At 41.4% G+C, this 57,408-nt stretch carries 60 protein-coding genes and 1 pseudogene (2 of these 61 running past the window's edge); 15 read left to right on the top strand and 46 right to left on the bottom strand.

Annotated elements, in window-relative coordinates; genetic code table 11:
• The 10 genes from NSQ36_RS06215 to proG form a co-directional block, all read right to left on the bottom strand.
• Positions 1–172, bottom strand: partial view of an oligopeptide/dipeptide ABC transporter ATP-binding protein gene (locus NSQ36_RS06215; protein ID WP_003211497.1) — the beginning only. 797 nt of this gene lie to the left of the window's left edge; only the first 172 of its 969 coding nucleotides appear in the window; the start codon lies at positions 170–172; its stop codon lies beyond the left edge, outside the window.
• The gene (locus NSQ36_RS06210) at positions 162–1,079 is read right to left on the bottom strand and encodes an NlpC/P60 family protein (RefSeq protein ID WP_339207038.1); all 918 of its coding nucleotides are present in this window, start codon (positions 1,077–1,079) and stop codon (positions 162–164) included. The genes NSQ36_RS06215 and NSQ36_RS06210 overlap by 11 nt, the downstream gene beginning before the upstream one ends.
• Positions 1,079–2,158 (bottom strand): dipeptide epimerase, encoded by a 1,080-nt coding sequence (locus NSQ36_RS06205; protein WP_050945200.1) that lies wholly within the window; start codon positions 2,156–2,158, stop codon positions 1,079–1,081. Before NSQ36_RS06205 ends, NSQ36_RS06210 begins: the two co-directional genes overlap by 1 nt.
• Positions 2,155–3,096 (bottom strand): LD-carboxypeptidase, encoded by a 942-nt coding sequence (locus NSQ36_RS06200; RefSeq protein ID WP_339207035.1) that lies wholly within the window; start codon positions 3,094–3,096, stop codon positions 2,155–2,157. The genes NSQ36_RS06205 and NSQ36_RS06200 overlap by 4 nt, the downstream gene beginning before the upstream one ends.
• A 310-nt stretch (positions 3,097–3,406) precedes the next feature.
• The gene (locus tag NSQ36_RS06195; RefSeq protein WP_137054735.1) at positions 3,407–5,029 is read right to left on the bottom strand and encodes a peptide ABC transporter substrate-binding protein; all 1,623 of its coding nucleotides are present in this window, start codon (positions 5,027–5,029) and stop codon (positions 3,407–3,409) included.
• On the bottom strand, positions 5,029–6,039 hold the full coding sequence (locus tag NSQ36_RS06190; protein ID WP_284906267.1) for an ABC transporter ATP-binding protein: 1,011 nt from the start codon (positions 6,037–6,039) through the stop codon (positions 5,029–5,031). The genes NSQ36_RS06195 and NSQ36_RS06190 overlap by 1 nt, the downstream gene beginning before the upstream one ends.
• A 7-nt stretch (positions 6,040–6,046) precedes the next feature.
• Positions 6,047–7,009: an ABC transporter permease gene (locus NSQ36_RS06185; RefSeq protein ID WP_309216540.1), complete on the bottom strand. Its 963-nt coding sequence runs from the start codon at positions 7,007–7,009 to the stop codon at positions 6,047–6,049.
• On the bottom strand, positions 7,006–7,941 hold the full coding sequence (locus tag NSQ36_RS06180; protein WP_003211100.1) for an ABC transporter permease: 936 nt from the start codon (positions 7,939–7,941) through the stop codon (positions 7,006–7,008). Before NSQ36_RS06180 ends, NSQ36_RS06185 begins: the two co-directional genes overlap by 4 nt.
• Before the next feature lie 18 nt (positions 7,942–7,959).
• Positions 7,960–8,784, bottom strand: coding sequence for a M55 family metallopeptidase (locus tag NSQ36_RS06175; RefSeq protein WP_003211925.1), 825 nt, complete (start codon positions 8,782–8,784; stop codon positions 7,960–7,962).
• A 189-nt stretch (positions 8,785–8,973) separates the two neighbouring features.
• Positions 8,974–9,798, bottom strand: coding sequence for a pyrroline-5-carboxylate reductase ProG (gene proG, locus NSQ36_RS06170; RefSeq protein ID WP_106032382.1), 825 nt, complete (start codon positions 9,796–9,798; stop codon positions 8,974–8,976).
• A gap of 169 nt (positions 9,799–9,967) precedes the next feature.
• On the opposite strand from proG, the gene NSQ36_RS06165 reads away from it, so the two are divergent.
• Positions 9,968–11,272: a trypsin-like peptidase domain-containing protein gene (locus NSQ36_RS06165; RefSeq protein ID WP_339207032.1), complete on the top strand. Its 1,305-nt coding sequence runs from the start codon at positions 9,968–9,970 to the stop codon at positions 11,270–11,272.
• A 135-nt stretch (positions 11,273–11,407) separates the two neighbouring features.
• On the opposite strand, the gene NSQ36_RS06160 is transcribed toward NSQ36_RS06165, so the two are convergent.
• Positions 11,408–12,364 (bottom strand): ring-cleaving dioxygenase, encoded by a 957-nt coding sequence (locus NSQ36_RS06160; RefSeq protein ID WP_226805076.1) that lies wholly within the window; start codon positions 12,362–12,364, stop codon positions 11,408–11,410.
• Positions 12,365–12,682: 318 nt separating this feature from the next.
• Here NSQ36_RS06160 and NSQ36_RS06155 point away from each other — a divergent pair, with 318 nt between their 5' ends.
• Positions 12,683–14,008, top strand: coding sequence for an amino acid permease (locus NSQ36_RS06155; protein WP_226805075.1), 1,326 nt, complete (start codon positions 12,683–12,685; stop codon positions 14,006–14,008).
• On the opposite strand, the gene NSQ36_RS06150 is transcribed toward NSQ36_RS06155, so the two are convergent.
• From NSQ36_RS06150 to ggt, 14 genes are all read right to left on the bottom strand, one after another.
• A complete protein-coding gene (locus NSQ36_RS06150) occupies positions 14,009–14,347 on the bottom strand; it encodes a bh protein (RefSeq protein WP_034619978.1) in 339 nt (112 codons plus the stop codon). It lies immediately after the preceding gene.
• Between the two features lie 63 nt (positions 14,348–14,410).
• Positions 14,411–15,367: a sugar-binding transcriptional regulator gene (locus NSQ36_RS06145; protein ID WP_050945210.1), complete on the bottom strand. Its 957-nt coding sequence runs from the start codon at positions 15,365–15,367 to the stop codon at positions 14,411–14,413.
• Positions 15,368–15,460: 93 nt separating this feature from the next.
• On the bottom strand, positions 15,461–16,246 hold the full coding sequence (locus NSQ36_RS06140; RefSeq protein ID WP_339207324.1) for an SDR family oxidoreductase: 786 nt from the start codon (positions 16,244–16,246) through the stop codon (positions 15,461–15,463).
• Positions 16,224–16,925, bottom strand: coding sequence for an SDR family NAD(P)-dependent oxidoreductase (locus NSQ36_RS06135; protein ID WP_233421732.1), 702 nt, complete (start codon positions 16,923–16,925; stop codon positions 16,224–16,226). Before NSQ36_RS06135 ends, NSQ36_RS06140 begins: the two co-directional genes overlap by 23 nt.
• Before the next feature lie 25 nt (positions 16,926–16,950).
• The gene (lpdA, locus tag NSQ36_RS06130; RefSeq protein WP_284906264.1) at positions 16,951–18,333 is read right to left on the bottom strand and encodes a dihydrolipoyl dehydrogenase; all 1,383 of its coding nucleotides are present in this window, start codon (positions 18,331–18,333) and stop codon (positions 16,951–16,953) included.
• Between the two features lie 12 nt (positions 18,334–18,345).
• Positions 18,346–19,668, bottom strand: a complete 1,323-nt coding sequence (locus NSQ36_RS06125) for a dihydrolipoamide acetyltransferase family protein (protein WP_106032377.1) — start codon at positions 19,666–19,668, stop codon at positions 18,346–18,348.
• Positions 19,669–19,685: 17 nt separating this feature from the next.
• Complete coding sequence (locus NSQ36_RS06120) at positions 19,686–20,666, bottom strand: alpha-ketoacid dehydrogenase subunit beta (protein ID WP_034620051.1); 981 nt, start codon at positions 20,664–20,666, stop codon at positions 19,686–19,688.
• Between the two features lie 31 nt (positions 20,667–20,697).
• Positions 20,698–21,681: a pyruvate dehydrogenase (acetyl-transferring) E1 component subunit alpha gene (gene pdhA, locus NSQ36_RS06115; protein WP_003211858.1), complete on the bottom strand. Its 984-nt coding sequence runs from the start codon at positions 21,679–21,681 to the stop codon at positions 20,698–20,700.
• A gap of 182 nt (positions 21,682–21,863) precedes the next feature.
• Positions 21,864–22,895 carry an alcohol dehydrogenase catalytic domain-containing protein gene (locus NSQ36_RS06110; protein ID WP_339207029.1) on the bottom strand — a complete coding sequence of 344 codons (1,032 nt, stop codon included), beginning with the start codon at positions 22,893–22,895 and terminating at the stop codon, positions 21,864–21,866.
• The gene (locus NSQ36_RS06105) at positions 22,892–23,338 is read right to left on the bottom strand and encodes a hypothetical protein (RefSeq protein ID WP_268458812.1); all 447 of its coding nucleotides are present in this window, start codon (positions 23,336–23,338) and stop codon (positions 22,892–22,894) included. Before NSQ36_RS06105 ends, NSQ36_RS06110 begins: the two co-directional genes overlap by 4 nt.
• Before the next feature lie 66 nt (positions 23,339–23,404).
• A complete protein-coding gene (locus NSQ36_RS06100; RefSeq protein WP_003212259.1) occupies positions 23,405–23,683 on the bottom strand; it encodes a PTS sugar transporter subunit IIB in 279 nt (92 codons plus the stop codon).
• Between the two features lie 19 nt (positions 23,684–23,702).
• Entirely contained in the window at positions 23,703–25,076 is a 1,374-nt protein-coding gene (locus NSQ36_RS06095; protein WP_003210771.1) for a PTS transporter subunit IIC, read from the bottom strand.
• Positions 25,077–25,129: 53 nt separating this feature from the next.
• The gene (locus tag NSQ36_RS06090; RefSeq protein ID WP_106029849.1) at positions 25,130–25,597 is read right to left on the bottom strand and encodes a PTS sugar transporter subunit IIA; all 468 of its coding nucleotides are present in this window, start codon (positions 25,595–25,597) and stop codon (positions 25,130–25,132) included.
• Positions 25,598–26,056: 459 nt separating this feature from the next.
• A complete protein-coding gene (ggt, locus tag NSQ36_RS06085; protein ID WP_339207026.1) occupies positions 26,057–27,808 on the bottom strand; it encodes a gamma-glutamyltransferase in 1,752 nt (583 codons plus the stop codon).
• Between the two features lie 227 nt (positions 27,809–28,035).
• On the opposite strand from ggt, the gene NSQ36_RS06080 reads away from it, so the two are divergent.
• The 5 genes from NSQ36_RS06080 to NSQ36_RS06060 all read left to right on the top strand — a co-directional run bounded on the left by NSQ36_RS06080 (position 28,036) and on the right by NSQ36_RS06060 (position 31,384).
• The gene (locus NSQ36_RS06080; RefSeq protein WP_050945220.1) at positions 28,036–28,494 is read left to right on the top strand and encodes an ASCH domain-containing protein; all 459 of its coding nucleotides are present in this window, start codon (positions 28,036–28,038) and stop codon (positions 28,492–28,494) included.
• Between the two features lie 206 nt (positions 28,495–28,700).
• The gene (locus tag NSQ36_RS06075; RefSeq protein WP_003212390.1) at positions 28,701–29,318 is read left to right on the top strand and encodes a DUF47 domain-containing protein; all 618 of its coding nucleotides are present in this window, start codon (positions 28,701–28,703) and stop codon (positions 29,316–29,318) included.
• 15 nt (positions 29,319–29,333) lie between these two features.
• Positions 29,334–30,332: an inorganic phosphate transporter gene (locus NSQ36_RS06070; RefSeq protein ID WP_003210927.1), complete on the top strand. Its 999-nt coding sequence runs from the start codon at positions 29,334–29,336 to the stop codon at positions 30,330–30,332.
• A gap of 136 nt (positions 30,333–30,468) precedes the next feature.
• The gene (locus tag NSQ36_RS06065; RefSeq protein WP_003211137.1) at positions 30,469–31,239 is read left to right on the top strand and encodes a type II toxin-antitoxin system SpoIISA family toxin; all 771 of its coding nucleotides are present in this window, start codon (positions 30,469–30,471) and stop codon (positions 31,237–31,239) included.
• Positions 31,208–31,384 carry a type II toxin-antitoxin system SpoIISB family antitoxin gene (locus NSQ36_RS06060; protein ID WP_080984789.1) on the top strand — a complete coding sequence of 59 codons (177 nt, stop codon included), beginning with the start codon at positions 31,208–31,210 and terminating at the stop codon, positions 31,382–31,384. Before NSQ36_RS06065 ends, NSQ36_RS06060 begins: the two co-directional genes overlap by 32 nt.
• Before the next feature lie 220 nt (positions 31,385–31,604).
• On the opposite strand, the gene NSQ36_RS06055 is transcribed toward NSQ36_RS06060, so the two are convergent.
• Complete coding sequence (locus NSQ36_RS06055; protein ID WP_268458818.1) at positions 31,605–32,504, bottom strand: N-acetylmuramoyl-L-alanine amidase; 900 nt, start codon at positions 32,502–32,504, stop codon at positions 31,605–31,607.
• 310 nt (positions 32,505–32,814) lie between these two features.
• Between NSQ36_RS06055 and NSQ36_RS06050 the strand changes: the two genes are divergently transcribed.
• Positions 32,815–33,363, top strand: a complete 549-nt coding sequence (locus NSQ36_RS06050; protein WP_050945223.1) for an ImmA/IrrE family metallo-endopeptidase — start codon at positions 32,815–32,817, stop codon at positions 33,361–33,363.
• A gap of 16 nt (positions 33,364–33,379) precedes the next feature.
• On the opposite strand, the gene NSQ36_RS06045 is transcribed toward NSQ36_RS06050, so the two are convergent.
• The gene (locus tag NSQ36_RS06045) at positions 33,380–34,003 is read right to left on the bottom strand and encodes a poly-gamma-glutamate hydrolase family protein (RefSeq protein WP_106029854.1); all 624 of its coding nucleotides are present in this window, start codon (positions 34,001–34,003) and stop codon (positions 33,380–33,382) included.
• Between the two features lie 244 nt (positions 34,004–34,247).
• On the opposite strand from NSQ36_RS06045, the gene NSQ36_RS06040 reads away from it, so the two are divergent.
• The gene (locus NSQ36_RS06040; protein WP_044138938.1) at positions 34,248–34,619 is read left to right on the top strand and encodes a DUF5412 domain-containing protein; all 372 of its coding nucleotides are present in this window, start codon (positions 34,248–34,250) and stop codon (positions 34,617–34,619) included.
• Between the two features lie 36 nt (positions 34,620–34,655).
• Here NSQ36_RS06040 and NSQ36_RS06035 read toward each other — a convergent pair whose 3' ends face one another.
• Entirely contained in the window at positions 34,656–35,480 is an 825-nt protein-coding gene (locus NSQ36_RS06035) for a methyl-accepting chemotaxis protein (RefSeq protein WP_253622706.1), read from the bottom strand.
• A 198-nt stretch (positions 35,481–35,678) separates the two neighbouring features.
• Between NSQ36_RS06035 and NSQ36_RS06030 the strand changes: the two genes are divergently transcribed.
• A complete protein-coding gene (locus NSQ36_RS06030) occupies positions 35,679–37,151 on the top strand; it encodes an FAD-dependent monooxygenase (RefSeq protein WP_339207022.1) in 1,473 nt (490 codons plus the stop codon).
• A 32-nt stretch (positions 37,152–37,183) separates the two neighbouring features.
• Here the strand turns inward: NSQ36_RS06030 and hag (NSQ36_RS06025) are convergent, their stop codons facing one another.
• The 13 genes from hag (NSQ36_RS06025) to NSQ36_RS05965 form a co-directional block, all read right to left on the bottom strand.
• Positions 37,184–38,134, bottom strand: a complete 951-nt coding sequence (gene hag / locus NSQ36_RS06025) for a flagellin Hag (RefSeq protein WP_251190958.1) — start codon at positions 38,132–38,134, stop codon at positions 37,184–37,186.
• Between the two features lie 285 nt (positions 38,135–38,419).
• The gene (gene hag, locus NSQ36_RS06020; RefSeq protein WP_251190959.1) at positions 38,420–39,331 is read right to left on the bottom strand and encodes a flagellin Hag; all 912 of its coding nucleotides are present in this window, start codon (positions 39,329–39,331) and stop codon (positions 38,420–38,422) included.
• A gap of 265 nt (positions 39,332–39,596) precedes the next feature.
• Positions 39,597–40,532, bottom strand: coding sequence for a flagellin Hag (gene hag, locus NSQ36_RS06015; RefSeq protein WP_339207019.1), 936 nt, complete (start codon positions 40,530–40,532; stop codon positions 39,597–39,599).
• 235 nt (positions 40,533–40,767) lie between these two features.
• On the bottom strand, positions 40,768–42,291 hold the full coding sequence (locus NSQ36_RS06010; RefSeq protein ID WP_251190960.1) for a kelch repeat-containing protein: 1,524 nt from the start codon (positions 42,289–42,291) through the stop codon (positions 40,768–40,770).
• Positions 42,292–42,393: 102 nt separating this feature from the next.
• Positions 42,394–43,578, bottom strand: a complete 1,185-nt coding sequence (gene alr / locus NSQ36_RS06005) for an alanine racemase (RefSeq protein WP_137054752.1) — start codon at positions 43,576–43,578, stop codon at positions 42,394–42,396.
• 291 nt (positions 43,579–43,869) lie between these two features.
• Complete coding sequence (locus tag NSQ36_RS06000; RefSeq protein ID WP_339207015.1) at positions 43,870–44,373, bottom strand: hypothetical protein; 504 nt, start codon at positions 44,371–44,373, stop codon at positions 43,870–43,872.
• 137 nt (positions 44,374–44,510) lie between these two features.
• A complete protein-coding gene (locus NSQ36_RS05995) occupies positions 44,511–44,960 on the bottom strand; it encodes a GyrI-like domain-containing protein (RefSeq protein WP_137054754.1) in 450 nt (149 codons plus the stop codon).
• A 227-nt stretch (positions 44,961–45,187) separates the two neighbouring features.
• The gene (locus NSQ36_RS05990) at positions 45,188–45,421 is read right to left on the bottom strand and encodes a hypothetical protein (RefSeq protein ID WP_106032369.1); all 234 of its coding nucleotides are present in this window, start codon (positions 45,419–45,421) and stop codon (positions 45,188–45,190) included.
• A gap of 97 nt (positions 45,422–45,518) precedes the next feature.
• Complete coding sequence (locus NSQ36_RS05985) at positions 45,519–45,656, bottom strand: hypothetical protein (RefSeq protein ID WP_012009633.1); 138 nt, start codon at positions 45,654–45,656, stop codon at positions 45,519–45,521.
• Positions 45,646–46,779: a Rap family tetratricopeptide repeat protein gene (locus NSQ36_RS05980; RefSeq protein ID WP_050945233.1), complete on the bottom strand. Its 1,134-nt coding sequence runs from the start codon at positions 46,777–46,779 to the stop codon at positions 45,646–45,648. Before NSQ36_RS05980 ends, NSQ36_RS05985 begins: the two co-directional genes overlap by 11 nt.
• 232 nt (positions 46,780–47,011) lie before the next feature.
• Positions 47,012–47,533: a ClbS/DfsB family four-helix bundle protein gene (locus NSQ36_RS05975; RefSeq protein ID WP_106029862.1), complete on the bottom strand. Its 522-nt coding sequence runs from the start codon at positions 47,531–47,533 to the stop codon at positions 47,012–47,014.
• A 239-nt stretch (positions 47,534–47,772) separates the two neighbouring features.
• On the bottom strand, positions 47,773–48,198 hold the full coding sequence (locus NSQ36_RS05970) for a GNAT family N-acetyltransferase (protein ID WP_212046032.1): 426 nt from the start codon (positions 48,196–48,198) through the stop codon (positions 47,773–47,775).
• Between the two features lie 30 nt (positions 48,199–48,228).
• The gene (locus tag NSQ36_RS05965) at positions 48,229–48,798 is read right to left on the bottom strand and encodes a TetR/AcrR family transcriptional regulator (protein WP_251190962.1); all 570 of its coding nucleotides are present in this window, start codon (positions 48,796–48,798) and stop codon (positions 48,229–48,231) included.
• A 184-nt stretch (positions 48,799–48,982) separates the two neighbouring features.
• Between NSQ36_RS05965 and lpdA (NSQ36_RS05960) the strand changes: the two genes are divergently transcribed.
• Positions 48,983–50,377 (top strand): dihydrolipoyl dehydrogenase, encoded by a 1,395-nt coding sequence (gene lpdA, locus NSQ36_RS05960; protein WP_339207012.1) that lies wholly within the window; start codon positions 48,983–48,985, stop codon positions 50,375–50,377.
• Positions 50,378–50,498: 121 nt separating this feature from the next.
• Here the strand turns inward: lpdA (NSQ36_RS05960) and NSQ36_RS05955 are convergent, their stop codons facing one another.
• On the bottom strand, positions 50,499–51,653 hold the full coding sequence (locus NSQ36_RS05955) for an MFS transporter (RefSeq protein ID WP_050945238.1): 1,155 nt from the start codon (positions 51,651–51,653) through the stop codon (positions 50,499–50,501).
• 127 nt (positions 51,654–51,780) lie between these two features.
• On the opposite strand from NSQ36_RS05955, the gene NSQ36_RS05950 reads away from it, so the two are divergent.
• The 4 genes and pseudogenes from NSQ36_RS05950 (at position 51,781) to NSQ36_RS05935 (ending at position 54,749) form a co-directional block, all read left to right on the top strand.
• Positions 51,781–52,671, top strand: a complete 891-nt coding sequence (locus NSQ36_RS05950; RefSeq protein WP_251190964.1) for a LysR family transcriptional regulator — start codon at positions 51,781–51,783, stop codon at positions 52,669–52,671.
• A gap of 15 nt (positions 52,672–52,686) precedes the next feature.
• Positions 52,687–53,048: pseudogene (locus tag NSQ36_RS05945) on the top strand (GNAT family protein).
• 103 nt (positions 53,049–53,151) lie between these two features.
• Entirely contained in the window at positions 53,152–53,850 is a 699-nt protein-coding gene (locus NSQ36_RS05940; protein ID WP_251190965.1) for an amino acid racemase, read from the top strand.
• Positions 53,851–53,873: 23 nt separating this feature from the next.
• A complete protein-coding gene (locus tag NSQ36_RS05935) occupies positions 53,874–54,749 on the top strand; it encodes a LysR family transcriptional regulator (RefSeq protein WP_003211978.1) in 876 nt (291 codons plus the stop codon).
• Between the two features lie 32 nt (positions 54,750–54,781).
• Here NSQ36_RS05935 and NSQ36_RS05930 read toward each other — a convergent pair whose 3' ends face one another.
• The 4 genes from NSQ36_RS05930 to NSQ36_RS05915 all read right to left on the bottom strand — a co-directional run.
• On the bottom strand, positions 54,782–55,612 hold the full coding sequence (locus tag NSQ36_RS05930; RefSeq protein ID WP_251190966.1) for an SMI1/KNR4 family protein: 831 nt from the start codon (positions 55,610–55,612) through the stop codon (positions 54,782–54,784).
• 183 nt (positions 55,613–55,795) lie between these two features.
• Positions 55,796–55,921 carry a hypothetical protein gene (locus NSQ36_RS05925; protein WP_262982764.1) on the bottom strand — a complete coding sequence of 42 codons (126 nt, stop codon included), beginning with the start codon at positions 55,919–55,921 and terminating at the stop codon, positions 55,796–55,798.
• Entirely contained in the window at positions 55,911–57,038 is a 1,128-nt protein-coding gene (locus NSQ36_RS05920; protein WP_050945243.1) for a tetratricopeptide repeat protein, read from the bottom strand. The genes NSQ36_RS05925 and NSQ36_RS05920 overlap by 11 nt, the downstream gene beginning before the upstream one ends.
• Before the next feature lie 200 nt (positions 57,039–57,238).
• Positions 57,239–57,408 carry the 3' portion of a type A-6 chloramphenicol O-acetyltransferase Cat86 gene (locus NSQ36_RS05915; RefSeq protein WP_050945244.1) on the bottom strand. Its footprint extends 493 nt past the window's final position, so 170 of the gene's 663 nt are visible here — the last part of the coding sequence; the start codon falls outside the window, past its right edge — the gene reads right to left on this strand; its stop codon occupies positions 57,239–57,241.

Raw genomic sequence — 57,408 nt, 5'->3', positions numbered from 1 at the left:
TAAGCACTTTTCCAAGTGTGGATTTCCCGCAGCCGGACTCGCCAACAAGGCCAAATGTTTCGCCTTGTTTCAGCTGAAAGGAGACACCGTCTAGCGCTTTTAGCGTTCTTCCTTTCGATAGATGAAAATGTTTTTTGAGATTGTTTACTTGTAAAAGTGGTTCAACTGCCATGACCTTTGCTCCTCTCGCTTGGCAAATACCGTCTTGCACCTGCCCATTCTTTTTCATATGAAGTGCCAGCAAGGGAAAGAAGTTCAATTTCTCTACCGGTTTTAGGTGAATGAAGCATCATACCGTCACCTGCGTAGATCCCAACATGGCGGACTGCTCCCTTTCCGTTGTCATTAGCGAAAAACAATAAGTCGCCTTGTTCTAAATGGCTTGATGCGACCGGTGTTCCTTGCACTGCTTGGTCACTTGCATCCCTCGGCAAAAGATATCCGCACGCTTTATACATGCTGTAAGCAAAGCCCGAACAGTCATAGCCAAAGCTGCTCATGCCGCCCCATAAATACGAAAGACCAATAAATTGTTTTCCCTTGTCTACAACATCTTTGCCGGCCATAGAAAAAATGGATGAAACTGGCTGCACATCTGTTTTATTGATTTCTCTCGTCCCTGCTGGTGTGACAACACGAAAGCGATCACTCGTTTCTTCTACAGCTGCGAGCTCTGTTAAAAAACTAATTTCCATGTCCGCTTGCCCGTTTCGATAGAGCATGGCTTTTTTCTGACAAACGATATGAGATATAGTTGGTGCACTTCCTTCTGTCACTTGCTTTAGTTGGTTTGCAGGTATATAGCCAGGATAGCCTTGTGGGTGTTTCCGGCTGGCCTGCTGCGGAATAACGACTTTCATCCAGCCGTCTGTTTCTTCTAAGCCAATGACTCGTTCACCGAGCAGTACTTGCGACTGGATCAGATTTTCTTCACATAAAGCCAGTTTTTCTTCATATGTTTGCTTGTCAATCCACTCTTTGAATTTGAAGGAGCTCTGAAGTACCTTTTGATCGATTTCTCTCGGTGACTGCGGCGCTGTCCATACGTTCGCAACTGCAACCTTTGATTCAAATATCATCATGAGACTCCTTTCACTCCTTGAATGCCTAACCCATGATGCGGCGGGAAAAAGATATCTTTTCCTTTGTACACGATTCCTCCGTCCACCATGTCCTCTTTTAGCATGAGCGGGGCATCAAAATCATAGCGGGTGATATTTGGCTGGCTGGCGGCGAGATGAGCGGCTGCTGTAATGCCAAGTTTTGACTCAATCATGCTGCCAATCATGCACTTTACGCCGTATGCTTCTGCCAGTGCATTGATTTTTAGGGCTTCTTTTATGCCGCCTGATTTCATTAATTTTAAATTGATTAAATCACAGCTTCTCGTTTCAAGCACCTTGATCGCATCATGAAAACTAAAAATACTTTCGTCTGCCATTATCAGTGTATCTGTTGCCTCCGTCACACGGCGTAGGCCTTCGATATCTTCTTTTGGCACTGGTTGCTCGACTAGTTCGATATTCAGTGGCTCCATTTTCCGAATGGCTACGACCGCTTCCTTCCACGTCCAGCCCTGGTTCGCATCGAGTCTAATCTGAATATCCGGCCCGATCTTTTCTCGAATTCGCTTGATACGCTGAATATCCGTATCTATATCATCTTTTCCTACCTTGATCTTTAATGTCTGAAAGCCTTCAGCTGCGTATTGCTTCGCATCTTCCGCCATCTCAAGCGGACGGTTTACACTGACCGTATAATCAGTTTCAAGCTGACTGCGATATCCGCCAAGGTATTGATAAAGCGGAAGTCCTGCCTGCTTCGCTAAGCCATCATAAATGGCCATGTCAACCGCTGCCTTTGCGCTTGTGTTGCAAGCGAGCACCCGGTTCATATGAGAAAAAATTTGTTCATATTCTGACAAGGAAGCTCCAAGCAAACTCGGTCTGATCACTTCGCAGATGGCATAGTCGATGCTTTCCAGCGTTTCACCTGTAATCACTGTTGTCGGGACTGCCTCTCCGTAGCTGACGTCACCTTGATCATATGTGATGATAACGATCAGAGATGCTGCGTCATACACCGTTCGTAAAGCGGTTTTGAAAGGTTTTTTTAGCGGTACACTCATTCTGAATGTACGAACATCAACGATTTTCATTTGATCACCTCTTTCGCTGCAACGCCTGGAGAAATGTGCAGTTTTTTTCCTGTCGCATCTAATGCAGCCTGCGTGCCCATTGGAATGGCAAAGTTTGGCGAAGAATGACCGATCCGGAAGCCCCCAAGTGCAGGTTTCTTTTGCGGGACAATATAGGTGTCCCATACTTGATTCAATGTGAGGGACTGATCTTTCTTTTTTGGCTCACATTGATGAAAATCTCCAATGATGAATCCAGCCGCATCATCCAATTTTCCAGCAGATGTGAGGTGCTGCATCATTCGATCGATTTTATAGGGTTCTTCGTCAATATCTTCAATGAACAAAAGCTTTCCCTTCGTATCGATTTCAAAAGGCGTACCAAGTGTTGTCACGATGAGGGCAAGATTTCCTCCTGCAATCTCACCTGAAGCGGTGCCCGGATAGAAAGTATGAAGGGGTGACAAGTGGTGCGCATACGTAAAGGCTTTCGGTGCGAACAGCTGTAAAAAGGTATCTTTCGTATAAGGATGGACCTCCTCAAGTCCCACATCAGAGGAAAGCATTGGCCCATGAAACGTCACAAGTCCCGTCTGCTGCTGGATGGCCGTATGTAAAAACGTAATATCACTATAGCCCCAAAAGATTTTTGGATTCCGGCGAATGAGGTCATAGTCAATGACTTCCGCGAGTCTTCCAGTCCCGTATCCTCCGCAAGCACAAATAACCGCCTTTACTTCTGGATCTTGAAACATGCGATGGAGATCCTCCACTCTTTCATGATCATGACCTGCTAAATACCCATACCGGCGGCCCAAATACTTCCCTTTTTTCACCTTTAGCCCGAGGCTTTCTAAAAAGGCAATCCCTTTTGCTAATTTCAGCTCATCAGGCGGGCTTGCTGGTGCAATAACCCCCACCGTATCCCCTGTTTGAAGTGCCACTGGCAGCTGGCTCATGCCATATCCCCTCTTTCTCTTTGTTTCTTTCAATCTATGGGTTTCTGCTTCATAACATGAACGAATAAAGGAACAGACGCTTTTATCTAAAAGCGTCTTAGATTGTTGACAAAGGGCTAAAATGATGTTTATTTTAGCCCTTTGTCTTCTTTTCAGCGTGATAGAAAACCTTTGCAGTCTAGGAAGGACGAGCACTGGCGCGGAGCGAATTTGTCATTCGTGAGCACCAGCGCGCAGGACTGACAACGAATGCGAGGGTTTGTCTACACGCTGAGACGCTTTTATCTAAAAGCGCCTTTTGATCCTAATATTACTCTCCATCTACTTGTGCCCATTTCAAATCGATATACCCAACAGGGTGACGGACAATCCCCTTCACGCCTTCTTTTTGTAAATGAACTTGGTTATAAAAATGAATCGGAATGATCGGTGCTTCTTCAATGAGAAGTGCCTCTGCATCATGAAGAATGTTGTTTCTCTTTTGCTCGTCTGCTTCCTGGCTCGCCTTTTTGATAAGCTGATCATAGGTATCGTTTGACCATCCTGTCCGGTTCATGGCATTCCCTGTTTGAAAGCTCTCTAGGAAATTGATCGGATCTGCATAGTCTGCTAAAAATGAACTTTGTGAGAATTGGAATTTGAGCGCCTTTTGATCTTCTGCAAACACATTGGCTTCCATGTTTGCAAGCTTCACATCTACACCTAGCGCTTCTTTCAGCTGCTGCTGGATGGCTTCAGCTTTTTTCTTGTTCTCAGGCTTTGTACTGTATGTCAATGTGACGGCTGGCAGTTTTGAATAGTTCTCTTCTTTCAGCCCTTTTTCTAATAACTTCGCAGCTTCACTCTTATCATTCTTCACAAGATCACCGCCAGCTTTTCTGAAATCCTCACCCTTTGAATCAAGAATGCCTGGCGAGACGAAGGCACGTGCTGGCTTCTCTTCATTTTTCGTTACATAATCCACGATATCTTGCGGGTTGATCGCCATTTGAAAAGCTTTGCGGATGTTCTTATTTTGAAAAGGTTCCATGTTCACATTCAGACGATAAAAGAACAATCCAGCCTGGTCTTCAATTTGTACATCTTTATTTTTCAGCAGGTTTTCACTTTGCTCTGCTGGGACAAAGGCAGTATCTAAATCTCCTGATTGATACATTTGATAGTCTGTGTTTCGATCACTGATCATCAGCCACTTCACTTGATCCAGCTTGACTGTTTTTTTGTCCCAATACGTCTCACTTTTTTCCATTGTGAAGCTCTCATCATGCTTCCACTCTGTCAGCTTGAACGGTCCATTTCCGACAAAGGTTTTGGCGTCTTTTGCCCAGTTTGGGTCCTTCTTAGCTACCTGTTCATTGACAGGAAAAAAAGCAGGGTTTGCGGTCATATTTAAGAACGATTTCTGCGGATATGCCAGTGTGACCTTAAGCGTTTTGTCATTTACAGCGCTGACTTTCACGTCTTCTTTGTTTCCTTTTCCGCTGTTAAATGCCTCTCCGCCTTCAATCATGTAGGCTAGGAACGATGCAGATGAGCCTGTTTTCGGATCAAGCAGCCGCTTCCACGCATATTCAAAGTCACTCGCTTTCACTGGATCACCATTTGACCACTTGATGCCATCTCTTAAATGGAACGTGTACGTTTTTCCATCCTCTGATATCTCCCATTTTTCCGCCATTGCAGGAGATGGTTCGTGCTTTTCATTCAGTCTTGTTAATCCCTCCATTAAGTTATTGAGTCCTTGCCACGATACATTATTAAAACCAATCGGCGGATCAAACGACGTCGGTTCATTTTCGTTATTTAAAGTTAATACTTTCTTTTCACCCTGATTGCTTGATGATCCTTTCCCTGCTTGCTCATTGGCTGTACATCCTGCGAGCAGCATGATCGTGAACAAACATATACTGATGATCCATCCCTTTTTTCTCATCAAAAACTCCCCCTTTGTGTTGAAGATAAAACGGTTTGATTCGCTCGCTCATCTTGGAGCCAGCAATGCACTGTGTGGGTAGGTGACCGCTGCGTTTCGTGCGGCATGATATGATCACACACCTTCATGGCGGACGGGCAGCGATCTGTATACGGACAGCCCTTTGGCGGAGCAAATAAATCAGGCGGGCTTCCTTCAATTGGAATGAGTTCATCTTTCATATCAAGTCTTGGAACGGATTTCAGAAGTCCTTTTGTATAGGGATGCTGCGGACTGTAAAAAATATCTCGCCTCGTTCCGACCTCCACCATTTTCCCTCCGTACATGACGGCTACCCGGTCTGCGACTTGGGCGACGACCCCTAAATCATGTGTGATTAAAATAATGGTGACCCCTGTTTTTCTCTGAATCTCTTTAAACAGCTCTAATATTTGTGCCTGTATGGTCACATCCAGTGCGGTCGTCGGTTCATCAGCAATCAGCACTTTGGGCTCGCAAATTAGTGCCATGGCAATCATGAGCCGCTGCCTCATTCCCCCGCTGAACTGGTGAGGGTATTGCTTTAACCTTTCCTTCGGCTGCGGAATGCCGACCAAATCAAGCATCCGAATGGCGGCTTCTGTCACTTCTTTTTTCGTCAGCTTTTGATGCTCCTTTGCCGCCTCCATGAGCTGATCGCCGATTGTCAAGGTTGGGTTCAGTGCGGTCATTGGATCTTGGAAGATCATCGAAATATCGACACCTCGTATGGCGCGCATTTCTTTTTCAGATAATGACAGCAAATTTCGGTCTTCAAACCAGATTTCTCCCTGATCAACATGAGCGCTGTAAGCTGGCAGCAGCCTCATAATGCTTTGTGAAGTCACACTTTTCCCGCAGCCTGACTCTCCTACAATGGCAAGGGTTTCTTTTTCATATACATCCACATTCACCCCGCGTACCGCTCGAACTGAGCCGCCATATGTCCGAAAACTGACGTGCAGATCGATGATTTGTAGAACTTTTTTCAAAGCGCCATCACCTCTTCATCTTCGGATCAAGCGCATCTTGCAAGCCATCACCTAAATTGTTAAAGCAAAACATCGTGAGCGAAATAAAAAACGCAGGGAAAAATAAACGCCACCAATGCCCGTTATCTGACAGCACTGTCGGCAGCGCATCATTTGCCATCACGCCCCAGCTTGCAAACGGTGCTTGAATGCCTAAACCAAGAAAGCTTAGGAACGCTTCTGCAAATATCGCGGTTGGTACAGTTAAGGTCATCTGAACGATAATCGGCCCCATCGTATTCGGCAGCAGGTTGCGGCGAATGATACGAAGGCTCTTTGCACCAAAGGTTTTTGAGGCAAGGACATATTCCTGGCTTTTCAGCTGAAGAACTTGACCTCTCACGATTCTTGCCATTCCAATCCATCCGGTGACAGTGAGCGCTACAATAATGGTGACGAGCCCTGGCCCCATCAGAACCATCAATAAAATGACAACAAGTAAATAAGGAAGACCGTAGAGCACCTCGACGATTCGCATCATGACATTGTCATATCTCCCGCCCTTATAACCGGCAATGCCTCCATAGATCACGCCGATGGCAAAATCAATCAGGGCTGCCATGACGCCTACAAATAAAGAAATACGCGCCCCGTACCATGTACGCGTGAACACATCTCGTCCAAGCTCATCCGTTCCGAACCAGTGAGCAGCGGATGGCGGCAGATTTTGCATCGAAAGACGCTGCTCTGTCACGCTATTAGGTGCAAGCAATGGGCCTAATAGTGCCATGATAAAAAGAAAAATCAATACCGATAGACTAAACATCGCAAGCTTATTTTGCTTCAGTCGCCTCCATGTGTCTGCCCAATACGAAAGAGAGGGTCTTTTAATGGCATGGGCCTCCGTTTTCTTTTGCTCTCTCGGAGAAAACCATTCGTCCGGCACTTCATGATGCGGATTCGGTTGATCCTGCTGCAAATGTATACTCATGCCTTTCCTCCTTTCTGATGCAGCTGAATCCTTGGATCAAGCAGGCGATACGCCACATCGACAATGAAAAGAAGTGTGATTAAAATGATGCTGTAAAAAACAGTGGTTCCCATGATGACAGGATAATCACGGTTGTTAATACTCTCGACAAAGTATTTTCCCATGCCAGGAATCGCAAATATTTTTTCAATGACAAAACTTCCTGTTAAAATGCTTGCGACAAGTGTGCCAAGAATAGTCACAACAGGCAAAAGCGCATTTCGAAGTGCATGTTTAAACACAATTTTAAAGGGAGAAAGTCCTTTTGCTTTAGCAGTGCGAATATAGTCCTGAGACAGCACTTCAATCATGCTCGATCTTGTTAACCGGGCAATAATGGCCATCGGACTAACGGCAAGAGCAATGGTTGGCAGCACCATATGCATCGGACTTGTCCACATCGCTGTAGGAAAGAGCTTCAAATTCACAGCAAGCTGCTGAATTAATAAGGTAGCAAAGATAAAGTTTGGAATGGATATACCGAAAACAGCAATGGTCATGGCGATATAATCAATCAATCCATTGTGCCGGAGGGCAGCCATGACCCCTAGCAGGATGCCGGAGATGACAGCAATCAATATTGAGATAAGACCAAGTTCTAATGAGACTGGGAAGCCTCTCGCCAATAGATCATTGACACTTTCAGAAGGCTTTTTAATGGAAGGACCAAAATCAAAGGTAACGATGGATTTTAAATAGATGACATATTGAACATACAGTGGTTCGTCTAAGTGATAGTAGCTTTCGAGGTTTCGCTGGACGGTTTCGTTTGTATTTCGTTCTTCATTGAAGGGCGATCCTGGGATGACCTTCATTAAAATAAACGTTAACGTCGTAATCGTTAAAATCGTGGCAATCATCGCAATAAAACGCTTGAGCAAAAAGCTGGTCATCTGCCGTCTCCCCCTCGCTTAACAAAATGTTGTACGTGCGGCAAGCTCTGTCATGACAAGCATCGCTTGGTAGGCTTCTAATATATTCTCTGCTTGATACGTCACCGTTGTTGTCCCTTCAATAATGGCAGTACCAGGCATTAAATTCGCCCATTCAGCTTGTCCATAATTGGCAAACTCAATCTTCAGCAGCGGCTGATCAGGAGGCGTCAGCGGCTTGATGTGATGAATCTGTTTCATTGCGGCTTCCACTTGCTGTGAGATTTGTTGGTTGACTTTGGCAGGAGTGAGACATTTCACAGCAGATCTTGATATGGTCTCTTTCACTGCCACTGTTTTCACACCAGGCATCAGCTTCTCTGCTTCAAGAGCTGCTTGATCGTCTCCGCAAACAAGAATCACCGGCACACCATAGTAGCCTGCAACATACGCATTAAAGCCCATTTCACCAATTGGATGATCATTTATGTAAAAATGTCTAACACCAAAAATCATACTGTGGGACATCACACCTTTCATAGACGCCCTCGCATGATAGCCTAAAAAAACAGCAGCATCATAGGTTTGATCTAACCCTTGAACCATTGAATAAGGCTTGACGTCACCAGATATAAGAGATGCTTCTTCATGCAATTCTTCAATCAACAAATTATTCATTTTAGAATGACTGTCATTGACCAAAATATTGGTTGCGCCATGCTGAAGAAGTGCCTCCACACAGGCATTCACTTCACCCGTCATGATCTTTCTGCCCCGTTCATAATTGTGCTGACGGGCATCGACAAATGTATGATCAGCTAGACCAGTAATCCCCTCCATATCGACAGATACATAGAGCTTCATTCCCATCCCCCTTAAATTAAACTTAAAATTTGTGTATATTTTTCTAAATTTTCTAAAAAATTATATGATTACTTGATCGATTTTTCAATACAATGTCTGAAAATAAGGAAATTAGACTCAGATATTATAGATCAAAAGACTGTATGACAAAGGATTTTTTTAACAAATAAAACACCACTAACTATGTCTTTAGTGGTGTTTGTCTGCTTCGTTAATCTGTGATTTCAGCTGTTCATATTTCTTCATCGTTTGTGTAAATAGATCATCAAACATCTGAGGTGCCTGCTTTTGAATAACCTCGGCGCCTTCTCCTGTAATGCCCCCTTTTGTCGCCACTCTATCGACGGTTTCAGCAAAGGTGAGGCCCCGTTCTACAAGGACTTGACCTGTGCCTAAAAGGGCATACGTTAAAAATTCATACGCTTCCTCTAAGGAAAGCTCACTATTTCTCACAGCAGCTCTCGCCATTTCTTCAAAAAGAGCAGCGATAAAACCAGGAGATGAGCTCGTCAAGTTACTCGCCGCATCGAACTTGTCTTCTTCAACTTCACGTACGATGCTAAAAGCTGAAAGCAGGCGGTGCAAACGCGCCTTTTCTTCCTCTCCAGCAGTTTCACCATGCGCAACGAGGGAAACGCCCGTTCCAACAGCTGACGTGAGCGTTGGGATGTATCTGGATATTGGTTGAGTCGTATGCTTTGATAACTTGTCTAACGTCACAGCCGCGGCTACTGACACAATATGCACCGATTTGGCTGCTGAAGACAGTTGATCGAGTACATCAAGTACAGCAAGCGGCGGCACGCAGATAAAAAGTACATCACATGACGCAGAAAGTTCCTCTAATGAGCAGATGTTTATTTCTTGATGCTTGTCTTTAAGTTGAAGCAGGCGGTCCGTTTCACTTCTTGTGTGGATCATGATTTGATGGGCATCGAGCACTTCTTTTTCCAGCCATTTTTGCACCATCATATCAGCCATGCTTCCATATCCAATGATTCCAATTGTCTTCACAGTTTAATCTCCTCTATTTTGCTTAGATTCACTACTTATTTTAACAATTTCCCACAATGTTTTCATTTTTATCCCACACTTTTTTCTTACGATCAAGTCAGTATCCACAACAAAAGGTAAAACCCCCTTAAACCCATACATGAAAAAATGATGAAAGAGAGTGATTTGAATGACACAACACAAAAATGAACAACAACCTTCTCAAGAACTTCAAACAACGGAGCAGCCGCAAAAACGAAAGAAGAAGCCAAACGGCTGGTTTAAGCCATTTGTCAGCGGTGTTGTAGGCGGTACGCTGGCGTTAGGTGTGTACGTCCTTTCGCCATATGCCCAGCACGCATCAGACAACACAGCACATAATTCAGCAGTGGTATCGACAAATGATACAAGTGCCAATTCGTCAAAAACAACCGCCGTCCAAACATCACATTCATCGAGCAGCATCTCCAGCATGGTGGAAAATGTATCACCAGCCATTGTCGGCATTACAAACTACCAAGCGCAAAGTCAAACAGACACGAGCTTCGGCGATTTCAATACGCCTTTTGATGAATCACAGCAAAATAAAAGCAGTCAAGAGGAAAAAACAGGTACAGGCTCAGGAGTGATTTTCAAAAAATCCGGCAGTAAAGCCTATGTCTTAACAAATAACCACGTCATTGAAGGGGCAAATAAACTCACAGTATCCTTACACGATGGCAAAACCGCCAAAGGTAAACTGGTTGGAGCTGACCCGCTGACTGACCTAGCTGTTGTAGAAATTAGCAGCAGTCACGTAACGAAGGTTGCGGCATTAGGCGATTCCTCCTCGCTGCGTGCTGGGGAAACCGTCATCGCGATCGGAAACCCGCTTGGTGAAGATCTATCAAGAACCGTGACACAAGGAATTGTCAGCGGTGTCGACCGAACGGTCTCGATGAACACATCCTCAGGTGAAAGCAACATTAATGTCATTCAAACAGATGCAGCTATTAATCCAGGAAACAGCGGCGGCCCGCTTCTTACGACAGATGGAAAGGTTGTGGGGATCACGAGTATGAAAATTTCTGAAACAGGTGTTGAAGGCATTGGATTCGCGCTTCCAATCAATGATGTCAAACCAATCGCCGATCAGCTTCTCGCAAAAGGAAAGATTGAGCGTCCATATATCGGCATCAGCATGCTGGATCTCGAACAAGTCCCGGATGTGTATCAGAAAGAAACACTCGGTCTCAAAAATAGTCATCTTGATCAAGGCGTATACGTCAAAGAAATCGCCGCAGGCTCACCTGCCGCCAAAGCCGGCTTAAAGTCTGAGGATGTCATTACCGCCATCAATGGGAAACAAATCAAAACCGGAAGTGAATTACGTCATGAACTATACACGAATACGAAAGTTGGAGACACCGTAAACATCACACTCATTCGAAACGGAAAAGAAGAAACGAAGAAGGTGACATTAACACAAACTGAATCTAAGCAGGTAAGTTCCTAATGCAAAAGAAAAAGGGCTAAAATCAAGATGATTTTAGCCCTTTTTTCTTTTCAGCGTGATAGAAAACCTTTGCAGATCTGACAAAGAATGCGAGGGTTTGTCTATACGCTGAGCAGCTCATCATGAGCTGCTTTTTTATGATGACTGAATTGGCGTTAATCTTTGTTCTATTTCTGCTCGTTTGTGCTCTAGAAATGGCGGAAGGGCTAATTGATCGCCAAGCTCATCTACTCCTTCGTCGACTGTAAATCCAGGGCCGTCTGTTGAAATTTCAAATAAGATACCATTCGGTTCTCTAAAGTAAAGGGCTTTAAAGTAGAAACGTTCCACAACACCAGAGTTCGTGAAGCCTGCTTTTGATATTTTGTCATACCATTTTTCCAGTTCCTCTGCATCTTCCACGCGAAAGGCTACGTGATGCACACTTCCTCTGCCGGAACGCTCAGAAGGCCCTTCAGTTTTTTCGATCACATGAATTTCTGTTCCAGCACCGCCATTTCCTGACTCAAAAATGGTCACGATCTCACCATCATTTGATTGTTCACGCGCTCTTTCGGTGAAGCCAAGGATGTCTGTTAAAACACGGATCGTTTTGTCCGCTTCTGCAACAGTTAATTCCACTGGACCCAAACCTCTAATGGCAAACTCTGCCGGAATATCATCATGCACTGGCGGTGAGCCTGCTTCTTGTGCGTTCGGTTCTACTGTTAAAAATAGCTGCTGCCCTTCTGGGTCTTGAAAGCGCAAGGCAAGTCTGCCCCCTCTCAAGGAAGCCGTTTCTTGCTGTACGTCTGTCTCTTCAAAACGCTTTTCCCAAAATGAAAGTGCTTCTTCAGAAGAAACGAGAAGGCCTGTGCTTGTGATCGCGTTTGTTCCTTTCAAACGACGAGCGAGCATTGGAATTTCAAAGAATGTGAGCTCCGTTCCCGGTGAAGCGACCTCATCTCCATAAAATAAGTGATACATAGATGGGTCATCCTGATTGACCGTTTTCTTTACAAGTTTTAAGCCAAGAATCTGGCGGTAGAAATCAACATTTTTTTGAGCATTGGCTGTTAATGCAGATACGTGGTGAATTCCATTGATTTTCATTACGTTCACTCCTATTTCTAAATATCTCGAATTCAAGATAATATCCTTATGAATAAAATAGGTCATTTCTCAAGAAAAGTCAACCATTTGGCTAGATGTTCGGTTTCTAACGATAAAATTAACATTAAATCAAAAATAATCTTTTATTGTTCGCTTTTAACGAAACATTTACCCTGATATCTCCAATAAACGAACACTTTTAAATACAAATACGAAAATCAGAAAATTTTTTTAATTCTTGTTTTCCTAAAATCGTATTACAATGAACAAAATACATGTCACAGTAACGTACGAAAGTGATGCAGGAGGTCGCGAGTAATGAACAAAGAACAACCAGCGTTAAAACAGGACATCGGCTTATTTTTCGCCCTATCTCTTGTCATCGGGACTATTATCGGGTCCGGCGTCTTTATGAAGCCAGGCAACGTCCTTTCCTATTCAGGAAGCTCAGATATCGCATTATTCGCTTGGCTGCTGGGCGGCATTTTAACCCTTGCAGGCGGACTCACTGTTGCTGAAATTGGTACACAAATCCCTCGGACTGGCGGATTGTATGCCTACCTTGAAGAAGTGTATGGTGAGTTTTGGGGCTATTTATGCGGCTGGGTGCAGATTATCATTTACGGACCTGCCATCATCGGTGCGCTCGGTCTTTATTTTGGTTCATTGTTAGCTAATTTATTTTCTCTATCTTCTTTATGGTCGACAACAATTGGCATTATCACTGTTTTATTTTTATGTTTAATTAACATCATGGGAACAAAATACGGCGGCTTTGTTCAAGGGCTGACCACCATCGGAAAGCTTGTCCCGATTGCCGCTATTATTGTGTTTGGCTTATGGAAAGGAAACGAAAATATTTTTATGGCTGTCAACGATAGCATCGCTCAAATGAACTTCGGTGCAGCGATCTTGGCTACGTTGTTTGCCTATGACGGCTGGATATTGCTTGCAGCACTTGGCGGTGAGATGAAAAACCCAGAGAAGCTGCTTCCTCGTGCAATGGCAGGCGGGATTTTAATCGTCACGGCTTGCTATCTCTTTATTAATGTCGCTCTTTTGCACGTGTTACCAGCAGATCAAATCGTACAGCTTGGAGAAAATGCGACAAGTACTGCTGCGACAATGCTCTTTGGACCAATCGGCGGTAAGGTCATTAGTATCGGCATCATCATTAGTATCTTTGGCTGTTTGAACGGAAAAGTTCTTTCATTCCCACGTGTGATTTTCGCGATGGCAGAGCGAAAGCAAATTCCTTTCGCAAACGCGATCTCACGTATTCACCCTACATTTAAAACACCGTGGATTGCTGTATTTGTACAAATTTTGATCGCCATTGTGTTTATGGTCGTCAGCAATCCAGAAAAGCTGTCAGAGGTTTCGATCTTCATGATCTACATCTTTTATGTCATGGCCTTTTTCGCAGTCTTTAAACTGAGAAAACAAAACAAAGGAATCGAACGTGCTTATAGCGTACCACTTTATCCGCTCACACCAATCGTTGCGATTATCGGTTCTTTATTCGTCTTAATCAGCACCATGATCACCGACTGGAAAAGCTGTCTCATCTCTATGCTGATCGGGATTGCTGGACTGCCTATTTATTATTATATGAAAAAAACACACAAAAAAGCAGAGCGCTAATCAGCTCTGCTTTTTTTTATATTGCTTAATCACTTTGTATGATTCGTTTAAATATCTCATGAGCCGGTATGGCTTACTAAGCACGCGGATTGGGAGTCTTGAGATAAATCCATTCAAATTCGCCTTATATTCCTGCGTCATCCGCTTTGGCTTTGTCGCAATTTTTTCGTATACTTCTTTGTAAAATTCCTTCATGATGTCGACTTTCACACTGATCTTCTGATGACACTCTGTACACTCAACGCTTTTCATCTGATCATTCACATAAACGATGCTGTGGAGGGTCTCTTCTTGGCACCGAGTACAATGTAGGTTCGCTTCCATTTCGGTTTTCTTCAAGATACACAGCTCCTTTCTCGTTTGATGTTGCTCTTTTTATACAATTCGATGGCTACTCGCCGTTTATTGGACGGAAGCTTCCTTTAAAATGGCTGCGGCCGTTAGTTCGTCTGTCACCAGTACTTGAATAAAGCCGCCATTTAAAGCCCCTAAAATACTTTCAGCCTTATGGGTTCCTTCTACAACAGCGATGACCGTTTTGACGCTCTTTAACTGCTCCAGTGATAAACCAATGACCTTTTGGTTCAGTTCATCTTGGACAGGTTTGCCTTGACCGTCAAAGAAACGAAAGCCAATATCACCAACAGCCCCTGATTGCCTTAAACCAGATAAATCTTCTTCTTTTAAGTAACCAACTGTTTTTAACGTTGAACCTTTATGCGGGTTGCCAATACCGATGAGGGCAATATCTACATTTTTACCTTCTTCAAGCACAGCTTCTATATCCTGCATTGCCATGAGCCGCTCTTTTAATTCTTCTGTTTCTAAAATCGCCGGGGCATATAAATAGGAACACGTGCCATTCATTTTCTTTGCCAGCTCATATGCCAGCTGATTGGCATGAATGTCGACTGCCTGCCTGCCCATTCCGCCCTCTAATGGAATGACCTTCACATCATTTCTTCGCTCGAACGGGTATTCCTTTACAAGCTCAGACAGTGTAGTTCCCCATGAAATGCCGATTTTCTCCGCGTCTTTCATGTTTTTAGATAAATAATAGGCGCCTGCTTGACCGACTGCCCGCTTCACCATCTCAGACATTGTCCCGACGCTTGGGACAACGACAGCATCTGTTAATTGAAAAGTTGTTTCTAGCTGTTTTTCCAGTTCCACCGTATGAATACTTTCATCTTTAATGTACACCTCAACGATTCCCACATCTTTTGCTTTTTGTAAGAGCTTTGAAATGACTGGTCTTGAGACATTGAGCTTTTTTGCGATTTCCTGCTGCGTCCACCCGTCTGTATAATAAAGATGAGCAACTTTGACGAGCTGTCGTCTTTCTTCCCAATTCAGCATGTGACATCATCCTTTTAATATACTATGATTCCCAGTATACCAAACATTCGTTTCTAATTGGCACAATTGTTATGAAAATGACAAAAAGAGCGATTACCTCTCCGCTCTTTTTCCCTCCGTATATTTTGGCTGATACGTTCTCCCGCCGTCTAACAGGATAATTTGTCCGTGCAAGTAGCTTCCCTCTTCACTTGTAAGAAATAAAGTGAGTCCTGCGATATCCTCTGGTCTTCCTAATCTCCCGACAGGAATGAGCGATTGTAGCTGCCTTTTCTCCACCTCAGTAGGATAGAGCGTATCAAGCATTTGAGATTCAATCACGCGGGGTGCAATCACATTGATACGCACATGGTGTGCCCCTAATTCCTTTACAAGCGAACGCATCAGGCCAAAAGCACCTGCTTTTGAGGCGTAATACTGAATTCCACCGCCTGAGCCAGTGATAGCAGATCCTGATCCAATCACGACAATGCTTCCTTCTTGCCGCTCACATATATAAGGTGCTGACGCTTTGATGCAATAGTAAAGACCATACAAGTTCACAGCCAGTGTCTTTTTCCAAAGTAAAAAATCGACTTCTAAAAAAGGAAGTGATTTTGTCATCCCTGCTGAATACACAAGATGAGCAATGCCGCCTAGCTCCCTTTCAGCTGCTGAAATCATCTGCTGAACACTTTCCCACGATGAAACGTCAGCTTGAAATGTCAGCAGCTCAGAGTGCTGTTTTTTTAAAAGTGAAAGTCCTTGTTCATCTATATCAGACACAGCCACTCTGTGCCCTTCTTTTAAAAAACGCTCGGCAATTTCCTTTCCAATCCCTTGGGCACCACCAACGATGAGAACCGGTTTTTGATCATTAGCCAGCACTCTCACCCCCATCAAGCATAATCGCTGCACCATCAGTAAATGCGCCATATGATGTACTTAAAAAGACCGTCATATGGGCCACAGTCTCCTTGATTTGCTCTGCATTAGGAATCAAATGGAGAGGGGGCGGCAATAAGGCGAGCACCCGAATGCCTTTGTCTTTAAATTCTCGCGCCAGCCCTTTTGTCATGGCATTCAGCATGGAATTCGATGTCGCATGTGAAATCCCGCCATCACCTGTGATACTGCCTGATGACGATATATTAATAATGCAGCCTTTTTTCTGGTCAACCATGTGCCATACGGCAGCTTGACTGGAAAGAAAGACAGTATTCACAGCTGTTTCCACTTCGTCCATCCACTCATTAGGGTGAGCGGCATCAAGCTCCGCCTCAGCTCCTTGCGCTGCTTGATTGACCAAAATATCCAGTTTCCCGCACGTATCGATCACTTGCCTCAGCATACGCGTGGCATCACGCGGCGTTTCTAGCGGGTTCATGATGATACTCGCCTGACCGCCCATTTTTTGAATGTCTTCACAAATGGTTCTAGCCTTTGATTCATCATGAAATGTGTGTAAAAAAACATGTGCACCTGCCTGGGCTAAAGCCAGGCAGATGGCTTCTCCAAATCCATCTGTGCTACCTGTCACAAGTGCCGCTTTCTGATGAAGCTGGACGTGCACATGCATCTCCTCCCTATCCCTTGTTTGGCATTTATTTTCTCAGCTTACTCACGATATCAAGAGCTGCTTCATAAAAACCTTCTGAGATGGTCGGATGCGGATGAATCATTTTCGCCATCTCTTCTGCTGTTCCTTCTAAATACATAAAGGAAGAAGCTTCTGAAATCATTTCTGTGACATGCGGACCAACCATCGTTGCACCGATCACTTCACCATATGCTGTATCGTACACCAATTTAATAAAGCCTGTTTGAACACCTGCTGCTAACGCTTTACCGCTTGCCGCTAAATCAAATCGTTCAGTTTGTACGCTGAGCCCTTTGGCTTTTGCCTCTTTCTCCGTAAGACCAACACTTGCCACCTCTGGTAATGTATAAATACATCTAGGCATAATATCAGCATTCATTTTTTCAGGCACGCCGCAAATATTGCTGACCGCAACAGCAGCCTCTGCCATCGCCGCATGAGCCAGCTGATAACCGCCGGCGACATCCCCAACTGCGTATACACCTTCAGCACTTGTCTGCATCCGATCATTCACCTTGATAAACGGACCATCATGCTGAAGATCAAGCTGGTTAACAGCTGATACATTCGGTCTTCTTCCAACGCAGACAAGCAGTCTTTCCGCTGTAAAGATGTGCGTCTCCCCTTTATCATCTGTTGCATGAACCGCTTTGACTCCTTCGCTTTCCGTCACCTCTGTCACAGTGGTTTTCTTCGCGATATGGATGCCCTTTTTCTTGAGTTCTCTTTCTAGCAGCTTAGATGCTTCTTCATCCTCTTGCGGGATAATGGACGGTGCCGCTTCAATAATGGTGACTTTTGATTGAAGACTTTGGAAGATACAAGCAAGCTCAAGACCAATGACGCCTCCGCCAATAATGACGACAGAAGCAGGAATATCTGGGATGTCAAAGATTGTATCACTTGTATCAAATGAAATATCTTTAAGCCCCGGTATTGGCGGAATAGCTGGTGTAGATCCAGTAGCAATGATTAACTCTTTCGTTTCAATCGATTCTGATCCATCTTGTTTTTCAATCTCAATCCGGTGCTTTGTCACCGCTGTGCCTCTGCCGTTATATACATCAATCTTTCCTTGCTTTAATAAAAAGGCGATTCCACCTCTGAGCTTTTCAATGACTTCATCTTTGCGCTTTCTCATTTTATCGAAGGAAAGAATCATGTCACCTGTTTCGATTCCCCAGCTTTTCGCCTTCTCGATTGATTCAATGACTTCTGCATGTTTCAGCAGGGTTTTTGAAGGGATACAGCCTCGATTTAAACAAGTACCGCCTAGAAAATCCTCCTCAATCAAAGCAACCTTCCGTCCGCGCTCAGCCGCTTGAAGGGCGGCAGTATACCCGCCAGGCCCTCCGCCAATGACTGTCAGATCATACGTTTTCGTCATCCGATTCATCTCCTACATTAGCAATTCAAATGGTTGTTCAAGCACTTTTTTAAGGTCTGTTAAAAAGGCAGCCGCTGGTGCGCCATCTACTACTCGGTGATCAAACGATAAACTGACACCCATCATTGGCCGCACCTGAATTTCTCCATCTACTGCAACAGGTTTATCTTGAATCCGTCCTACACCTAAAATCGCCACTTCTGGCTGATTAATGATCGGGGTAAAGGTATCAATGGCATACATGCCTAAGTTACTAATCGTAAAAGTGGATCCTTTCAGCTGGTCAGGAAGTAGTTTTTGATCACGTGCGTTTCGGCCAATTTCTTTCGCTTCTTTTGTTAGTTGTTTTAATCCTTTTTGATTCGCATGAGAAATGACTGGTACCATCAAGCCGTCTTTCACTGCAACAGCGAGACCAATGTGTACATCTTCATGGAAATGGAGCTCATTTTGTTCAAATGTCATATTGATCTGCGGGTGGCGCGTGAGTACATGGCTGACCGCATGAATGATGATTTCTGTGAACGACAGCCGGTAGCCTGTCTCTTTTTCAATCGCCGGAAGTAACTGCTGACGCACTTCTTTCGCTTTCGTCATATCAATTTCACTTGTTAATGTGACGTGCGGTGCTGTAAAGGCACTTTGTGACATGCGATCAGCAATCACTTTTCTCATGCCAGCTAATTTTTGTGTTTTCACAGGCGAAGCCTCTTTTGTTTGCGTTGCTGCTTGTACGTCACTCTTCATGATCTTACCGTGAGCGCCAGATCCAGAAACTGCTGCTAAATCGATTCCTTCACGAGCAGCGACTTTTTCTGCAAGTGGTGAGACGCGCTGGTCTTTCTCGCTAGAATGAACGACTGCCTCGACGTCCCGCTTTTGGACTCTGCCTTTTGGCCCTGTGCCAGATACCTCTTGAATCGCCACATGATGATCCTTTGCCGTTTTTCTCGCTGCGGGCGTGGCACGTACTTTTTCACCAGATGTTTTTGGGGCTTCAGTAGAACTGGATGAAGACGAGTCTGGTGAAGACGATTCGCTGCTTTCTGAGGAATCCTCATCTGCCTGTGCTGGCGGCTCGCTTGGCACCTGTTCATTTGCCTCTCCGATATATCCAATGACAGCATTGACTGGAATTTGATCATCAGCTTCGTAGTATTTCTTTAGAAAAATGCCGTCATCATAGGCTTCCACCTCGATGTTGATCTTGTCTGTCATAATTTCAAAAAGAGGCTCACCGATTTCAACCGAATCTCCTTCTTCTTTCAACCATTGAAGCAAGGTTCCGATCTCCATCGTACTGCTTAGCTTCGGCATAAATATCTCTTTTGGCATGATCTTCTCCCCTTTATTTAAGAGCGTACAAGCTCTTTTGCTGCTTCAATAATATCTGGCACTTGTGGAATGACCGCTTTTTCCAGCGTCGGGTTGTATGGTATTGGGACTGCAAGGCCGCCAAGTCGTTTAATCGGCGCATCTAAATAGTCAAACGCTTCACTTTCCGCTATCATACTTGCAATCTCTCCACCGTAGCCTCCTCGTTTGACAGCCTCATGAACCACGATACATTTACCTGTTTTCTTCACAGATTCGATAATGGTTTCTTCATCTAATGGGACAAGTGTTCTTGGGTCAATGATTTCAACATCGATTCCCTCTGCTTCTAGTTCCTTCGCCGCTTCTAATGCTTTGTGTACCATAATCGCTGTTGCTACAATTGTGACGTCTTTCCCGCTTCTTTTCACATCAGCTTTCCCTAAAGGAATCGAATAAGGCTCTTCAGGCACTTCGCCGATTGTTTTATATAAAAGCTTGTGCTCGTAGAAAATGACAGGGTTGTCATCATCCATTGCTGCCTTTAAAAGTCCTTTGGCATCATAAGCTGTTGAAGGCTGAACTACCTTTAATCCCGGAATATGAGCCATCCACGCTTCTAAGCTTTGTGAATGCTGCGCTGCGGCACCCGTTCCTGATCCTGCTGGTGTTCTCACAACGAGTGGTACTTTTCCTTTTCCGCCAAACATGTATCGTGTTTTGGCTGCTTGGTTTACAAGCTGATCCATTGCGATTGTAATAAAGTCAGAGAATTGAAGCTCTAAAATCGGACGCATACCTGTCAAAGCCGCTCCGACTGCACCTCCTGCGATGGCAGCCTCAGAGATTGGTGTATTGCGTACGCGCTCCGGACCGAACTCTTCAATCATGCCGCGCGTGACCCCAAAAGCACCGCCATATACGCCGATATCCTCACCTAAAATGAATACATCTTGGTTCTCTCTCATTTCCTGACTCATAGCCTCTCGAACGGCTTCTAAATATGAAATCTCTCTCACTGTTGTTTTTGTCACGTGATTCCCCTCCTAATTAGGCGTATACATCCTCTAATAGTGTATCGATTGACGGTTCTTTACTGTTTTTAGCGAATTCTACAGACGCTTCAATTTCCTGCTTCGCTTCTTCCTGCAAGGCCGCTGCCTGCTCTTCTGTCAAAACATTCAGTTCAATCAAGAGAGACTTAAAGCGCTTGATTCCGTCTTTTTGTCTCCACTCTGTTTCTTCTTCACGTGTACGGTATTTTTTCGCATCACTCTTAGAATGACCCTTCCAGCGATACGTTTTCATTTCAATAAGTGATGGACCTTCTCCAGCTCTTGCGCGGCTGACTGCTTCATCTACTGAGTTCATAATCTCGACCATGTCATTTCCATCAATCGATTTCCCAGGTATTCCGTAGCTTTCTGCTCTTGTTGAAATGTCTTCAATGTTGATCATTTCTTTTACAGGGCCAGACATGCCGTACTGATTGTTTTCACAAATGAATACAACAGGCAGATCCCAAATGGATGCAAGATTTAGCGCTTCGTGAAAGCTGCCTTCATTTGTCGCTCCATCTCCGAAGAAACAAAGAACGACATAGCCTTCCTGTTTCATTTTAGATGTGAGCGCTGCACCTGTTGCCAGCGGGATACCGCCGCCAACGATTCCATTTGCGCCAAGGTTCCCTTTTTCTAAATCAGCGATATGCATCGAGCCGCCTTTTCCTTTGCAATAGCCAGTCTCACGTCCGAATAGTTCTGCCATCATCTTATTGACCTCTGCACCTTTTGCAATACAGTGACCATGTCCACGGTGCGTGCTGACGATCTTATCTTCGTCCTTTAATACGGCAATTGATCCAACAGCTGACGCTTCCTGTCCGACACATAAATGAGTGGTTCCATGGATAAGTCCTTTGGCAAAGAATTGATCGACCTTTTCATCAAAATATCTCACTAACCACATTTGTTTATATAAATCTGCTAATCTCTCATGACTAATCTGTTCAGGCAAAGTGATTTGTTTTTGCATTTCTTCTCTCCCCTTTACATTTGTTCTTATATGTTACATTTGTAATTATCATACGTTTAAGTATCTTTGAAGTCAAGTATTTCTCTTTCATTTTTAAGCGTTTTCATCTTTTATCAGAAAAAAAGAGAAAGGCAAAGCCCTTTTCTAAAGAACTTCTCTTTCTCTTCCAATCTCCTAGGTTCTCATTCATCTGGGTACATCATGATTTTGACACTCTCACCTTCAGGGTGCCTTGCGCATTCTATCGCCTGAAGGAGCTGACTTAACGGATAACGATGCGTCACCATCTTTTCTGTGTTGACCACTTTTGCTCTTAGAAGTTCAAGGGCTTCGAGGTAGTGATAAGGATGTGAGGAATAGGCTCCTACTACTTTCACTTCATCATGGAAAAATCGATCAGCCGGAATGGAGACGTCTCCCTTTGGAAAATGAGCAAACACTAAAATCGTTCCGCCTCTCGCTACCGATTGAAATGCTTCTTTTAAAAGCGCACTACTCCCAACAGAAATAATGACGAGGTCTGCTCCCTTTCCATTTGTTTCTCTCATGACCCGGTCTTCCACCGGCTCAGAGGCTGGATGAAAAGCGACGTCTGCACCTAAATTTCTCGCTTGCAGCAGCCGGTTCTCATTCACATCCGTTATCATCACTTTCCCAGCCAAGTAATGTTTGGCAAGCTGTAGTTGAATGCAGCCAATTTGCCCCGCTCCAAGGATCAGTACAGAATCTCCTGGATGAACAGGTGCTCGTTCAAAACCGTGCAGGCAGCAGGCGACTGGCTCCACCATCGCCCCTTGCTCATATGAGACGTCATTCGGGAGCTTGCCCATTGTGTGCTTGACATGTAATGCAGGGACGCGGATATACTCTGAAAACCCGCCTGGCTCTACATTAGTGGCTGCAAACTGCGGACACATTGTATAAAATCCCTTTTGACAAAAGTCACAGGTGAAGCAAGGTACATGATGCGCAACATAAACCCTGTCTCCCGTTTTTATATTTGTCACAAGCTTTCCAGTTTCAACAACATCTCCAGCGATTTCGTGCCCTAGTACCGTTCCATGAGGTACCGTCTCATGTGTTGCTTTGTAAATATCTGTGCCGCATAAGCCGCAGGCACGCATTCTTAATAGCACTTCATCATCACCAATCGCAGGCCGGTTCCGCTCCTCATACCGAATGTCCTCTGAAGAATAAAAGACAGCTGATTTCATGTAGCTGCATCCTCCTTTTCATCACCTTTCGCAAAATCCTGCAACGTTTGCACAAGCTGCTTGTACTCACTCATCTCACTGGATATCCAGTAACGTCCTCCGAATATGCGAGATGGGCCCACCCTGACATAGACTTTTCCGATATGAGGGTATGGCTTGATAAAAAGCTTTCCTTTAATATCAGAGACCGCATATGTGTGCCATCTGCCAAACGCTCCGATTTTGAGTTTATCTTCACTAATGATGACGTTTGTCGGCTGGTTCAGCCCAGTGATGCTAGAAAGCATGAGGATAGGCAGCGTATAAACGCCTAACACAGCTAACGGTTCAGGCCCTGCTGACATTAACGTATAAAGAGACCAAAGAAAAAACAGACAGATGAGTATGGCTGGAAGAAAAATAGACAACACTGCAGACGTTCGGCTATAAGCATGATGCTGCATGAGACGTCCTCCTTTCAGATACATAGAAGGAGCCGGGAAAGCAAAGCTCCTCCATAGAATGATTGTTTACTTAATATGATCGATGATTTTTTCAATATCATCTTCAATGCCAAATCCAGTTAAAAAGGATAATGTTTGAATCACAGGCGTTCCTTTCGTATCACTCACTGGTGTTGTCGTTACGATTAAATCGGCGCCTTCCGCTTTTTGCGGGACTTCAGATGCCTTGCACTGTTCCACCACGACATCATATCCTTTTTCCTTTAACGTCTCTTCGACCTTTTTGGCAACAACCGTTGATGTTGCAACCGCTGTTCCGCATGAAACCAATATTTTCTTTGCCATAAGAATCCCTCCAGCTCTTTTATTGATCTTTCTGATCTAAGCCCATTTCTTTCGCATACTGCTTTCTAATATCATTTCGCACCCAGTACCATAGGAGCGCATAAGCCAGAGCACAGATGATGGCTGCAATAAAGTACGGGTTGCTCGGATCAAGAAGTCTCACCATGATCCAAGGAATGACGTGGGAACCAAGGTCAATACCTGAAATCATATTGGCTCCTTCTGGGAAGTCAAACCCGACTGCTTTCCCCATTGTTGTCGCAAGCGGTGCGAGATTCGTTGCGATAAAGAAGACAATCATTAATGTAAAAATACTGTTAATAAGACCACGAATAATGTTTCCACGAGCGGCTGCTACTGCCCATACAACTGTAAATGGTAGAACTGATAAGTCAGCAAACGGCAGCATGCCATTGTAAGGGAGAACGACTGCAAGTAGAATCGTAATCGGCACCATAAGAAGGGCTACCGCCATATTCGCCGGATGACCAATCACAATCGCTGTATCTAAACCAATATAGACATTTTTCCCAGGGAAGCGCTTTTGAATATAAGAACGAGCGCCTTCAGAGATTGGAATAAGACCTTCCATTAATAACGCAACCATTCTTGGCATTAGGACAAGAACTGCTGCCATTTGAATACCAAGCGTCATGACGCCTTTCGCATCATAGCCGCCTAAAAGACCAATAATGATACCAAGTATGAGACCCATCACAAGCGGTTCGCCAAAAATACCAAAACGTTTCTTCAATGTTTCTGGATCAGCATGAATTTTGTTTAAGCCAGGGATCTTGTCAATGATACGGTTGGACGCATACATAAGCGGTGCGAAGTTGACCGTTTCAGCATGAGCCATCGATACGCCTTTCAATCCAAAATGGTGTTCGATTGTCGGTGCCGTCCAATCAGCTAATTTAAGCGTGATAGCAGAGACGATCAAACCAACAGCAAGTGCCAAGAACATATTATGATAAGCGTAGTAAGTCACAGAGGCTGCGAAAATCAAATGCCAGAAGTTCCAAATATCCACATTCAGTGTTTTTGTAAAGTTAACGGACAATAAGATGACATTTAACAAAAGCACAAGAGGAATCATCAAAGGGGCAACAGGTGTACCGAAGGATATAGCCGCTCCAATCGGCCATCCAACATCCAAAATATCGAGCTTTAGGCCAAGGGAATTAACCATGGCTTTTGCTGCTGGCCCAAGGCCGCTCACAAGCAAATTAATGACAAGGTTGACACCGACAAACCCTATTCCGATCGTAATACCGGCTCGGAAGGATTTCTTAAAGCCTTGCCTTAAAATCATACCGAAAAGCGTCATAATAATCGGGAGCATAATAGTTGGTCCAAGGTCTAATATAAAATCGACAGCTTGCTTGATCATACATCCACCTCCTGGATTTTTCAGATAAAGCGCTTACATTATTTTGTGAAAGGCTATTGGTTTAATTCTTTCTGAAGCACAGCAACCGCTTCTTCATACGACGTCATATCAGACAGCTTCGTCATCACCTCTTCTTTTCTAAAAAGTGTCATGAGCTTCTCTAACATCACAAGCTGCTTACTAGGTTCAGAGATTGCTAGGACGAACACAATTTTAGCTAGCACAGTTTCATCAGGGCTCCCCATCTTGTGAAAGATGACAGGTTCCTTTAAAGTGGCTACACTAATCGCCGGTTTGTTCACATGCTCAGGATCTGTATGTGGAATTGCTACCCCAAAGGTCGCAAGTGGAAGGCCCGTAGGATATGTTTTTTCTCTTTCAAGCACAGCTGGTAAAAAGCTTGACTTAATATATCCTCCCGCCTCTAATCGCTCTGCTAAATATGTGGTCACCTCCTCTCTTGAAGATGCATCGTACTGCAGCTTGATCAGTTGTTCATCTAACTCAAACAAGTTGTTCAAACAACCACTCCTTTCATTTGGTATAAATATGAACACATGTAACAAAAAAAAGAACATTTTGGAATAGAACCTTTTATAAAGCGCTTACAAATATGCATCCTGAAAAATGTTCAATGTTGTTACCTTTGTAAAGATATTATAATATTCTAAATTATAAGTCAATGTTCCTAGGGAAAATTTTATAAAAAAAGAGGCAGTCTTCTGCATCTTTCATCAACTCTGCTCTACTTCTTATTAAATGTGACTTCCTCTCTCTAATCACTCAGTACTTGCTCTTTGATGTCAGCAACAACATTATCATTCATACGGAAAAAAGGCCCTTAGCCATCGAAATACATACAGTCCTGTACTTCATAAATAGCGAAGCGTCTTCCGCTCTCTGATCAGCTATGTTTCATTTATTTAAATAAAAAAAGAAACGCCATCCTCAAGAGGCGCTTCTTTTCCCGGGAAATGTTCTTATTGGGCAGAGAGCTTTAAATTGACGCCAACGGCAGTTCCGTTTCTCGAGGAGTCAGCCACTCCAGTAAAGGTTCCTGCTTTTCGATCAATGAGTAGCGCTTGGACATTTCCTATATCAATAGGCGAATTGCCGAAACGATGTCCCATGTCATTAAGCTTTGTTCTCACATCGAGAGGGACACCTACTTCATAACGATAAGAAGTTGGGCTGTTTGTGTAAATTCTTGGTTCTTCAACTGCATCCTGAAGCTCCATCTCATATTCAAGCAAATTCAAAATGGTTTGTGAAACAGAAGCAATAATGGTCGTTCCTCCCGGTGAACCTACTGTCATGACAGGCTCATTATCTTTAAAAATGATGGTCGGTGTCATACTAGACAATGGTCGTTTATTCGGCTGAACTTCATTTGCTCCGCCTGGTCTTGCATCAAAATCTGTTAGTTCATTGTTTAAGAAGAAACCATATTCCGGGACGAGAATCCCTGTACCAAATAACTGTTCAATGGTTGTCGTGAATGACACAACATTTCCCCACTGATCGGCAACAGTAAAATGTGTGGTCTCACCAATGGTTTTATCTTCAGGCTGTGGAACAATAGGAGATGGATTTTTTTCATCCTCATACGCCCACGGATCTCCTTCTTTCGGGTTACGATTCTTTTGATCTAATTGAATAAGAGAGGCTCTTTCTGAAATGTAATCATCGTCTAATAGTCCTTTTAGTGGAACATCTACGAACTCGGGGTCGCCGGCATATGCAGCACGGTCAGCATAGGAGAGATGCATCGTTTCAGCAAGTAGCTGATATTTTTCAAATGATTTGAGGTCATATTGAGATAGGTTAAAGTGGTCAAGTATTTTGAGAATTTGCAGCATAAACACCCCGCCTGAGCTTGGTGGAGGCATACTTGCAAGCTGGTATCCTTTATAGTCTCCCCAGATAGGCTTGTCAGTCTCGACCTCATAACGACCAATGTCATCAGTTGTCATCGTCCCGCCAAAATCCTGGACTGTATTTGCAAGTGCCTTTGCTACTTTTCCTTCATAAAATGCTTTGCTTCCTTTTTTCGCAATGAGCTTAAATGTTTTTGCAAGACCTGGCTGAACTAGGAGGTCTCCTTCTTTGAGCGGCTGATCATCTGGAAGAAAGATTGGCGCTGCGGCCGTTTTTTTCAATTTTCCTTGATGATCATCAATGGCTTTTGCCAGAACAGAATCGATTTCAAATCCATCCTCTGCAAGCTCAATGGAAGGCTTAATCAATTCCTTCATCGAGCGGGTTCCCCACTTTTCTAATGCCGCCTCAAGACCTTTCACAGTCCCTGGAACACCAACAGCATTACCGTGTGTGGATCGCTCAGCAAACGGGATGACTTTCCCCTCATTTGTTAAAAACATGTCTGGTGTTGCGCCTTGTGGTGCTCTTTCTCGACTATTGATGATGGATGTTTCTTTTGTCTTCCCATCATAAACCATCATAAATCCTCCGCCACCAATTCCAGACATCATTGGCTCTGTCACATTCAGTGCGTACTGGATGGCAACAGCAGCGTCAACAGCGTTTCCACCTTTCTTTAATACATCTGCACCCACTTCTGATGCGAGTGGATGGGCAGTAGCCACCATGCCATCCTTCCCAACAGCTACTTTATTCCCATGAGTTTCGTTTGCAGTGACCTGACTGACAGGCAGAAAAAACGAGAAAACCAACAGACATATGGACAAAATAGTTAGAGAAATGCGTTTCATACACAACACCCCTTCCATATTCTTACTTTGACCATACCGACTTCTTGACCAGAATACAATAGATTATTCTAAAATTTCTAAATTTTTCATTATATCTTCCTATATTCACCAAATATAAAGCGGATTTTCAAAACATATGACACATGTACTAAGTAGGGATAAAGACACTATCCTTTCATGTCTTTGATTTCGCGGTATAATAAACGCATCACAAAGGGGGAAGAATGATGAATCAGCAGAGCACCTTATTTTGGGAAACTTATTGGAAAGAAAAATCAGAAAGCGCACCAATTGACGCATCTGTTTCCGCTTGGGCATTTGGAGCAGACCCAGATCATTTACTTGACCTTGTTCTGCAAGGGAAAAAAACAGCGACATGTTCTGGGCATCTTTTTTACGAAAAGGAACAGGAGCCGCTTCCAAAGGCAGGACAATATGCGGTCATTTTAGACAGCCATGACGAACCAAAAGCCATCATAGAGATCACACATGTAGATGTCATGCCAATGAATGAGGTTCCAGAATCATTTGCCCAAGCAGAAGGCGAAGGCGATCTTTCTTATAACTATTGGTACAAAGCCCATCAAGCATTTTTCACAGAAGCACTCAAACCGTACGGATTAGAATTTAAAGAAGACATGCTCCTAGTTTGCGAGCGATTTAAACTAATATATTCAGCTTCTTAAGCTTTAAGCGGCGCCAAGAATGGACCGCTTTTTTCATTTCTTTTCTCCTTTCTGAAAAAGGTGTGTTGAGAACACATCTTTAGGTCAGAATAAGATCAAATAGAAAAAGTGAAGAAATTTTCGACTACACCTGTTTTTTTTCGACAAAAGAATATATAATTATTTGATGTGTGCATTGTCTCATTTATACAATGGAGGGTTTTTACATGTTAAAAAGGAAAAAAGACAAGTTTTCCGTCTTGTTAACGGAAATTGCTAAAAATTTAGATGAAACTGCTGAGTATTTTGTTAGCTATAAAGTAACAAATCAAACCACTCTGAAAGAATTTTCTGACACATTGAAGGAATATGAGACAAAAGGTGATAATCATGTTCATACGATGATTAAAGAGCTGAACAAAGCCTTTATTACGCCGATTGAACGTGAAGACATTCTTCAATTGACGAATAGCCTCGACGATGTTTTAGATGGAATTGAGCATTTTTCAGCGACAATGGAAATTTATTCAATGACAAGCTCTGACGAACATATCGACAAATTCAGCCACTACATCAGAGAATGTGCAAAGGAAATTTTAATTACAATCGATTTACTGGCTGAAAATCGATTAAAAGATATTCAACCACACGCAATCAAAATCAAAGAGATCGAGCATAATTGTGACAATCTTTATCGTAAATCACTAAAGAACTTGTTTGGAAAAGAAACGGATCCAATCAAGGTCATTCAATACAAAGAAATTTACGAAACACTTGAAGAAATTGCTGATTCCTGTCAAAGTGTTGCCAACAATTTAGAAACAATCATTATGAAGAATGCGTAACGGGGTTAGTTAAACATGGACACATTACTCATCCTTACCATATTTATTGTCATTTGTGCACTTGCTTTTGATTTCATCAACGGATTCCACGATACAGCAAATGCCATTGCCACTTCGGTTTCAACAAAGGCGTTAAAGCCTAGACATGCTATTATTATGGCAGCGTTCATGAACTTCTTAGGAGCAATGACATTTACAGGTGTGGCAAAGTCCATTACAAAAGACATCGCAGATCCTTTCACACTTCAAAACGGTTCTGTCGTCATTTTGGCTGCTTTAATTGCGGCCATTACTTGGAACTTGCTTACTTGGTATTACGGAATTCCGAGTAGTTCTTCGCACGCACTGATCGGATCAATTGCAGGAGCTGTTATTGCCTCTGCTGGTTTTGGCGCTTTAAACTATTCGGGGTTCATTAAAATCATTCAAGCACTGTTGCTTTCACCTATCCTAGCTTTCGTATTGGGATATATCGTGTATACCATTATCAAAATTATATTCAGAAACAACAATCTCGCAAAAACAAATAAACAATTCCGACGTGTTCAAATTTTAACTGCTGCACTGCAATCGTATACCCACGGAACAAACGATGCGCAAAAAGCGATGGGAATTATTACGATGGCTTTAATTGCAGGTAATTTGCATACAACTGACGACATTCCTTTCTGGGTACAATTCTCTTGTGCGCTTGCAATGGGACTAGGTACTTCTATTGGCGGCTGGAAAATTATTAAAACAGTCGGCGGTAAAATTATGAAAATTCGTCCAGTAAACGGAGTATCAGCTGACTTAACGGGTGCAGCTATTATCTTCGGAGCGACATTTATTCACTTACCTGTTAGTACCACTCACGTGATCTCATCTTCTATTCTAGGTGTAGGTTCTGCACACAGAGTAAAAGGAGTAAACTGGGGTACGGCAAAACGCATGCTCGTCACTTGGGTGATCACATTACCGATTTCGGGAACTCTAGGGGCTCTTATATACTTTGTGTTAAATGCGATTATCTAATATCAAAGACCTGTCAGACAGGTCTTTTTTTATTTGTCTGCACCCTTTTCCTACAAGCCATTTTTTCATGAAGCAGGGTTTCCAATCATATCCATAGAAATGAATAAGTATCCATCTGTCTATGGGAGAGAAGAACATGCTATTATTTTTTCAATTGACCGTGTGGTTATTGCTAGGTGCTCTTGCTGTATATGTATTTGCCGTATGGCGCTTTGAACAAAAAGTAAAAGAAAAGATGTTTGCCATTCGTAAAACGTGGTATTGGATTTATGTAGCTGGTGCTGTTGTGTACTGGACAAATGACCCTTCTTCAATCTTCACCGATTGGATGCACTACTTGATTATTGCCGTTTTTTTTGCATTAACCGATGCATTCATCTTTCTCAGCTCCTATATTAAAAAACTCGGAAATCACGAACTGGAAACCGACACCCATCAACTCCTAGAACAAAATAACGATCTACTTCATTCTTACCTCAATAAGCTAAAAACGTACCAATACCTATTGAAAAATGAACCGATTCATGTATATTATGGAAGTGTAGAGGCATATATAGAGGGAATTGAACGGCTCATTTATTCTTTTGCCGACAAAATGAATATTCAAGCGGTTCTTTGTCCATACGATACGCAGGAACAAAAAGATGACCTGCTGCGGACACTTGACCAGCGCGCTCTTATTCAGGCGAAGCTTGACAGGCAGGAAGTCTATTACGATGATTTCGGCAAATTGGTGCTCATCCCGTTTTCTGTAGCAGATGATCACTTCGTCATTAAGCTCACCTCTGATGACATTGTCACTGAGTTCGACTATTTATTAATGACGTCACTTACAACAATTTATGACCTAATCTTGCCTGACGAAGAGGAAGGTGATGAAGATGGACCACGCACTTCAAGGGGATAACAACAATCGCAAGAAAAACCCTTTTAAGATTTTAAAGAAAAAGCAACATATTAGTATGGCGGATTACAAGGTAAGCCCCCATACTGAGCGTATTTTTAAAAAGAACGAACAGCTCTTGGATGAGTATAAAAATAAAAGGGCTTGATTACACTAAAGGACGCGGAACAAAATCCGCGTCCTGCTTCCATTTTCACATAGACTTGCATACAATAATCTATACGCTGCAACGATTGAGGTGCCAATAAATGAAAAAGAAAATCAAACAATTGAGATATGTTCAGTTTGCTGAATATAAGTCGTCGCCTTATATGCGTCGATTAAATGAGCAAAGTGAAGCAGTCATCCAATCATACAAACAGAAACACTCACTTACTTAACAGCTTCAGAAGCTTTTCCTTCGTTTTAGGTCCGTATACCCCATCACTTGTCAGACCATTTACCAGCTGAAAACGTGCTACGGCGTTCGCCGTTTTTTCTCCGTAAACTCCGTCTATTCCTTTATTTGCAGCTGCTTTATCAGGATAAAAATAAACAGCAGCAAGTGCTTGTTGGACGAGGCGTACGTGCTCTCCCTTTGTCAATGGAGAAGTCACCTTTAAAACCCCATCTGGCAGCTCATACAAGCTCTTTGCATCGTTACGATAAATTTTGAGAACCTGTCCAATTTGAATCTTGTTCGGATCGCTAATGTCATTCCACTTCTGTAAATCCTGAACTGTGACCCCGTGAGCTTTCGCAATACTCGTTAACGTATCACCGCTTTTCACGACATACGTGATGACCGTCTCCGGATCTTCTGCCGTTCCAATCCCTTTTTTAAATTCATCCCAAGTAGATAGAAGCTGGCGTGGACATGCTTTTCCAGACCAGTACTGATGTGTGACCACGTTTGCTAGCGGAATGTTATGTTCTTTTAACAGCTTTTGAATGAGCCATTGTGCATGTTTGACCGCTTGCTGAAAATTCCCATCTACATTCTCACAAATTTCAATTCCGATCGACTTCCGGTTACCATTCCCATGACCATCCCCTGCATGCCAGCCATTTTCATTTAACGGCAGATGCTGAAAGATTTCATGATCATCCACTGTAAAGTGCCAGCTCACCTCTGTCGTTGGGCTTTTTACATAGGCCGCATGACTTTTCGCATCCGCTCCCTTTGACGTGTTTGCTGTGTTATGCACCGTTACATACTCCGGTGTCATCGCATATCCTGGGCGGTTTCCGTTTCCAACTGGAATAAAATCTTGATAAATTTGTACCATGTACTGCACTCCCTTTTGCTAAATTGAATTGATCTTTCTCATCAATCGGTGGCATTCGTAAGACAATACTTGTTTGTTTTCATGAGAAGACTATGGTAAAATTTGAATTCAATTCACTCTTTTTAGTCGTGAAACGTGCAAAAATACAGAAAAAAACAGGAATTAATTCCATTTTTCCTTGATTTTATGTTAAAATTGTTAAAAATAAGCCGATAATAAAAGTAAGTAATAGCTCATTTAGCTATTTAGTCCTATATGGACTTTTCTTTTACGCCAAAAATAGAACATACGTTTGTATGGAGGTTTTCAAATGACTGGTTTTTTAACCCATTTAGAAGAAGATATTAAGCGTTTATATGCTCAATTACAAATAAGCGGTCCTGCTTATAGAGAGATGCAAAGGATCGCTTCTGAATTTCGCGTGTGGGTCCATTACGAGGAGACTGGCAGCATGATGATCCAGCATCAAGGTCTTTACAGTATTATCTTAAACAGATCCCTATCACCTGAAGAACAGTGGCAGGATTTCGCCCACGAGCTTTGTCATGTGCTAAAGCATACAGGCAATCATTTCAAAATGAACAAACTCTTTCGAGAACTGCAGGAGTTTCAGGCAAAACAATTCATGTATCACTTTTGTGTTCCAACCTTTATACTGATGAAAATGAAGCTTCCACCCCTTCGGCAGCAAGCCATTTTGCATATTGCTCAAACGTTTCACGTCACTTGGGCTTTTGCTGAAAAACGGCTTGCCTTATTCGAACAGCGAAAAGCAGGTATTCGCTTTCAACAGGAGTTTACGTCTTATTTAATGAAAGCAGAAAGAGTCGCTGAAAAAGAAGCAGTTTATCAAACGTAAATCATCGCATAAAAGTTTATTCATAAAGGGCTAATACTTGTTTGAGTACATTTGTGTACCGATAAAATTGTTCAGTTTGTGTATCTCGCCGGTATTGACGCCTAAAGTCTTGAAAGAATGCTCTTCTTTGCGCCTGACTAATTTCAAGTTGTACACTTTTTCCTGTCAGACATTTGTTATTGATATTATCAGGATGCGTTCCAGAAAAACGATCAGATTCGGCTAGCAGCAATGCTTGAAAGCCATTTAGTGTTAAACGCTTCACAGTTTCTGCCGCTCTTTCTCTGTCTGTACCTCCCACTAACGTTTGAAGCACCTCTGTTTCTCCGTAGCCATGAAGTGCAAACGTATAATGATGGGTATGCACTTCTGAAAGACAAAGCGGCTCATCAAAGCGTGTACTTGTAATATGAAGAACATGATTGCCTTTTACTTTAAGGCCTTCAAATAAATACATAGAATAGTCACTAGAAATTTCATGAACAAGCTCACTCACGCCTGATTCAATTCCTCCAGCATGAGGAGACAAAACTAGCAGCTGGTCACCTTTCCGCTTGTGAAGAATTTGATAATCAATCCCTTTTCTTTCATGAGCGGAGAGCTCTTCATAATTTTCATACGTATCGATAATTTGCCTCATGTCATCTGCTCCATTTCTTTATATGAGCATAAGTCTACTGATCCCTCATTCTTTTGTAAAGAGGTTTCGAATCAAATATACCACTTGAATTCTTCCTTAAATTTTCCTTACATTTACGGCATTCTGTTGAATTTTGAGAAAAAATGACCGATAATTGAAACGAATAGAACTTTTGGACTATATGAATCTTTTTGTATTCTCTCTCATAAATTAGAAATATTGTGATCTACATCTGGAGGAATTCATGTTAAAAAAGAAAACCACCCTCACTCTTATCATCTTACTCCTTAGCTTCGCTGGCATTATTTATTGGAAATGCTTCTCTCTTCAAGGCGTGTCTCACGGAACATTCATCCGCTCGATGTCATCACCTGACGGAATGTATATCATCAACACCTATCAGCATAGCGGAGGAAAGCTAAAGGAAAACGCAGTCAGAGCAGAAATTGAAAACAAACTGACCCATCGCAAGAAAACGATTTACTGGAAATACCCTGATAAGGACCCTCTCATCCAATGGAAAAACGGACAGCTTGTTCAAATTGGACATGAGTTTTTAAATGTGGTGAAAGGCGACACGTACGATTATCGCTTTGATCAGAACAAGAGAAAATAATGCATCAAAAAAACGAATCCCTCTTGGATTCGTTTTTTACGTTGACATGACGGTTTGCATGAATTTCTTCATATCTTTACTCACCGTCGTCAATCGATCGACAATTTCACTAAACTCTGTCACAAGTAAAGCCTGTTCTGATGAAGAACCTTTCATATGGTCCATACTCTCAAGTAATGTATGTATATTGGAGGAGATTCCTTGCAGTGAGCTTTCGATGTTTTCTGTTGCACGTGAAGTTTCACTTGAAAGCTTTTGAACCTCACTTGCTACAACACTAAAACCTGCTCCCTCTTTTCCTGCCCTGGCAGCTTCAATTGACGCATTCAATCCTAGCAAACTCGTTTGTTTCGAGATGCCTTTAATCATTTTTGTAATATCGGCTGTTTGTTTCGAGCTTTCAAGAGTTTGCTGCGTTTGTAAGGTCATCTCCTCACTTGTAGCAGAGAGCTCCTCTGAATGTGCCGCCACCACGTGCACTTTTTCTTGAATACTTTGAATAATGTCATTCAATGAATCCATATACGCTTCAAGCTCTATTTGATTTTTGAGTGGAAATCCTAAAGCGAGGGCACCAATCACTTGCCCGTTTTCATCAAAAATGGGCAATCCCATCGCATTTAATGGTACTCCATATACTGATTCAGGCACAAACATACTCGATGTCTCACCTCTCAGCGCTTTTTTCATATTCAGATCATCTGGTTTAATACGTTCACCAGCTCGAATTTGAAAATCAACATCTTTCGATGGCAAATACAGCAAAAATTTCTCTCGGTCAATGACACCCATCGTCACTTCATTTTTTAAAATCTGCATCATATAAGGTGCTGCTGTCACTATACTCTGTAGTATATCCATTTTCTCTACCCCCTTGTATTATTTATCGGTCGTTCTTCTTATAATGATGATGATGAAAGTTATTTCTCATACGTACGAGTAAAAAGAAGGAAATTCCCTCTTTATATTCAACAAAACGTAAATTTGCTATAATTCAAGTATCAACATATGATGAAATGGTCATGTAATCATTTTATATATTAATTGGAGGCGCATGTTGTGAGACAACCTATGACATATGAGCGGGCGATCGTCATTGGCGGCGGCATGACGGGAATACTCGCTGCAAAAGTTTTATCAACGTTTTATCATCAAGTTTTCATTATCGAAAAGGACGAAATGCCAGACTCTCCTAAGAATCGTCTCGGCACTCCTCAAGCTTTTCATCCACATAGAATGCTGCCACTAGGCAAGCAAATAGTGGAACGTCTATTTCCTGGTTATACAAAAGAGTTACTGACAATGGGCGGATTTAATACGTGGCATCAAACCTCTCGTTTTATTACAAAAAATGGTGAGTTAACGCTTACTGATACCGAAGAAACAGCCGTCACAAGACGTGCCATGCTAGAGTGGGTGCTGATGCAAAGAATGTTAAATGAGGGACGGGTGCAATGTTTAGAAAAACATGAAGCCCTCTCACTTCAGTTGAAAGAGGGAACAAACCAAGTCATTGGACTGGTCGTGAAAGATCGGCATGAAAAACCAGGAAGCATTCGTGAAATGAAAGCAGACTTAGTGGTCGATGCGTCTGGAAGAATGTCTAAATTGCCAAAATGGCTGAAGGATGCTGGACTGACCTTACCACGGGCAGATGAATTAACGGTGTCACTCGGTTACAGCACAAGATACTACAAGATACAACCAGAAGCGCCATACCAGCAATCAATGGTCGTCGTGGGTCAGCCGGAAAGGCAAATCCCAACAGGACTATTTGAACGGGTAGATCATGATTTAGTAGCTGTTCTTCTCTCTGCAGCTGGCGGATCACATTATCCAACAACAGACGCTGATCAATTTGATTCAGAAACAGCTGCACTCGCGCATCCCGCAATAGCAGATGCCATCACTCATTTAACGCCCTATACAAAGCCAAAAGGATTTAGAGTCCCTTCTTGCGTGAGATATCACTATGAACAAATGCACGACTGGCCAAGTGGATTATTGGTGATGGGCGATGCCTTGTGTACATTAGATCCCATTCATGGTCAAGGAATGACAAAGGCCGCACTCGAAGCACAAACTCTTGAGCGCATGCTCAAACAAGCACAAGAAAATGAGCGGCTATCTTTTGAAAAGGACACGTTACAACAAATGCAGCACGCGAGTGAACTTGGCTGGTGGCTTTGTGCAATTGCTGATATGGCGTGGGAAGGCGTCGAGTTAAAAGGAGAAAAAACCATTCCTCATTTAACGTTTGTACAGGAATTTTTAAATCGCTACGTACAATACGCCATTGTCACAAAACAGCCTAAATGTCTTGAAGCGTATCACCGGATGCATTCTTTCTTAATAGAACCGAGAGACATCATCAACTTAGAACAGTTGCATGTCATGATTCAAGCCGACGCCTCTGGAGAAACTGCCGAATGGTGGAGCCAGTGGGATAAAGAGGATGATGAAGGCAATCGAGCTTTTTTCCATGAAGCGGTTCCTGACTTTCGTTTGCATCACTTGCTTTCATTAGATTGAAACAAAAAAAGCCCCTTAGTGGGGCTTTTTCATTAACGTAATAATTGAAGTACGTTTTGCGGCTGTTGGTTTGCTTGAGCTAACATTGCTTGAGATGCTTGAGAAAGAATGTTGTTCTTTGTGAACTCACTCATTTCTTTCGCCATGTCAACGTCACGAATACGTGACTCAGCAGCTGTTAAGTTTTCAGCAGAAGCACCAAGGTTGTTGATTGTGTGCTCTAGGCGGTTTTGGACGGCACCAAGTTTAGCACGTTGAGCAGATGCTTGGTTAATAGCTGCATCAACAATTTTTAGTTGAGTATCAAAACCAACATCTTCTGCTTTTGCATCATTGTCAGCAAATTTTCTTACATCGATGTCTTTAACAGCTTGATTTTCTACAATTTCCCCAGCATTTTTAACTCCTAATGCATCAGTACTCATTTTTTCAATATTAACTGAAATTTGTTGAGCTGCGTTAGCACCGATTTGGAATACTAAGGCGTTACCAGAATCTGGATTCGGAGTTGCATCTGGATCATCAGGATCTGGAGTTGCTGCACCATCTCCTGCTTTAAACGTACCATCTAACAATTTTTTACCGTTAAACTCTGTACGATTTGAGATACCATCTACTTCTTCTTGTAATGCTTGAATCTCATCTTGAATAGATTGAAGATCCGTATCTTTGTCTTGTGTACCAGTGTTTCCAGCTTGTACAACTAGTTCACGAACACGTTGAAGGATTGAGTGAGTTTCAGTCAATGCGCCTTCAGCTGTTTGAATAAGAGAGATACCGTCTTGTGCGTTTTTAGACGCCATTTCTAATCCGCGGATTTGTCCACGCATTTTTTCAGAGATTGCTAGACCTGCTGCGTCATCTCCTGCACGGTTGATTTTAAGACCAGAAGAAAGCTTCTCCATGTTCTTTTGGCTCGCACCGTTGTTTGCAGACAAACGGTTCAGAGTGTTAAGTGCTGCGATATTGTGGTTAATTCTCATTTCCTATTACCTCCATGTGTGTTTGAACCAATTAGACATCCATGTCCAAAAGTTCTAAAACAGATTTTTTTGTAAGCCTTACATTCCCTTTATCGAACCATAATAGATAATGTTTAACAAAAAAGGAGGAAATGAGGAAAAAGGCTTATTCATTATGATCGATTCGCTAGGTAAAAATTGAATTAAAGGTCTTTTTTAACAATTTGCAACAATGTCTTAAGAATCATAAAATAGATAAATTTGAAGAACAAGACATAAAAAAAAGCCCCATAAAGGGGCTTTTCATTAACGTAGTAATTGAAGTACGTTTTGCGGCTGTTGGTTTGCTTGTGCAAGCATTGCTTGAGACGCTTGAGAAAGAATGTTGTTCTTTGTGAACTCACTCATTTCTTTTGCCATGTCAACGTCACGGATACGAGACTCAGCAGCTGTTAAGTTTTCAGAAGATGCACCAAGGTTGTTGATTGTGTGCTCTAGACGGTTTTGGACCGCACCAAGTTTACCACGTTGAGCAGATACTTGGTTGATTGATTCATCAACAATCTTTAATTGTGCATCAAAGCCTATATCAGTTACAGTGGCAGCATTATCAGCAAATTTTGTAACATCGATATCTTTTACAGAATGAAGAGCTGCGATTGAACCATCAGCTTCTTTAATTCCTAACGCACTTGCAGCCATGCTTTCAATGTTTACTCCAATTTGTTGAGTTGCATTAGCACCAATTTGGAAGATCAAGCTTGTTGTGGTTGCAGGTGTACCAGTATTTTTAAATGTACCATCTAACAATTTTTTACCGTTAAACTCTGTACGATTTGAGATACCATCTACTTCTTCTTGTAAAGCTTTAATCTCATCTTGAATAGATTGAAGATCTGTGTTTTTATCTTGTGTACCAGTGTTTCCAGCTTGAACCACTAATTCACGTACACGTTGAAGGATTGAGTGAGTTTCAGTCAATGCACCTTCAGCTGTTTGGATAAGAGAGATACCGTCTTGTGCGTTTTTAGACGCCATTTCTAATCCGCGGATTTGTCCACGCATTTTTTCAGAGATTGCTAGACCTGCTGCGTCATCTCCTGCACGGTTGATTTTAAGACCAGAAGAAAGTTTCTCCATGTTCTTTTGGCTCGCACCGTTGTTTGCAGACAAACGGTTCAGTGTGTTAAGTGCTGCGATATTGTGGTTAATTCTCATTTCCTATTACCTCCATGTATGTGGGACCTGACAGACGTCCTTGTCTGAAAAAAGTCCTTTATTCTAGGGCTTATCAACCCTGACAATTAAAATATCGGTTTATTTTAAAGGATGTTTAGCATTATTTAAGATTAATTTCATAATTTATATGTCTAAATTCATAATTTCGCTTAATACTTTATTTCTCAATTCTTATTAAAATATTCAAGGTTATCCATATTCTTTAATTAATAGATATAAAAAAGCCCCATAATGGGGCCTGTCATTAACGTAGTAATTGAAGTACGTTTTGTGGCTGTTGGTTCGCTTGTGCAAGCATTGCTTGAGACGCTTGAGAAAGAATGTTGTTCTTTGTGAACTCACTCATTTCTTTCGCCATGTCAACGTCACGGATACGAGACTCAGCAGCTGTTAAGTTTTCAGAAGAAGCACCAAGGTTGTTGATTGTGTGCTCTAGACGGTTTTGAACTGCACCAAGTTTACCACGTTGAGCAGATACTTGGTTGATAGCTGAATCAACAATCTTTAATTGTGTATCAAAACCTACATCAGCTGCAGTTGCAGCATTATCAGCAAATTTAGTTACATCAATATCTTTAACAGATTGGTTAGCTAAGATTGCTCTTCCAGTTGTATCAGCTGGATCTTTAACTCCAAGAGCATCAGTGCTCATCTTTTCAATGTTGACTGAAATTTGTTGAGTTGCATTAGCACCGATTTGGAATACTAAAGATTTTTCAGCAGCAGTTGGTGCTGCAGGGTCAACAGGAGCTTTAAACGTACCATCTAACAATTTTTTACCGTTAAACTCTGTACGATTTGAGATACCATCTACTTCTTCTTGTAAAGCTTTAATCTCATCTTGAATAGATTGAAGATCTGTGTTTTTATCTTGTGTACCAGTGTTTCCAGCTTGAACCACTAATTCACGTACACGTTGAAGGATTGAGTGAGTTTCAGTCAATGCGCCTTCAGCTGTTTGAATAAGAGAGATACCGTCTTGTGCGTTTTTAGACGCCATTTCTAATCCGCGGATTTGTCCACGCATTTTTTCAGAGATTGCTAGACCTGCTGCGTCATCTCCTGCACGGTTGATTTTAAGACCAGAAGAAAGTTTCTCCATGTTCTTTTGGCTCGCACCGTTGTTTGCAGACAAACGGTTCAATGTGTTAAGTGCTGCGATATTGTGGTTAATTCTCATTTCCTATTACCTCCATGTATGTGGGACCTGACAGACGTCCTTGTCTGAAAAAAGTCCTTTATTCTAGGGCTTATCAACCCTGACAATTTTATTATCGGATGTTATTATAGGATGTTTAGCAGATTTTTTTTAAATATCGCATTTTCCCATGACATTGATCCTAATTTTAACAATTTCACAAAAACAAAAACTGCTGATCTATCATCAGCAGTTTTGCCATTATATGAATATCATATCAGTATTGTTTGATATCAAACATTAAAATATTTTGGTACACCACATAATCCTTCTTACTTGTGAAAGGCCCTTTATTGTGTTCATCATTGATTTCATAGAAGTTCATACCAATTCCAAAGCTTCTTTCTTTATACCAGTTAAGAAAATCGTTGATTTCTTTCATTGAAAGCAAATAATCTTTTTGCAGTCCATTTATCATAGTAATTGAAAGTATACCCTTTGTTACTTCTTCACCAGGTTTTGTTCCGTCTTGTTCCTTTGGTTCTTCTGTTGATCTATCCCCAGGCTTAGTCCCGTCCTGATCTTTCGGTTCTTCTGTTGACCCATCATCAGGTTTTGTTCCGTCTTGGTCTTTTGGTTCTTCTGTTGTGCCATCACCAGGCTTTGTTCCGTCCTGATCTCTCGGCTCTTCTGTTGTGCCATCATCTGGTTTTGTCACATCCTGATCTTTTGGCTCTTCTATTGTATCATCATCTGGTATTGCCTCATCTTCAGTTATTTGCAAGTCGTTTAATGGAATGGAAATCACTGATTTGTAATCACTTTTTGCAGAAAAATTCCCCATATAATATGAGTAGTTACGTCCGCCAATGACATACAAATGGTCATCAACAATTGCTGCAACAGCTGATACTCTACCTTCTGGTAAATCATATGCTGAATTTTTAAATTGGCCATTTTCTGGGTTGAAAATTTGAACTTTCTTCAGTATTTTACTTGAATAATCACCAGTCAGCTGTCCTCCAATAACGAAGAATTTCCCATTATATGTTTCATAGGCTGGTTCAAATGAATATGAAGTTAAGTCACTATCTTTTAATTTACTCCATTTATCTGTTGAGATATCATACTGGAACAAAGATCTTTCTCTACTATGCCCAATCGAATTTTCTCCACCGGCAACATATATTTTGCCATCAATTGCAGAAATGGCTCTCCCATTTCGAGATGGTAAACCCGATGAGTTCAAGCTCTTCCATTCACCAGAGGCTGTATTGTATTGATAGACATTATTCTTATAAGAATTTTTTGAAGATACAATATATATATCCTCTTTTACTGCAACTGCGTACAAAGTTCCCTTACTATAAGTTGAAAATACAGGGTCTCTGGGTATTTGAATTGGCTCTTCAGCCCACTGATCAAGTTCTGTATCATATATATCAATCGTGTTATAAGCTGTTTTTGTCTCTTCGTTTATTCCACCTATTAGATATATTTTCTTACCTACTGTAGCATAAGTACCACCTGTTCTATTTCTCGGCATGCTCGTTTTTTCTTCCCAAACATCTTTCTTAGGGTCATACATAAATGTTTGATTATTTAACTTATTTTTTTCACTTGCTCCGCCAAATAAATAAATTTTTCCATCTACCACTCCTACACCGGCATTAATACGTTCTTCTGGTAAATCAGCTCGTTTTGTCCATCCAGTTGATTTTGTTTCTGCATCTGCTTTAAATGGACTAAGGGTACTTATTAAAAGAAGTACCATGATAAATAGTAAAAATTTCTTTTTCATTTTTATTCCTCCACATCATTATATTCCCTCCTTTTATCGATCTAATATTTGTAAAGTTTACAATTTAATGGCTTTTTAATTAAACTTTTTATAATAAAATCCTCACACATACATCACCGGCGTCGATATTTTAATAATCTTCCCGCCTCGACGATAAAATCTTGGGACGCGGCGACTTAAGGTGGCGATGACTTCGTAGTTGATTGTATTGAGCATTTCGGCGATTTCATCGACAGAAATTTCTCCGCCCTTTTGACGACCGTATATGACGACTTCCTCGCCTTGCTTTGCTTTCATTTCTCCTAAACTGATCATCGTCATATCCATTGTGACTCGGCCAGCAATCGGCATTCGTTTTCCGCGGAAAAGCATAAATCCCCGATTTGATAAAGCACGTGAGTACCCATCTGCGTAACCGATCGGTATGGTCGCAATGACTTCATCAGGTTTTGCTACATACGTTGCACCATAACTGACGGTCCTTGGCTCTGTCACCATTTCCTTTACGAACGCAATCCTTGCTTTTAAACTGAGAGCGGGCTCTAGCTGAACAGCGTCTAAGCTTTCAATATATTGCGAGGGATACAGACCATATAGCCCGATGCCCAGCCGAATCATATCGGCGCTAAATTCAGGAAACGCGATAGCAGCCGCTGTATTGTTCATATGTACGGTTGGCAGCTTAATTCCTTGTTTTTTCAAAAAGCGAAGAAATTCAATAAAAATGCTGTGCTGCAGCAGCGTGAAGTCAGGGTCAGGCTCATCTGCAGTGGAGAAATGCGTAAAAATCCCGTCCCATCTAAGGTTTTCACTCTTTTCAAGAGCTTCCACCACTCCTAACAGCTCTTCCTTCGTTCTTACACCTAATCGTCCCATCCCTGTGTCGACATTGACATGAATCCCAAGCCGGCGATGACTTTCTTCTTCTTCCGCTAAGATCTCATTTGCTTCAACAATCCAGTCTTCACGAAGGCCAGATAGATCAATTCTCCAGGCCGCAGCCCTTTTCACACAGTCGAGCGGGGTAAATCCAAGAACCAAAATCGGTGCTTCAATTTTTGCTCTTCGCAGCACAATGCCTTCCTCCAAGCTAGCAACTGCGAGCTCCGTCGCACCGCTTTCCAGTGCCTGCCGGGCTACCTCCACTGAGCCATGTCCATAAGCATTCGCCTTCACGACAGCCATGATCTTACTTTTCCTTGGAATATGCGCTTGAATGGCTTCGATATTTCTTTTAATCGCATCGAGATTGACTTCGATCCAGACTTCCCTGCATAGCTTTTTCATTTATTTTTCCTCCTCATCACATGAGCGTTCTTTCTATCTCCATGTTCACTTTTGCGTCTAGTCTATCTTTATTCATTTTTGAGAAAAACATTCAACTACAATGACTGGACCTGCTTTGTCTTGTTGCACATAAAAAAAGAAACCACATCAACTGTGATTTCTTCTCTATGAACGATGATATTCAATTTTATCCGCAGATTTCATCATTGCATCAATATCATGATAAATCTCCTGCAAATTTTCTCGTTCAGCTAAATAATGAGCATTGCTCTTACGAACAGGCACATCAAATTACAGGAAGTTGATTGTCATCGCATGTAATTCTTGGTCATTCGTTGTTAACCTTAATTCAAGCGTCGAGACCTCTTCTTGATCATCACTCTCCGCTACATCAATCGGCACACCATCTTCTAACATCTCAACTTGTTTCAAATCTTTCATGGATAGCTCAGTGACTGCAAATCTATTTTTTCTAGTTGACCCGCCAGGCTGATGTTCAATAAAGCGCATTTTCTTTAACTCATCATCAATCGCAAAGCCCTTATCAACTTGCTCCGAAAAGATATAGGTAGATGCCTGAAACCCATCTTCGTGAAAAAGCATCATCATTTTGTCCAATAATATGTTGGGATCATTCTGTTCTTTTCGTCTTTGACATCTACCGGCTATGATTAAAATGACCAGTCCCCCGATGATGCTAAGAGCCGTTCCCCATCCATTCCCTACATCTATGAAAACAGTAAAACCTAAAATAGCAATCATAAAAGCAGTGATAATGCCTATGATGATTATCACTCAATGCTCCTCCTATCATGACCCTTCATGAATGGTTTAGCCATAGTATAGCATTTGAAGTAAGGTGATTTAAGAATATTTATATGAAGAAAACAGACCATAAAGATCTGTTTTCCCATTGAACTTCATTCAAGTGTTTAAAAGATAGGCAGTAAGAATTCACACACGCCTTCTTCTTCTCTATATCTCTCCATAATAGATGCCTGACGCATGTTCAATTGATTGTTTTGGATCATTTGAGGCAATTGGCTCCAAAACAAATTCACTTTTTCGGTTGTATGTGTCACTGTAAACACAGCATACTTTCCCCCTTCAAAATGTCCAGTCTGAACCATTCGATCTTTTGAGAAATCTCTATTTGTCATCAACATGAGGTCGTATCTGCATTTTTCTGGTGGGATTTTTCCAGGATCATCTTGAGGAACACCATATATACCAAATTCCTTTAATTCATCATTTAATTGATGTTGATTGATCCATTTTTTAAATCTTTTCATCATCTCTACATTTTCTTTGCTACCATATGGTCCTATATTTCTCATAAACACCATTTTCATATTCGTTAACATTTCAATTTTGTAATTCATGATTTCCCTCCAACTCTTATTGGAAGATTGGCCAATCATTCCTTACATCCAACGGTAACATCCTTTAAAATATAATACAGTAGGATATTAAAAATAATTGAATTATGTTGGAAAAACATTCACAGGAATTGCGATTTAGATCATAAATTAAGTCATCTCATTTTCTCTTTAAATAGCATATCCAATTTTTTAAAATAAAAAAGAACGGTCTTTAGCCGCTCAATTGTTTATTGATTTTCCTTTGAAGATTTAGCAAAGAGAAGGGTGACAATCAAATAGATAATTGTTCCGAAAAACAGACCATTTAACAAGCTGATAAACAATATTTCACAAACCAGGCCAACATAATAAGACACTGGCGTCCCTGGAAACACAGCCATATTGAACAGACTAATCATAAAGGTTAAAGCAAAAAATATAATGAAAATCTTTCGAAATACTGTTGATTTTAACATTGTCATTTCACTTCCTCCTCAGTATGTTTTCTATGAAAAAAATATTCTTTGTTCATAGCGTATATTCCGTTTTATAGTAAAAAGCCCATAAAGGGCTTTTTACTTAAGCAGTATAACCAATACTTGCAGTATGACCTCTCCTAGCTTCATCATGACTTGCTGTCACTTCAGACGTAAAATAACCAACAACACTTATGACACTAATCATCACGAATACTACTGATAACGTTTTAAATTTCATACTGACAGTCCCCCCGCTTTACTTGAGTTTGGAAATAAAGAATCTTTTCATAGAAATGCATCGCATTGTCTTTATCTCCCATTTCATTATAATATTTTGCAGCATCTTTTGCTAAATCTTCGAGGTCAGGATACATTGACTTTACTTCTAACAATTCCATTATTTTTTCCAACTGCTCAAAATTGTTGTCAATGTATAGGGATCTTAAAAACTTGAATATCAATAATAGAACATGGTCTTTCAGCTTTTCAGATAGTTCTATGCCGTTATTTAATGCATATGTACCTAAGTCCTGTTCTTTCTTTTTGAAGTAGGCTTTTGACAACATAATGAGCGGATCTAAGATTCTATTTAAATGCTCGTATCCCTGCTCTTTAAATGCTCGAATTGAATCATTAAAGTGAATAATCGCTTGTGCTAATTCTTTGTTATGAAAATAACTCAACCCTAAATTATAAAGTGCTGATCCTTTTAATCGTTTTGTTGAGTTGTCGGCGGCTTTTTCTAGTGCGTGTTGAAAATGGGGTATGGCTTTTTCGGGGCAGCCCATATCGATATAGTTTAATCCAATGACAAAAGAACATTGAATCTCTCTAACAGTGTATGTATCTTTTTCTCGGTAACATTCTATCGCCTGTGCGATATGGTGCATCGACATGTGGGTTTGTTTCATGTGGTAATAGATTTCTGCCATCTTGTAATTGAACTCGGCACGTTCAATATCGTCGCTGACAAGAGACAGCTTTTTTTCTGCCCGCTTATAGAAGGTAATCGCATTTAGGTATTCATAGTTTTCAAATTCGTACATGCCGTAGAAAAAATTAAAGTAATACTCGAGCAATCCTGTTAATTTTTCTTGATCCCTTTTGATCTTCATTGCGAGTTCCCTAAAGTTCGCCCGCTCTTTCCCATTTTCTAAAGGATTTAAGTAATCAAGCATTAATTTATGTCTGAACTCCATGAGTGAGAAATACAATAATAAATCTTGATTTTCTTCCATATGATCAAGCATTGATTTGATTTCCTCTTTATATGCTTCGGCGTCCGGTACGTTAAATCGTTGAATATGATAATACCATTCATTGATTTTCAAACCGACGTGAGAAGAAAGTACTTTCTCCATCAGCCCTTACCCCTTCCTCTATTTCCCCTATAATGACATATATTATCATTTCATGAGCCATCCGGCACCGAAAAGAAACCGCAAAAGAACAAAAAAGCTTCTTCTAAAGAAGCCAAGTGATTGATCGTCATTTTGATAAGGAGGAATAACTGAGCTCGCGCCCCTGTACTCTCTGAAATAAGATGATACAATCAGGTCTAACGAAATATTTACATCCAGTATACCCTTCACGTCATACTTGATTTAATCGTTTCCATTTACGAATTTGAGTACGGAAATTTTTAAAAGGGGCAACGGTATTCACATGAATAAATTTATAAACTGGCCAAACTGCCTTTGCTGTAGCGCCATCCGCCCATTTTCGTTGATGAGGTTCAAACACTTCTGCTTCACTCATACGATCCAACATATCACAAATAGTTAACACATTCTGTTTGAGCTGAGCTCTTAATGCGACTAGTGATTGACAGGCATACTTCTCATTAAAAAGAGAATATAATGCGCCAAGCTGATTCCATTTGTATCCTTCTGCTGGCGTATGGACAACTTTTCCTTCAGTTTCGTTTTGCTCCCATTGAAGCAGCAGGGTTGTCCAACCAACTTGATAGGCCAAGTTTTCTGCAGGAGTTCGGCTTACATCCTCTATTCGATCATCTTTCATTTCTTCTGGAATCATATCGAATTCTTCATCGTATTGATTGTACGATTTCATGATTGCTTGTTTTAAAATGTCTTTCGACTCATAGGTTGTCATCATATTCACCTCTAGTTCTTTTCGTGAAAATTTTCCTCAGAACACATCTTGCAAAAGTAAAAAAAATAACTAGAGCTCATGATACTGAATTATTCTAATGTTTTCTGCTTTATTGTCTCTATTATAATCAAACTCTTAATCGAGCAAAAAAGCAATAGCATTTCTGGTTAAATGAAAGCATCTACGTAAGTTTAATAAAGAATATCTATAAAACCGGCTGCGAAAAATAAAGACACTCTTTACGTTCTATCATAAACAAGCACCCAGTATTTCGCCCCAGGTTCCCCTTCTTCTACAACAGCCTTCCAGCCTCTTTTTTGATAAAAAGACAAAGCTTTGTGATTGTCAGAGACACATTTGAGGGTGACCGGTGTTCCGAGCACTTTTATAGCATGTTTGAGAAGCAAGTCGCCAGCTCCTTGACCAGCAGCTTCGGGATGTACAAACAAGAGGTGAATAAAACGATCTGGTACATATAGAGAAATGAATCCGAGGATTTTATTGTTTTCCTCTGCTAAGAAAATTTGCTCTTCCAGCGTATCTTGATCAAAATCTTGCAGATTGATTTCTTCTGTATTGAGCCAGTGAAAGCTCTGACGGCGGGATTCTAAATAGATTTGTCTTAATTTTGGATAATCTTCTATGCTTGCTTCTCTAATCAACATCACAACATCCCCCCTGTTTTTATTTGAATGTTAATTCACCTCTAGAATGTGTTTTGCCTGTATTCTACCTGCCAATAACAATTGATCGCTGAACTGCGAATCATTGACAGCACGTGCAAGAGCGATTGTACCGACCATGCTGCTTACTAGTGCGTAACTCGTAGAGAGACCGATGTTTCCCGTATCGGCTATAAACGCCATAAACCGTTTCAATTCATCCGTATAGGCTTTCCGTACCTCTTGCGATAATTGAGAAATCTCCCCTGCAAGTGCAGGCAGTATACAGCCGACCTCCGTCTGATCACGGTGAACAGAACTTAAATAGAATTCAATGATCGTCTGAATTCGAGACTGGTCTGCTTTCTTGTCTGCAACACTTTGCAGCAGCTTTATCGTATCAGTAATAGCAAAATGAAAAGCCTCTATCACCAACTGATCCTTGTTCTTAAAATGAGCGTAAAACCCTCCATGAGTTAGACCTGCCCCTTTCATAATGAATGGCAAACTGATATTACGAACGCCATTTGTTCGAAATGCTCGTGCAGCACTTGCAATGATTTGCTCTCTCACTTTTGACTTATGACCTTTCGGATAAGGCATCTTTTTACTCCCCTCCTTCACTTTAACTCTTTTTAAGTGTCTTTATCAAAATATTATAATCATCATATTTTCTTGTGTCAATTGACTGAAATCCATCTTTCCTCACTTAGATGGGATTGACTTCATCAAAATATGATGACTATAATATATTATGATCATCATATTTAAGACGGAGGTGCAAGAAATGATTCATTTAGAAACAGTAGATACTTTAGTGATCGGATCAGGTCCGGGAGGCTACGTGGCGGCATTACGTTCAGCTCATCTCGGCATGAAAACAGCGATTGTAGAGCGTGATCAATTAGGTGGAGTATGTACCCATGTAGGCTGTATCCCTTCTAAAGCCCTAATAGCAGAAGCAGAGCGGTTCAAACTCCGCACACAATTGGGGGTTTTTCAAGAAAGCGGCTCTTTCAAGGATGCTCAAGCGTTCAAAAAAGCTGTTGTGAAAAAACAAGCTGGAGGCGTCCAATTTTTGCTAAAGTCAGCAGGAGTTACCATTCTGGAAGGAGAGGCAAGCTTGATCGATCATCATACAACGGTGATTCAACATGCCGAAAAAGGTGAAAAGCGAATCAATTTCAAACACCTAATACTAGCAACTGGTTCCCGTCCGATTGAAATTAGATCACTCCCTTTCGGAGGTCGTATATTGTCTTCAACTGAAGCACTATCCCTTCCTAAAATTCCAAAAAGCCTTGTTGTAGTTGGAGGTGGTTATATTGGGGTTGAACTAGGACAGATGTTTGCAAGGTTTGGAGCAAACGTCACCATTTTGGAAGGCGGCAATCAAGTATTGCCTGGCTTTGAAAGTGAACTTGTCTCGCCTGTCGTTCGACAATTGAAAGAAGATAACATCACCCTGATTACAGGAGCACACGTCACAGATGCCAAGCAGCATATAAACGGAATTGATCTTCATTATGAGAAACAGAAAGAAAGCTACACGGTGAAAGCGGAATATGCACTGATTACTGTCGGAAGAAAACCGAATACAGATGGTTCATTAGGCCTTGATTCTATCGGGTTGTCCATTACCCCTCACGGACTGATTGAAGTTGATGAACAATGCAGAACATCCATTCCGCACATATATGCCATTGGTGATATCACCGAGGGTCCCGCTCTGGCTCATAAAGCTTCCTATGAAGCGAAGGTTGCAGCAGAGGCAATCGCTGGTAAACCTTCTATTGTAGATTATAAAGCGATCCCACTCGTTGTGTTTTCCAGCCCAGAATTGACGAGTGTTGGACTGAACGAAACAGATTGCAAGCAACAATCCATTCCGACTGTCATTGGAAAAACAATGTTCTCCATTAATGGTCGAGCACTGGCATTAAAAGAACCAGAAGGATTTGTGAAGATTGTAGCCCATGCCGAATCTGGTCTTATTTTAGGAGCACAAATCGTAGGTGCAGAAGCATCTACTCTTATATCAGAACTTTCTCTCTCTATTGAAATTGGTGCTACAGTAGAAGATTTAGCAATGACGATTCATCCTCACCCAACATTAGGTGAAATGATCATGGAAGCTGCAGAAATGGCCACCCGTAAAGTTGAAAAATATCTTGCACGATAATTGGTTCAGGTGTAGTTTCTAAAATTGAGCAAAAATAATCGCCATAGCTTATTTATTTAAGAATAATAGGCTATGGCGATTTCAATTGAGCACTCATATTAAAACGTCGGTCAATTTATCGTTAATTGGATCCTACTTCACGCTTTTTACCGAGATTCATGGATAACTGAACGCCAATCATCAGCATGACGATGACAAGCATTGCCACAATAGAAGCATAAAAATGTCCGCTTAGATCGAAAACCAAGCCAATGAAAAACGGACCGAATCCTCCCATGATATACCCGCCCATCTGCGACATGGCGGACCAAGTTCCGGCTTCCTCTGGAGTACGCGTCTCTATAATTGGTAGCATGAGCGCTAAAGGAAATAATCCACCTGCACCCATACCTAGGAAAATGACAGCTGGCAAGATCGGCATTGGCAGAAGAAGAAAGATGAGGCCAATCAGCTCAGACAGACTGCATAAGATGAGAAATAATTTCGGTTTTCCTAATCGAGTAACGACCGCTGGAACGAGCAGTGCCACCGGAATCTGAATGAGTGTAAATATGGTCAGCAGCATGGCAGCATATTGCGGACTGTTTCCGAAACTAAGAGCAATCGGTGAAATCCATGCCGTCAAAGAATAAAACATGCTGGACATAAAGCCAAAAAACAAGGTAAATTGAATCGCCTTTTTGTTTCGCAGCGGCAATTTTAACGGCAAGGTTACATGATCACTCTGCTCATTTTTGCGAGCTATACCTACCCATAGAATAAGCGCGATTACCCCTAGAATAGCCCAGCAAGACAATGCAAACGGAAGATGGTGACTGCGTAGGTAAATCGGAATGGTGAAGCCGGAAGCAAGTGCTGCACCTATTGTCATCGAAATGGAATAAACACTGACAATACCAGGATTTCTCGGGAAATACTTTTTAATAAAACTAGACAATAAAGGACCCGCGAAGCTAATCCCTACCCCTCCTGCAAATGCAGTCATGAGCAGAATAGCGACCGATTGGCTTGTACCCCGCAGCGCTGTGGCGATCGTGATGAGAAGAATCGAGAAAAAAAGCGTTCTCTCTAAACCAAAACGCCGGCTGAGTGTCGTCGCAACGGGAGCAAACACCCCCATACAAAGGACAGGCAAAGTGGTCAAAAGACTGGCTGTCAGTGCGTTCACACCAAGCTCTGATTGGATCATACTCATCATAGAAGCCACGGACGTAATGATTGGGCGCAAGTTTAATGCAGCTAAAAATAAAGCGGCTAAATAAAATATTTTTTTCATCAATGCACTTCTTCCTCTCTCTACTTGTTGAAGTTACTTTGAGTATAAATCCGCCGCATTCATTGATCAATACAATAATTCGTATTATGATGATAGTAAAAAACTATTATTAATGAAAGGATGACAAATGGATACTCGGCATATTACATATTTCATGGCTGTATTCGATCATTTACATTTCACAAAAGCTGCTGAGCAATTAGGGATATCACAGCCTACATTAAGCCAGCAGATTCGGCTGCTTGAAGCAGAAGTTGGGATACCGCTCTTTGATCGAATCGGCAAAAAAGTCGTTGCAACCGAAGCGGGTTCTCTGCTTTATCAATATGGGATGAAAATGCTTCAAGCTGAAAGAGATGCAAAAAATGCGATGAAAGAACTATTATCTGAAAAACGAGGAAACGTTCGACTTGCCGTTCTCCCTTCCGATCTTGACTTTCAGCTTGTTCCGCTTTTTGTAGAATTTAAAACACTTTATCCTGAAACCAATCTGAAAGCATATTCAACGATCTTCGTTCGTGAAGAAGTTCTGTCGCATAAGGTGGATCTCGGCATCGGACTGAGAGGGCCTGCGGATAAGCGTCTCATTCAAATTCCACTTGGAAGTGAACCCTACGAATTATTTGCTCATTCAGAAAGTGAACTAGCCCAACAGAGTGAAGTGACATTGGAAGAGCTGACGCAGCATGCTTTGGTTATGTATCCGAAGGGATATCTAGGAAGAGATTTAGTAGAAGACGTATGTAAAGAACAGGGTGTGGAACTAGACACTGTCATGGAGGTTGGGTCCGCATCTTCATTATTGCAGCTGGTTGAAGCCGGCATCGGTGCAACCATTCAGCCGCGAGGATTGCTGCAACAACATGCGACATGGCCAAATATTGTTTCGATTCCTATTGCTGATCCGGCACCTGTTCGTCACTTAGAATTAACTTATTATGCAGATCGATTTGTTAGCAAAGCACAGCAGCAGCTATCTGAATGGCTGATAGACTTTTTCAAATCAAAAACAAACTAAAAATGAGGGTAAAACATGAAGAATGCAAACAGCATATTTACAAGGACAAACCGGGTAGCGATTCGTCAATTTGATCTGCAAGATATTGAAGCATTTTATCAGTATCGAGCAAACCCCTCTATTGCAATCTATTTAAAGGAAAGGGCTATATTCACGAAGCCTTGAGTTCAATGATCGAATATATTTTCACTACACTGAACAAGCATAAAATCATTGCCTTTACTGATATGCGCAATGAAAAATCTATTCGCGTGCTGGAACGTTTAGAAATGAGACGCGAAGGACATTTGCTTCAAAATGATATGTCGAAAGGACATTGGGTTGAAGAATATCAATATGCGATTCTTCAATCGGAGTGGACCGCTAAGCGCCAGTAAAAGACGCTTTTGATAAACCTTCTATATACATATAGAACTTTTCTATAACGCTCACCATGCTTTCTTTTTTTATAATAGAAAAAAAAGAAATGTGGTGGCGTATATGTCTACAACGATCGGAATTATGGGCGGGATGGGTCCTTTAGCAACGATTGATCTGATGAAAAAAATCATTTCTCATACTCCAGCGATAAAAGATCAGGATCATCTCCATGTGATTGCTGATAATTATCCGCAAATCCCTGACAGAACCAATGCCATATTTGGGAAAGGCAAAGATCCTACAGATGATATGATTGCATCAGCTAAGAGATTAGAACGTGCAGGAGCGGACTTTATTCTCATTGCATGCAATACCGCTCACTTCTTTTTAGAAAACGTACGACATTCCACTCATATCCCTATCATGAATATGCCATTAGAAACCGCAAGTTACCTAAACAAACATCACTATACATCTGTGGGCTTACTATGTACTGATGGAACATTAAAAACCGAGCTCTATCAAAGGGCTTGTGCTCATCACAAGATTGACGTCATGACTCCTAGTGAAAATCTTCAGAAGAGCGTTATGAATGGGATATATGCGGTGAAAGCAGGAAAATTAAGTAAAGGCGAAAGTGAATTAGCGGTAGCTGCAGAGATTTTAATCAATCAAGGGGCAGAAGCCATCATTGCCGGCTGTACAGAAATCCCCTTAGTCTTAAGGTCAACTAAAGATGTGAAAGTGATTGACCCTACTGTCATTTTGGCGAAAGAAGCTGTAAAATTAGTGTATGAGCTTGAAAAGCTAAACATTTAAAGTACGTAATTTAAGGGGATAAAATGAATATTGAGAATATAGAAGCGTTTATTTACGTATGCCAGCTAGGCAGTATCAATAAAGCTGCGGAAGCACTGTATTTAACCCAGCCTTCTGTTTCGGCACGTATTCAATCGTTAGAAAAAGAATTAGACCTAAAATTATTTGATAGACAGAGAAATAAACTATCTCTGACGGAAAAAGGTGAACAGTTTTACCCGCATGCCAAAAAGATCCTCCATTCTTATCAAGAAGCAAAGCATAGTCTCAAACAAACGATGATTCCTTATGAATTGACGATTGGATGCGCATCCTCTATTTCCAATAATCTATTGCCTAACATATTGCCCGCCCTAAAAGAAAAATACGAAAACCTGAAAGTGAAAATCGTAACAGGACACTCAAAGGATGTTGTCCAAAAAGTGATTAACAACCAAGTAGACTTTGGCATTGTCCGGACTGAAACACATCCTCAAATTGAATCGATCCCGATTTTCAGTGATCCAATCGGGCTGTTCGTCCCAACTCATCACCCGCTCGCTAGCCTTGACAACATTAATATGAAAGAACTAGAAGAACAGCCTTTTATTTTCTTTGACTATGGGTCATTTGATTGGTTGATGCTCCACCGATTATTTCAAAAAAACAGCATCACACCGAACATTTCCATTGAGGTTGATCATATGGAAACCGCAAAAAATTTAGTACTTCAAGGAATGGGACTATCGTTTCTACCTCATCATTGCGTGAGAAATGAGGTAGAACAAGGAACATTAAAACAAATTTCAATCGATCCATCCATCAATTTCAACATCAATATCGAGTTCATTTATAAAAAAGGAAAATCCAAATCAGTTTTCATTGATCAACTCAAACAGTTTTTTCATGAATTAGATTAAAAAAGCCCTTTTTAGGGGCTTTTCTTCTTTCACTATCGTTTTTCCCCTGGATGAATGTCTTCTCCCAAAAAGGCGGTATTAGGATCCCCACTCTTTTCTAAAAACTCAGCCATTTCTTGCAGCTTTTGATTGATACGGTCATTCCTTGGCATATCCGGGTTTAACAGAAGGATGGAGTGAATCGTTGTCGCTGTTTCATACAAGACATGTTGATCTTTTATCTGTTGGATGCATTGTTTCATACGATCGAAAAACCATTCGATCTCTTCCGTTTCTTCCATCGGATAATGTGCCATTTTGAAGAGATTCTGCTGACGAAGATCCTGCCTCTCAAACATGTGTTCAAGCTCTTCTTTACTGACATACAAATCAGAATCTTCCTCCTCAATCTCTACTAATTCGACCATCGCATCTTCAGCTGTATATAACTGTCCAATGAATTCATCGAAAGTATCTGCCAGCTTAAAATCTACTTCCAGCTCTAAATCGAAATAGTGAATAGGAGGATGTTCCTTCGTTTCTCGATAATCCATGGCCATCCATGTATCTTCTTCTCCGCTGATGATCACAAGTCCCTCCGGCAGATCCAATTCATTACTTAACTCGGGACTATTCATGATGCCATCATCTTTGGCGATTCCTCTTAGATGGTCAAATTGAACATGATCCTCAGCCCATGAGTTCGGCTGTTCAGTTGGAAAAGCATTACGAACTGTAAAACCACCATTCCATTCTAAAATGAGCTTTTTGTATGTATCAGGTAAAGTGACTCCAAAAGCTCCCTCTGCTTCACGAATTTGCTCCTCATCTATCTTTTTTAACGTAAAAGGACTCTCTTCTTCTTTCTCCCAGAATGATTTCAAAGTGGGTGCCTCCCAATCTGTATTAAGGTCAGTATAACATTGGTTCATTATGAATTCTCTACTCAAACTTATCTATTAATAAACTGGTGATGAGGAGAAGATCATAAACCTTTCATCCTCTCTGATACCTTAAAGGCTGTAAGCTTTACGACAAAATAAAAAAGCCCCTTGGAGGAGGCTTTTTTACGTTTGTTTTCTTGAAGCAACCTCGATGTTGCTGTTATCACTTTTAGAAAGTGATGGAATACCAGCAGTAGATGCGAGTACAATGACTGCCAATGCACAAAAAACAACTTTTTTAATACTCATAAAGACAGTCCCCTTTCAAAATTTTTGTTTGCGCGTCCAACATTTTCATTAAAAATTCATTTGCTGTTTCGTGATCATTTTTAGATTTGAACACACCTGCCACATCATAAGACAGCTCTTCTAAATAAGCATAAATTTTGTTCTCATCTAAAAAATGAAAGACCTGTTTAATTTGGTCAATATTTACTTTATCAACATATAGGGCTTTGATAAAGTGGAACAGTCGTTTGTATAAATCGTCATCATATTGAACAGAGATCGAAAAGCCATAATCAAGGACATCTTTTCCCTTTTTATAATCGCCTTTTTTCATCAATAACGATGACAGAAAATAAAGCGAATGTGGTAAGTTGTCATATCGTTCATTTTTGTTGATACGAACAGCCTTTTCACAATAAGCAATAGCTTGATCTGTATCACCTAAACATTCATAGCAATCAGCCAGATTATAATATGCTGATGAGATCAATCTATTGTTTTGAATTTCTTCAGCCATCCTTAAAGATTTTTCTAAATGAGGAAGAGCTTTATCGCTGCGTTTCATATCATCGTAGTTTCCTGCAATTACAAATGAGCATTGAATCTTTCTTACTTTATACAGGTCATATTGATCGTAAATCTCCATTGCTTTCAGAATATGGTGCATAGATACATGTGTCTGTTTCATCATGTAATAAGCTTCTGCAACTTTAAAATGGAATTCAGCTCTTTCAATTTCGTCAGAAACAATCTCCAGCTTTATTTCTGCTTTTCTATAATATTTTATCGCTTCTACATATTCTTTATTACTGAATTCATACATGCCTCTGAAAAATAAATTGTAATACTCTAACATGCCGGTGAGCGTTTCTTGAGAGGTTTCTATCAGATCTAAGAGGGATGAAATGGTTGGTCTGTTTTTATTAAAGTCTACAGGTTTAATGTAATCTAACATGATTTGATGTCGAAAGCACATCAATTGATAATAAATGAGTAAATCTTGATCCTCTTCCATTCGTTCAATTTCTTGTTCTACCTCAGCTTTCAAAATCTCTGCATCGGGTACACTGAATTGCCGAATCATTTTATACCATTCATTTATTTTCACACCTACATGTGAAGAAAGAACTTTCTCCATCCCTTATTCCCCTTCCATTAATTTCCCTTATATTACATTTATTATCACATATAGGAATTTACAAAGCACCGAAAAGAAACCGCAAAAAGAACAATTGTTACATCAATAAACCTTTGGCACATTATCATTACAAAACAAAAAGGCAGACTCATTTCAGTCTGCCTTCATCTTCTAGATTTTCATGGGAGCACCTTTTGTCTTCAGGTAATATGCAATGAATCATTTAACCACTCGTCACAATGTTCAATAAGCCACCTCAAATATTCAACATATTGACCGGCATGATAGCCATCACAAACAGCATGATGTACTTGTATGGCAACGGGCAAAATGATTTTTCCTTCTTCCACCTTAAATTTGCCTATCGTAA

Origin of the sequence: Bacillus sp. FSL W8-1143 (genome assembly GCF_037965155.1) — a bacterium.
Lineage (GTDB): Bacteria > Bacillota > Bacilli > Bacillales > Bacillaceae > Bacillus > Bacillus pumilus.
The sequence above is the reverse complement of the archived record's forward strand: the minus strand, read 5'-3'. Positions and strand labels throughout refer to the sequence as shown.

What these genes read in the sequence shown, in the direction of transcription:
- NSQ36_RS06210 (WP_339207038.1), bottom strand. Translation starts at nt 1,079, where the DNA reads ATGATATTTGAATCAAAGGTTGCAGTTGCGAACGTATGGACAGCGCCG.
- NSQ36_RS06205 (WP_050945200.1), bottom strand. Translation starts at nt 2,158, where the DNA reads ATGAAAATCGTTGATGTTCGTACATTCAGAATGAGTGTACCGCTAAAA.
- NSQ36_RS06200 (WP_339207035.1), bottom strand. Translation starts at nt 3,096, where the DNA reads ATGAGCCAGCTGCCAGTGGCACTTCAAACAGGGGATACGGTGGGGGTT.
- NSQ36_RS06195 (WP_137054735.1), bottom strand. Translation starts at nt 5,029, where the DNA reads ATGAGAAAAAAGGGATGGATCATCAGTATATGTTTGTTCACGATCATG.
- NSQ36_RS06185 (WP_309216540.1), bottom strand. Translation starts at nt 7,009, where the DNA reads ATGAGTATACATTTGCAGCAGGATCAACCGAATCCGCATCATGAAGTG.
- NSQ36_RS06180 (WP_003211100.1), bottom strand. Translation starts at nt 7,941, where the DNA reads ATGACCAGCTTTTTGCTCAAGCGTTTTATTGCGATGATTGCCACGATT.
- NSQ36_RS06175 (WP_003211925.1), bottom strand. Translation starts at nt 8,784, where the DNA reads ATGAAGCTCTATGTATCTGTCGATATGGAGGGGATTACTGGTCTAGCT.
- NSQ36_RS06165 (WP_339207032.1), top strand. Translation starts at nt 9,968, where the DNA reads ATGACACAACACAAAAATGAACAACAACCTTCTCAAGAACTTCAAACA.
- NSQ36_RS06160 (WP_226805076.1), bottom strand. Translation starts at nt 12,364, where the DNA reads ATGAAAATCAATGGAATTCACCACGTATCTGCATTAACAGCCAATGCT.
- NSQ36_RS06155 (WP_226805075.1), top strand. Translation starts at nt 12,683, where the DNA reads ATGAACAAAGAACAACCAGCGTTAAAACAGGACATCGGCTTATTTTTC.
- NSQ36_RS06145 (WP_050945210.1), bottom strand. Translation starts at nt 15,367, where the DNA reads ATGCTGAATTGGGAAGAAAGACGACAGCTCGTCAAAGTTGCTCATCTT.
- NSQ36_RS06140 (WP_339207324.1), bottom strand. Translation starts at nt 16,246, where the DNA reads ATGGGGGTGAGAGTGCTGGCTAATGATCAAAAACCGGTTCTCATCGTT.
- NSQ36_RS06135 (WP_233421732.1), bottom strand. Translation starts at nt 16,925, where the DNA reads ATGCATGTGCACGTCCAGCTTCATCAGAAAGCGGCACTTGTGACAGGT.
- lpdA (WP_284906264.1), bottom strand. Translation starts at nt 18,333, where the DNA reads ATGACGAAAACGTATGATCTGACAGTCATTGGCGGAGGGCCTGGCGGG.
- NSQ36_RS06125 (WP_106032377.1), bottom strand. Translation starts at nt 19,668, where the DNA reads ATGCCAAAAGAGATATTTATGCCGAAGCTAAGCAGTACGATGGAGATC.
- pdhA (WP_003211858.1), bottom strand. Translation starts at nt 21,681, where the DNA reads ATGCAAAAACAAATCACTTTGCCTGAACAGATTAGTCATGAGAGATTA.
- NSQ36_RS06110 (WP_339207029.1), bottom strand. Translation starts at nt 22,895, where the DNA reads ATGAAATCAGCTGTCTTTTATTCTTCAGAGGACATTCGGTATGAGGAG.
- NSQ36_RS06105 (WP_268458812.1), bottom strand. Translation starts at nt 23,338, where the DNA reads ATGCAGCATCATGCTTATAGCCGAACGTCTGCAGTGTTGTCTATTTTT.
- NSQ36_RS06100 (WP_003212259.1), bottom strand. Translation starts at nt 23,683, where the DNA reads ATGGCAAAGAAAATATTGGTTTCATGCGGAACAGCGGTTGCAACATCA.
- NSQ36_RS06095 (WP_003210771.1), bottom strand. Translation starts at nt 25,076, where the DNA reads ATGATCAAGCAAGCTGTCGATTTTATATTAGACCTTGGACCAACTATT.
- ggt (WP_339207026.1), bottom strand. Translation starts at nt 27,808, where the DNA reads ATGAAACGCATTTCTCTAACTATTTTGTCCATATGTCTGTTGGTTTTC.
- NSQ36_RS06080 (WP_050945220.1), top strand. Translation starts at nt 28,036, where the DNA reads ATGAATCAGCAGAGCACCTTATTTTGGGAAACTTATTGGAAAGAAAAA.
- NSQ36_RS06075 (WP_003212390.1), top strand. Translation starts at nt 28,701, where the DNA reads ATGTTAAAAAGGAAAAAAGACAAGTTTTCCGTCTTGTTAACGGAAATT.
- NSQ36_RS06070 (WP_003210927.1), top strand. Translation starts at nt 29,334, where the DNA reads ATGGACACATTACTCATCCTTACCATATTTATTGTCATTTGTGCACTT.
- NSQ36_RS06065 (WP_003211137.1), top strand. Translation starts at nt 30,469, where the DNA reads ATGCTATTATTTTTTCAATTGACCGTGTGGTTATTGCTAGGTGCTCTT.
- NSQ36_RS06060 (WP_080984789.1), top strand. Translation starts at nt 31,208, where the DNA reads ATGAAGATGGACCACGCACTTCAAGGGGATAACAACAATCGCAAGAAA.
- NSQ36_RS06055 (WP_268458818.1), bottom strand. Translation starts at nt 32,504, where the DNA reads ATGGTACAAATTTATCAAGATTTTATTCCAGTTGGAAACGGAAACCGC.
- NSQ36_RS06050 (WP_050945223.1), top strand. Translation starts at nt 32,815, where the DNA reads ATGACTGGTTTTTTAACCCATTTAGAAGAAGATATTAAGCGTTTATAT.
- NSQ36_RS06045 (WP_106029854.1), bottom strand. Translation starts at nt 34,003, where the DNA reads ATGAGGCAAATTATCGATACGTATGAAAATTATGAAGAGCTCTCCGCT.
- NSQ36_RS06040 (WP_044138938.1), top strand. Translation starts at nt 34,248, where the DNA reads ATGTTAAAAAAGAAAACCACCCTCACTCTTATCATCTTACTCCTTAGC.
- NSQ36_RS06035 (WP_253622706.1), bottom strand. Translation starts at nt 35,480, where the DNA reads ATGGATATACTACAGAGTATAGTGACAGCAGCACCTTATATGATGCAG.
- hag (WP_251190958.1), bottom strand. Translation starts at nt 38,134, where the DNA reads ATGAGAATTAACCACAATATCGCAGCACTTAACACTCTGAACCGTTTG.
- hag (WP_251190959.1), bottom strand. Translation starts at nt 39,331, where the DNA reads ATGAGAATTAACCACAATATCGCAGCACTTAACACACTGAACCGTTTG.
- hag (WP_339207019.1), bottom strand. Translation starts at nt 40,532, where the DNA reads ATGAGAATTAACCACAATATCGCAGCACTTAACACATTGAACCGTTTG.
- NSQ36_RS06010 (WP_251190960.1), bottom strand. Translation starts at nt 42,291, where the DNA reads ATGAAAAAGAAATTTTTACTATTTATCATGGTACTTCTTTTAATAAGT.
- alr (WP_137054752.1), bottom strand. Translation starts at nt 43,578, where the DNA reads ATGAAAAAGCTATGCAGGGAAGTCTGGATCGAAGTCAATCTCGATGCG.
- NSQ36_RS05995 (WP_137054754.1), bottom strand. Translation starts at nt 44,960, where the DNA reads ATGAATTACAAAATTGAAATGTTAACGAATATGAAAATGGTGTTTATG.
- NSQ36_RS05990 (WP_106032369.1), bottom strand. Translation starts at nt 45,421, where the DNA reads ATGACAATGTTAAAATCAACAGTATTTCGAAAGATTTTCATTATATTT.
- NSQ36_RS05985 (WP_012009633.1), bottom strand. Translation starts at nt 45,656, where the DNA reads ATGAAATTTAAAACGTTATCAGTAGTATTCGTGATGATTAGTGTCATA.
- NSQ36_RS05980 (WP_050945233.1), bottom strand. Translation starts at nt 46,779, where the DNA reads ATGGAGAAAGTACTTTCTTCTCACGTCGGTTTGAAAATCAATGAATGG.
- NSQ36_RS05975 (WP_106029862.1), bottom strand. Translation starts at nt 47,533, where the DNA reads ATGACAACCTATGAGTCGAAAGACATTTTAAAACAAGCAATCATGAAA.
- NSQ36_RS05970 (WP_212046032.1), bottom strand. Translation starts at nt 48,198, where the DNA reads ATGTTGATTAGAGAAGCAAGCATAGAAGATTATCCAAAATTAAGACAA.
- NSQ36_RS05965 (WP_251190962.1), bottom strand. Translation starts at nt 48,798, where the DNA reads ATGCCTTATCCGAAAGGTCATAAGTCAAAAGTGAGAGAGCAAATCATT.
- lpdA (WP_339207012.1), top strand. Translation starts at nt 48,983, where the DNA reads ATGATTCATTTAGAAACAGTAGATACTTTAGTGATCGGATCAGGTCCG.
- NSQ36_RS05955 (WP_050945238.1), bottom strand. Translation starts at nt 51,653, where the DNA reads ATGAAAAAAATATTTTATTTAGCCGCTTTATTTTTAGCTGCATTAAAC.
- NSQ36_RS05950 (WP_251190964.1), top strand. Translation starts at nt 51,781, where the DNA reads ATGGATACTCGGCATATTACATATTTCATGGCTGTATTCGATCATTTA.
- NSQ36_RS05940 (WP_251190965.1), top strand. Translation starts at nt 53,152, where the DNA reads ATGTCTACAACGATCGGAATTATGGGCGGGATGGGTCCTTTAGCAACG.
- NSQ36_RS05935 (WP_003211978.1), top strand. Translation starts at nt 53,874, where the DNA reads ATGAATATTGAGAATATAGAAGCGTTTATTTACGTATGCCAGCTAGGC.
- NSQ36_RS05925 (WP_262982764.1), bottom strand. Translation starts at nt 55,921, where the DNA reads ATGAGTATTAAAAAAGTTGTTTTTTGTGCATTGGCAGTCATTGTACTC.
- NSQ36_RS05920 (WP_050945243.1), bottom strand. Translation starts at nt 57,038, where the DNA reads ATGGAGAAAGTTCTTTCTTCACATGTAGGTGTGAAAATAAATGAATGG.